The following is a 57,671-nucleotide window of genomic DNA, read 5'->3' as shown; positions in this document are numbered from 1 at the left end:
CTGGCGCAACATCCTTCGCGTGATCTCACTGCGCATCGTCGAGAGCTGCGCCTACTACGTCACCGCAACGTTCCTGCTTTCCTACATCACCCAAAACAACCCCGCAGACCGCGCCGTAGGCCTCACCGGCATCGTCGTCGCCAGCCTCATCGCGATCCCCGTGACCCTTCTCGCAGGCAACCTGACCGACCGCATCGGCCGCCGCAAGCTCTACCTCGGCGGCGCCATCGCCGTGATTGCCTTCGGCTTCCCAATGTTCATGCTCAGCAACACCGGCAACCCCGTCCTGATCGTGCTCGCCTTCGTCATCGGCATCGGCATCATCCACGCCACCTTCACTGGAACCCAAGGAGCCTGGTTCGCAGAACTCTTCCGGACCAACACACGGACCTCCGGCGCCTCCATCGGCTACCAGGTAGCAGCCTCAATCTCAGGCCTTGCACCCTTCCTCGCCGTACTCCTGGCAGCGAACTTCGGATGGGCCGGCGGCGCGTCCCTGTACGTCCTTGTAGGCATCATCGGACTGCTCGGCGTACTGAACACCCGCGAAACATGGGGCCCTAAAGAAAGAGCTGAAGTGGACTCGATCATCGCAGGCCACGCCAATAGCGAAGCAACAGCGACTTCCAACCCGAACGTCAAACACGTCCACACCAACCACATCTGATATGTAGGTTCTTGCCTGTCAAGAGCATGAGGAGAAGCAGTCCCAGGTTCTAGCCGCTGGGACTGCTTCTTTCGTTTGGCCGGGATTAGCGTTGGTGTTGGTTAGCTGTCTTTAGCGACGGCCTTCCCTGACCGTGTTCGGAGGCAGATGATGGAGATTCCGTCAAGCTGCGTCTGTGGCTGCGGCACAAGGACGGCGCCGATAACGGGAGCGGTTCACTTACGGGTGCCTCGAGCACGATGCTGTCAAGATGAGTTCTGGGCCGGCCCGGAAAAATGTAAAGGCATCCGGCGCCCCATCCGTCAGTCTTGGGTGTGCCTTAACTAGAGGAACAGGAACGGCGCACCGGGTCTGCGGACCTCCACGAGCCCGGCGAAGCAAGAGGCCGTGTTCGACCTCACCTGATTGGCAGGTCCGGAGTTGCTTCCTGCCCTGTACGGAAAGATTGGTGTATTTGCTGTGATGGTGGCAGCTCATTGACGAGAGTCCAGCGGGTGCGTGCACCGGCCAAGGAGGGCATGATTTCCCCCTCCTGCACGTACCGCATCAGTTGCGAGTCTTCGTCGGGTCGCCACCATCCGCTGCTTGGTGCGTGTTCACCGGTAGCTGCCATTCTGGTTGCCCGTCGGACGGGAGAAGCTGTCTGAATCACGAAATGGCCTTTCCTTTGTAATCAAGAGTCCCAGCCTGCTAAAGCTCAACCGTTGCTTACTGGATTGAGCCCGCAATGATGGATAAGAACATGCGAGTTGTCACCAGTTGTGGGTCGCGAGCATTGGGTCAACAGGTGTTCGCCGATACCAAGAGGAATTCGCAACTAGCGTGGGTCCGTCCGTGTGCTGCAGAACCCTGATACTTCGGGCTAACGTCGCGAGGAAATCAAAGTGATCCTCCGGCGGCATCCGGGGCACTGGAATCTCCCCCTCCGTATCCGCCGCCGCGGTGACCGCCGTCGCCCAAAAGTTCGCGGGCGAGGAGTTTTCGATGTCGAAGAGGTTGTCCGCGCGGTGGGCAACGTTCAGCAGTGTGGTCATCGAAGCGAGGACCAAGGAGGCGTAAGCGGGACACGTTCAGTTCACGATTTTTGGAATCATCCCGCACGTACGGGGGGTAGTGACAAGTATCTGTATGAACTTGGAATCAAATCCTAGGTGTTGGATCTGCGACGCCCGGGCACTGGGCTCAGGTTCCGGCCACTGGCTCGTGATGCCACCATCCCTCCCAGGGAGATGATGAGATGGTGCCGGCGGGGAACCTTTCATCGCGGCGATGAATCACGCGCTCTTGATCGCAGTCGTTGTAGCCGGCAGGGACGCCGAGCAAGGTATTCAGGATGCTAAAAGAAACTTTCATGACTACTGTCTCCCGGTGTGGGGTCGACGGTCTCCGATGATCGCCGATGGTTTCACCTTGTTGTCAGGGGCCGGGTCACTTCCCGGACCCAGTACAGCAAGGACTGTCTGTATGCATGCTGGTCAAAGGCTGAGCAAAGTAGAACTGACGAACAGAAGGAGTATGGGGCGGATCCTGGCATGACCAACATCTCCTTCCTTAGTTAGATTTCAAGGAATACCGCAAGTAAACTAACTATCTTGATTCTAAGTTACTTAGAACAAAGCTGCAATGGGTAAATGCGCACCCTTCGCCGCCGGCTATTCAAGGAGCTTCGCCTGCCGTCCTGTTCCTGCTGTTGAAACCTGCACGCATAGTGGCAGGATCACACGAAGCTGCGCCACCCAATTGGCAGCCCCATTTTCAGTTGCATTCAACAGATGAGGAGCCAGAACAGCTCGTTACGTGGCTCTAGGAATACGCCAAACCTTAGAGCCGACATTTCGCGAATGAAGTCGGCGGCCGACACCGGCCGCCAGATGCAGCCAAAGGACAGAACCGTCTTCAGTCCTTGCATGAACTTCGCCGGAAGATTCGAGCTGCCCCTCTCTGTGAACAAGAACCGTGTCTCCGGGAATCAAGCTCTGAAAATTCGTTCGGCATCGAAGGCGGTTCGCTTGGTAGTTCGCGCCTCAGCGGGAAGAGGTCGAAGTAGAAATGCCGTCTAGTTGGTGACGACCTTGTCGAACGCCGAGGGCGATATTGCCGGAACCATCAGGAGCATGAGCGCTGATGGCCCCGGCAAGTTGCTCCCCAGAGTCCGATTGGTTTACCTCGGGTAGGGGTCGTTGATGCCGAGGTATTGGGTGGTGGTGTATTCGGCGATGCCTTCGGAGCCGCCTTCGCGGCCGAGACCGGATTGCTTGACGCCGCCGAAGGGGGCTGCGGCGTTGGAGATGACGCCGGCGTTGAACCCGACCATGCCGAATTCGATCTGTTCGGCCACGCGCAGCAGGCGGTTGAAGTCCCGGCTGTAGACGTAGGACGCCAGGCCATACTCGCTGGCGTTGGCCAGCCGGACCGCGTCCTCCTCGGTGGCAAAGGTGGTCACGGGCGCCACGGGGCCGAAGATCTCCTGCCGGAGGATCTCGGCGTCGTTCGGGACGTTGCCCAGCACGGTCGGGTGGTAGAAGTAGCCGGCGCCTTCCACCGGTGAACCGCCGGTAACCGCGGTAGCGCCGGCGTCGACGGCGGCACTCACCAGCGCGTGCACGTCGTCTCGGGCGCCGGCGTCGATCAGGGGACCTACCTGGGTGGTGGGGTCGGTGCCGCGGCCGGTGGTCAGGGCGCCCATGGCGGCGGCGAACTTCTGCGTGAATTCTGCGGCGACAGACTCCTGGACGAGGAAGCGGTTGGCGGCGGTGCAGGCTTCGCCCATGTTCCGCATCTTGGCGGCCATGGCCCCGTCGACGGCGGCATCCAGGTCGGCGTCCTCGAAGACGATGAACGGGGCGTTCCCGCCGAGTTCCATGGAGGTGCGCAGGACGTTCTGGGCGGCGTCGGCGATGAGGCGTTTGCCGACGGGGGTGGAGCCGGTGAAGGAGACCTTCCGCAGCCGGGAGTCCTCCAGGAGCGGACCGGAGATGCCGGAGGCGCTGGAGGATGCGACGACGTTGAGCACGCCGGCGGGCAGGCCGGCGTCGAGCATGGTCTGGGCGAAGTACTGGGCCGTGAGGGGGGTGAGTTTGGCGGGTTTGAGGACCATGCTGCAGCCTGCGGCGACGGCGGGTGCGACCTTGCGGGTGGCCATGGCGAGCGGGAAATTCCAGGGCGTGATCAGGAGGCAGGGTCCGACGGGTTTGTGCTGGACGAGGATCTTGTTTTTGCCTTCGGGGGTGGTGAGGTAGCGGCCGTAGTCGCGGACGGCTTCTTCGGAGAACCAGCGCAGGAACTCGGCGCCGTAGGTGACTTCGCCGCGGGCTTCGGCCAGCGGTTTGCCCATTTCCAGGGTCATCAGCAGGGCGAAGTCCTCGGCGCGTGCGGTGACCAGGTCAGAGGCGCGGCGCAGGATCTCGGCCCGGACGCGGGGTGCGGTGCGGGCCCAGGACGCCTGGGCTGCGTCCGCGGCGTCCAAAGCGGCGAGGGCGTCCTCGCTGGTGGCGGAGGCGAGGGTGGCGAGTACCTCTCCGGTGGCGGGGTCGTGGACGTCGAACGTGCCGCCGTCGGACGCATCCCGCCACTGCCCTCCGATCAGCAGGCCGGTAGGGACGCTATTGAGCAGTTCAGGTTCGGTAAGTGTGGGGAGAGTCAATTTTTTCCGTTCGTTGAGCAGCACCGGCGAGGTGGCGAGGATTAATGCCTGCGGAAGGTCAGAGTCCGCAGGCGTCCTAGTAGGCCTTGACTCTTTGCTCGACCACTAGATGGATGAGCGCAAAGATGCGGTCTTCGTCGATAGCTTTCAGTGCCGCTTCAACTGCGGCTGGAATGTCAGCATCCCGGTCGACTTTGATGCCGAACCCACCCAAGGCTTGCGCCATGAGCGCGAATTCAGGGTTCTTCAACTGGGTTCCGGACACCCGTTCCGGGTAGTGCCGTTCCTGGTGGGTTCGGATGGTGCCGTATTCCTGGTTGTCCATGACGATGACCAAGGGGGTGGCGCCGTATTGGGCGGCTGTGGCCAGTTCCTGGCCGTTCATGAGGAATTCGCCATCCCCAGCGATGGTCACGATGCGCCGTCCAGGGTATTCCAGAGACGCTGCGATGGCCGAGGGAACGGAGTACCCCATGGAGCCGTTGCGGGCACTGATCATGGAGGCATAGCGCTGGGTTGGGAAGTAGCGGTGTGCCCAGTTGGTATGCTCACCGGCGCCGAGGGTGACCATCGCGTCATGGGGGAGGGTTGGCACTAGATTGGCCATCAAGGTGTCCATTCGTGCATGGCCGAGGGTAGGCGTCGCTTTGGGGAGCGCGGCGAAGGCTTCCTGCTCAGTGCGCATCCGTGCCGTCCAGGCTTTCCATTCGTCCTTGACCGGGAGTTCGATCTTGGCGAGGTCGCGGATGAACACGTCGGGTTTGGCGACGATTTGGTAGGAGACTGGCCCGGACCTGCCTCGGAGCGAGGGGTCGATCGTGACAAGGAAGTTCTTCTTGGTCCAGTCCTGCCGGCACAGGAACCCGTCCGTGATGACATCGCCCGGGACGGTACCGACAAAGATCAGCAGGTCCGTCTCTTCGAGCAGGTCATAAGTGGGACGAGGGCGACCGTAACCGATAGGACCGACGTAGGACGGGGAACCGAAAGGAACAGTCCCTTGGGTCCGCCATTCCGCCGCTGCTGGAATATGGTGCTTTTCCAGCCAGGCGGTGAGCTGGTCGGCACCCTCCTGGGTCCAGTCATTTCCACCGGTGACGAACAGTGGCTTGGTCGATGCTGCCAGGGCCGCGGCCAGGGCGTCGGAGTCCACTGTGGTCATGCCTCCGGTGGCCACAGGGATTGGCGGGTGGAGTTCGGCGGGGATCTGTTGCCTGATGACGTCCTCGGGCAGCCCGATAACGACGGGGCCGGGCCGGCCGTTCATGGCAGCGAACATGGCCTCGGCGACGATCTCGGAAGCGCGCTCTGCGTGATCCAGGACCATCACGCGCTTAGCGCCGGTGTCGAACCAGGCTTTGATGTCGAACTCCTGGAACGCTTCACGGTCCCGGTGTGCGAAAGGAATCAGGCCCACGAACAGCACCATCGGCGTTGAATCCTGCCACGCGGTGTGCAATCCGACATGGGCGTTGGCCGCACCCGGGCCTCGGGTAACCATGGCAATGCCAGGTATCTGATTCATTTTGCCGTCAGCTTCAGCCATGTACGTGGCCCCGCCCTCGTGGCGGCACACGATGGTCTCGAGGGACGAGTCGTGAAGCCCGTCAAGTACATCCAGGAAGCTCTCGCCGGGGACAACGTGTGCCCGCCTGATGCCGTGTGCGACAAGCGAATCAACAATGACGTGTCCTGCTGATTTGTGGGTTTGCCCGTCCTGGCTGACTGGGAGGGTTTCCACTGCCGCGGTCACTTACTCACCGCCTCGTTCTGGGGGACGGCGGTTGCCCTCCCTGGGTGGGGTGCTGGGTGGCATGGGGGAAGTGGATTGGCCAATGTTGTCGACTCCATCGTCATGCAGCTGATGCCGCTGCTCAATTTCACAAACGAAATAATGTCTTCTGCTGATACCGACAGCTGCACCAAGAAGCGCGGGTACCAGCTCCAGCTGGTACCCGCGCTCTCGGAGGAACATGTCTAGCGAGTAACTCCGTGCATTTCGGAGGTCGGCGGGTAGAAGGGAATCTCCGGCTTCTTGGCGCCAATAATTACGCAGATCAGCGCGTCCTCTTCGCTGACAGTACGAAGGCTGCGGGGAACGCCTGCAGGAACACGAATCAGGTCGCGGTAGCCCAAAACGCGACTGGCCTTCTTGGTGCCGTCCTCGACGTCGTGGACACTGAACTCCACCTGTCCCTCGAGGACGAAGAATACTTCTTCGACGTCGGGGTGCGTGTGCTCGGGTCCTACGCAGCCGGCGGGCAGAACCATGTTGGAGAACGTGAAGTGTTCGGCCTGGAGGATGTTGTTGTCGTCCGAGTGGTCCCCGGTCGCTCCGGAGCCGATGTAGCGGACCTGGCCACGCCGGAATTTGTCTCCCATTTTCGTCTGGAACTTCAGAGTGTCGAAGTCAACGACGCGGCTCTCACGGGACGCGATAGATGAATCGATGAGCTCTTCAAGATCTGTTGTTGTCGGTGCACTTACGGTTTCGCTCATTGTTAAACCTCTCGGACTGGGGGCGATGTAAACCAAGAACTGGCAGCAAAGCTAAGGAGCAACTCCCTCAACTCTAACTATCTCAACACTAAGGTAGATTCGACCAAGTAACAAGACCTTGAGCGGAATGGGACTGAGTTATTGATTGCTGGAAAGCTCAGTGTTAAGATGCACTATCTACATCTAAAGGACAGGGCCATGTCTGACGAAACAACTGAAGCTGATGCTATTGACCGCATTCTCGCAGATTGGCAGCGTGAACGGCCGGACTTGGACGCGAGCTCCATCGGCGTCCTCGGGCGGCTCATGCGGCTCGCCAATCAGGTCCGTGCTGTGGAAAGTTCCTACTTTGATGAGTATGGGCTGACACTTGCGTCCTTTGACGTCCTGGCTAACCTGCGCCGCTCCGGGCCGCCTCACCGGAAGACGGCCGGGGAGCTCGCGACCTCGTCTATGCTCACGACTGGCGGTATTACTTTCCGGTTGGACAGGATGGAGGAGCAAAACCTCATCGAGAGAGTTCGAACCCGCGAAGACCGCCGGGTTGTTTACGCCCAGCTCACCGCTCATGGCAAGGCTGTTATCGATGAGGCATTCGGCAAGCATTTGGACAAGCAACGTCAGATGTTGGGCGGCCTGACGCCCTCGGAACTCGATCAACTCGCAGCGTTGCTTAAGAAGGCAGAGGCATCGGTGGTCGCATTTGATGTCAATGCGCTGGAAGCGGTTGGCCCAAACTCCTGAAACTCCATCTTCTCCGTTGCGTCAGGGTTTGGCGGGCGCATCCTTGGCCTTCGCGGGCGGCCGCGTCTGTCTAGAGAAGGCCCAAACAAACGCGAAGGTCAATTTTTCATTTGGGCATGAGGTGCAGCGGAGGCTCATCTGCCGGCACTTCTGGAACGCTCACTGACCGGAAGGATCCCCGCCGCGGCTTACTGCACGACGCGGGGGCTGCAGTTCGAACCCGTTGCTGCGCTCATATCAGTCCGCCCCGGCCGCCGATAATGGATCCCAGGGAGCGTAGTACGGCGAACGGCACTACGCCGCTTGTCCTCGGGTTGTCCTCAGAGGGCTTGTTGCGGATCTCGAACCGGTATTCCCCGACATTTCCAGAAGCTTCAATGACGTGGCTGGTGAGTTCCGCTGCGGGGTCTGCCCTTACTTTGACCGTCACAGCGTCCCAGTTGTTAACGGCGATAGCAACGGCGGCGCCGGCGTTCAGGGATTTAGGGAATAACCTCGCGGCTTCAGCGGCCGATCCTTCATAAATGTCCAGTGGACCTCGAGTATTGCGTATCTCCTCAACCAAAGCCTCGTTCATCCAGGGCTGGAGAAGGGAGCCCGGTAACTTCGTCGTCGTAATCGTGACTTTGTCATAGCCTTCGGCACGGGCGCCTGAGGACAAGAGGTCAAGGCCGCCAACTGCGCCGGATGTTAGGAAGAGCCGGCCTGGGCCGGCGGCGTGAAGCTGTTTTGAGAATTCTCTATCTGCCAGGGCGCCAATAGAAGTCACGAGGAGGTCAACACCTGCCCGGAGGACATCCTCAGCGTGCTCAACGAGTGCTTCCTGACCTGCACATTCAACCAGCAGGTCACAGCGTTCCAGGGCCTCTGCCAAGTCCATTTGTTTTACGGGGATATTGCTGAGCGGGCTTCGGGAGATGATTCCTTCCAGGACGGCCCCTGCGACCCGTCCCTCAGTAATCCCGGCGACGACGGGCACTCCAATCGCGCCGTAACCGATAACTCCGACACGGCAGGTGCGTGCTGACTTCATAATGTCCTTCGAGTCTTGATTGGGTAGTTGGATCCGCTCGCGCGTGTGGTTGACGAAACGCAGTGAGGAGAATGTTCTCGTCACGCTCAAAGGCACTTGTGCTCGCTCGAATACCACACTGAACTACCGGGTGATTTCACGCGCTGTTCAGCGCTTGGGGGAGGGGGTTGGTTTCCGACCGAAAGCCGGATTGCTGACGACAATCCGGCTTGCGGAGGGGAGAATCCGGGAGGACGTATCCACCCAACCCCTGGCATCTGGCCCTAATCCTGGTGGGCAGCGCCGATAATGCCTTGTGCTTCGATTTCCACCGTTAGCCCATCTTCAACGAGACGGCTCACCTCCACCAGAGTGGAGCACGGAAAGTCACCCGAGAACACTTCGGATCTTGCCTTGCCGACCAGCGCCTTATCGGAGATGTCGGTGAGGTAGATGCGCAGTGAGATGATGTCATCTACTGTGCCCCCGCATGCCTCGGTGAGTTCTTTGATCCTGCGGAAGGTCTCCCGCGACTGAAGATAGGTGTCGTTTCCACCGACAATGCCGCCGCTGCCGCCGGCATGCATGCCGGACAGGAAAAAGTGCTGCCCCTGCAACCGTGCGTTACTGAACATTTTTTCGCGCGGAGGCTCTGGAACTGTCGCCGCTTTCACCCTGCTCAACAACTTACCCTTTCGTTGGACTCCCGGCGCAGGCGTTCGCGCACCGGCAGGAAGTCATACGTCGGATAGAACTCGGTGGAAAAGACACCCCAGGCCCGCCGTTCCAGCTCGACGTTCACGGTATTGAGCAGATGAGCCGGAAGCCGCAGAGTGACTATTTGACCTACACCCATGGCGACTACCCAAGAGACGATCTCACAACCTTCAGGCGGGAAGCCGTTCCACCAGTCCCGTTCATCCAGTCCGGCTTGAATCTGTTCCAGGTGCTGGGACTGATCATGCCGCAGAAAGACTGTCAGCAGCATGGAGTCATCCATTACAGCCCGTCACCTCGGAGGATAGCGGCCTGCTTTTCTGCGTCGGCTTCGTAGACGCGCCTGATCCGCGCGACGCCGAGGTCGTGCTGGTAGAGGTGTTCGTCTTTGTCAGCGTCGGCGGCGAGTGCTTCGAGGACTTCCCGGTCCTGTTCCAGGACTGCCCAGTGCTTTTCTTCAAGCGTCGTCTTGTACATGAACCGCCAGACGTCGCGCTCCCAGTCCGAGACGGTGCGGGTGCGCCAGTGGAAAATGGCCGAGTTGTTTGCATCAATGGGAGTGGCCATGCCGACGATGCCAAAAGTCCCGCCGGGTCCTGCAGACGCTGCGTACGGGATTTCCAGATCGACGTAATCCATAGCCTCGCGGCAGTATTCGACCCAGTCGAAGTTCACGCCGCGCTGGTCCGTCTTCTCAAAGAAGAAGCCTCGGTCGGTTTCGCGGATTCGGAAGCGGGCGCTGGTGTCTCCACCGAACATGGAGTGTGAGTCGCGGTGGAGGAACGCACCGTGCATCGGATCCAGGACGTTGTCCATGTAGAAGCGCCAGGGCCCCTTCCACTCCGCGAAGTTCGAGAACCAGGAAACCTCGGGATTGGCCAGGCGGTCCGGCAGCTTGAACTCCGTTACCTCGGAGTCAGCTGTCAGTGGCATGAACGCGAAGATGGTGTCGGCTGCTTCTGCGACTGCCAGCGACGTGGTGACCGTTCGGCCCTCAAGGGCACATCCGGGCATGCCGGGAACGGAGACGACCGTACCGTCTCCATCGACTTGCACACCGTGATATTTGCAGGCGACACGGTCTCCGAGGTGCTGACCAACTGAGAGAGGGGCACTGCGGTGGGGGCAGCGGTCCTCGAGCATCCGGATACGTCCGGTGGCGTCGCGGAACAGCAGCCAGTCCACGCCCAGGCGCTTAACCTTGACCATGTCCCCAACGCCAACGAAGCGGGAGGGGTAGATGGGGTACCAGCGGTCCCGCAGCCCCATGGCTGCCAGTTCTTTGGCATCGACTTCGTGGCGTACGCCGACCACGTTTTTCGTCTTGCTCTTCCCGGTCGTCGGACGAGCGGTTTGTGTTGTAGTTGTCATTTCTTATTCTCCCAGTCGTCGCATTTCGGCGCGGAAACGGGCTTCGTCCCACGGTTTACCATCCGGAGCATTAAGACCAAGGCCGTTCAGACCTGCAACCACCCCTGGCAGATCTTTTGTGCCGCCGGCAAAGACCTCGCTCAATGCCCCCGCAAGTTTCTTCTCGTAGGGAGTTGCGGGCCTGGTGAGGGCCTGATTCGGTTCTAGGTACTGTTCAGGCACGGAAGTCCTCCTCTGGTTCGGCGAAGGTGTGCAGGCCTTCGGCGATGTTCATGAATGATGTGGCCCACTCATTGAAAGAGTCGGCCCGTGTTCGGTGTGCGGGGACGGCGGCGTTTTCGATGATGACGAAGACGCCGTTATCGATTCCTCCGGCGATACTTTGCGGCTCGGCAATGTCGGTGTCCGCCTGCGGCACCGCGGCGATGACCAGCGATGGTGCCTGAACGAGCTGGAGCGAATGTGCATAACCCTCGATGGAGGTGTCCACCTCCGGGTCTGCGAGAATCAGGCTCTTGACCAGCTCGGGATAACGGCCGGCGAGCACGATGGTGGCGTAGGCGGCCCGTCCGGAGGCCACCAGGTGCACGGGGGTGACCCCGCCGTCCTGGACTGCTGCCGCAGCACCTGAGACCCACTCTTCAAGCTGGTCTTCGGTGACGGTGGCACCGAGAAAGGCGCCATCGAAGTTTTCCCAGGTTTGTGCATCGTAGGCAGCGACCTGCCGGCTGTACCATTCCACGGCTCCGGTGCCGTTGTGAAGGCAGACGACACGGTGCCGGATTTGCCCTGTGTCCGGTGGTGGACTGTCCAAAGTCAGTGGTTCTGTCAGTGCCATTTTTTCCTCGTCCCTCTAGTGGTTCCGGCTGGGGATATGCACCGGCGGCACGAACGGTCCCGGCGCCGGGTCCAGGGCTGTGACGTCGATTTCGATGACGGCCGGTCCCCGGACCGCCAACGCTTCTGCCAGTGCCTGATCGAATTGTCCGGAGCCGCGGACCCGCCAGAAAGGCAGGCGCAGTGATTGGGCCAACAGGTCAAAGTCCGGAGTGTAAAGATCAACGCCAGCTTGGGCGAAGCCGTTGGCTTTTTGCATGTTCCGGAGGACTCCGTAGCCACTGTCGTTGAAGACCAGCACTACGCACCAGGCGCCCGAGCCTCCGAGTGAGGCGAGCTCACCGAGGTGAACCGCCAGTCCGCCGTCACCAACGATCACGACGGTGGGGATCCCGGGCCGGGCGCAGGCGGCGCCAATGCCCATTGCAAGTCCCTGGCCGATGCCGCCGCCGAGCGGGAAGATGTTGGTTTCCCGCGAGTAGATTTCCAGCAGGCGGTTGCCCCATTGGCTGGAGGGGATGGTGACGTCGCGGGCGATTACGGATTCGCGGTCAAGCCGCCGACGAAGGCTTTCGCAGATCTCGGCGTACCCGCCGATATATCCGGTCAGGGCGGCCCGGACGTTGTGCCGGGTCGCGCGTACCCGCTCGGTCCAGCCGGCCTCGACGCCGGGGGCGGGGAGTTTGGCGATGATCTGCTCGAGCAGGACCCGGGAATCACCTTCCAGCCCGACATTGGCCGGGTAGACCCGGCCAATGGCTGCAGGATCGATGTCCAGCTGGATGTGCCTGCTGGGCAGGGCCATGGAGTAGTGCTTTGTTTCATTGGAACGGAAGTGTGTTCCAACGCTCAGCAGCACGTCCGCGTCCGCCAGGAGTGCCGCGGCCTCGGGGGTGGTAGCGAAGTTACCGATCACCTGGTCATCATCTTCGGGTACGACGCCTCTGCCGGAATTGCTGGTTAGCAGCCCGGCGCCGAGGCGGTGCAGCAGCTCAGCCAGGGCTGTACCCGCACCGGCGGCTCCACCGCCTGCCCAGATGAGGGGCCTTTTGGCCTGCGAGAGCAGTTCAACGGCTTTGGCCACAGATGTCTCGTCGATGGAGGTTCCAGGCTGGCTGGGGGCGTCCGCAGGGCGCTGTTCCTCGGGCAGGGCCAGGTACTGCAGGTCGATTGGCCATTCCAGGCTGGCCGGCGTATGCGGGGCGTTCAGCAGGTGCGCGATAGCTTCTTCCAAATCTGCTTCGGCATCCTTGGCGTTGAAGATGGTCCGTGCGTAGCCCGATACTGCGTGAAGCATCTGCAGCTGTCGTGGAACCTCATGGATCACTCCGCGGTTGCTTCCGAGGAATTCACTGTCAATTTGGCCGGTGATGTGCAGCACGCGGCTGCCTGCGGTCAGCGCCTCCACCATGGACCCGGCAGCGTTGCCGGCGCCTGTTCCGGTGCTGGTGAGGGCGACGCCGAACTTGCCCGAAGCGCGCGCGTAAGCGTCCGCCGCGTTTACTGCCGCGGCTTCGTGGCGGACGGCGACGAAGTTCAGTTCCCGGTCCACGGCCTCGATGAGGGGAAGGTTGTGGATACTGATCACCCCGAAGGCGGTGTCAATGCCGTGCCTGCGCATTACCCGGACGAGGATGTCACCGCCGGTTGGGTTTTGGGGCATTTTCGTTCCTTGTTCCATGGACATGTCTTATCTCTTTCGTAGATTTAGGCCGGGCATGCCGTTGAGCGTTTAGCCCGATGGCAGGTGCCTTACACATAGCGGCCAACACCGCCGCCGACGTCGATCGTGGCTCCTGTGGTGTAGCCGCTTAGCGGGGACAGCAGGGTAAGAATGTGGAAGGCGACTTCGTCGGCTGTGCCGAAGCGGCCCAGCTTTACCCCCCGGTCCTTGGTGATCTCGGCGCTCCACTCCGTGAAGTTCAGATCGCTGCCTGACTGCTCGAATCGCCGCCGCCACTGGCCGGTATCGACCAGTCCAAGCAGCACCGAGTTGACCCTGGTACCGTCCGCGGCGAGGTCTTCAGACAATGAGTGGCTCAGGTTCAACAACCCGGCGCGCGCGGCTGAAGTAGCGGCCAGGCGCAGCTCAGGTTGGCGGGACAGGATCGCATTGACGTTGACCACTGAGCCGTGCGGCGAGGCGGCCAGGGCAGCCCGCGCCGAGCGTACGATGTTCAACACCCCGAAAATCTTGAGGTCAAATTCTTCGCGGAACTGCTCGTCGGACGTCTCATCCAAGGTAGCCATGAGCGAGCGGCCGGCGTTGCACACAAGCCCGTCAACAGCCCCGAAGCTTTCCAAGGTCCCGGCAACGAACGCGTCGGTGGCTTTGCGGTCGGTCACGTCGCAGGTGGCCAGATAGATGGAGTTTCTATCAGCCCACGCAAACTGATCGAAAGCCGCCGCGAGGCGCCCTGCATCACGGGCGCAGGCAGCTACCTTCGCGCCTTCTGCGAGCAGGTAACGGGCGGTAGCCAGGCCAACGCCGGAACTCGCTCCCGTCACAACGACGGTGCGGTCCTTTAATTGCAGATCCATCTGGTGGTCTCCTTGATCATCAGCCGGAGCCCGGCGTCCTGGGGTATTTTTCGGGAATGGGGGATGTTGTGGGTGGTGGTAGCTGACTCAGTGCCCCATGACAAAGCCGCCGTCAACGATGATGTTCTGACCGGTGATGAACGCGGCCGCGTCCGAGAGCAGGAACTGGACGACGCCCGAGACATCCTCGGGCACCTGGTCCCTTTCCAATACCCTTGTCTCTTCGTAGAGCCGGTAGCGGGAGGCCGGCACGGACTCGGTCGCCTCGACTCTGGTAAGGCCGGGGGAAACGGCATTTACACGGACCCCGGCTGCTCCCGCATCCCGGGCCATGGTCCGGGTCATTGCCAGGACCGCGCCTTTGGAGCTGACATAGTGGACGAGACGCGGCGAACCGTACAGCGCGGCGTCGGAAGCGACATTTACGATGGCGCCTGTCTGCTTTTGTGCCAGCTGCGGATAGAGGTGCTTGCTCACCAGCCAGGTGCCGAAGGTGTTCACCGTCATGACCCGCTGGAAAAAGTCCTCTTCAAGGTCCCAGAAGGTGTCCCCGCCAACGCCGTCGGCAAGAGCTGCATTGTTGACCAGGCCGTCTGCCCCGCCTAGTTCCTGAACGGTATCGGCCAAAGCCGCAACGGAGTCCTTATCCGCGATATCGGTGACGATTGCCGTGGCATCAAAGCCGCGTCCGCGCAGCGTATCTGCTGCACATTCTGCGAGTTCTGCGTTTTTCTCAGCGATGACAATGCGGTCACCTCCGGCTGCCAGCCGTTCAGCGATACTGAATCCCAGACCACGTCCGGAGCCTGTTACTACGATCAGCCGTGTCATGAAAGCCTCTTCCAAAACTCTAGAATCGACGACGCCATCTCTGCCGGCTTCTCCTGCACTGCGGCATGGCCTGCACGGGGAATGATCTTGAAAGAAGCGTCTGTTATGGATTCGGCGAGAATCCGGGATTCAGCCACACCGGTGACAACATCGTCTTCGCCGACCAAAACCAGTGATGGCACCTGCAGGGACGACAGCACATTGGATGTGTCGGTAGCTGCCATCATGGCCGCTGCCGCTGTGTAACCGGGCAGCCGGACCGCGGCCATGTCGGACCTGACGGCCGCGGCTGTCGCAGCATCCGCTGACGGCGAGACCAGCCTGGACGCGCGCCGGTCGGCAAACGCTTCTGATCCCAGTTCAGCCAGTTCCGAGACGCGAGCCAGCATCCTGTCCACCGACTCACCGGTAACGGCCGAACCCCTAGTGCTGTCCGCCAGCACCAGGGAGCGGACAGCACCAGGTTCCTGCGCTGCCACTTTGGTGGCGATAACTCCTCCCCACGAGGTCCCAATCAGGTGTGCGGGACCAAGGGCGAGGGAAGCCAAAATCTGCCGGACGAGCCCGGGATGGTCGACCGGATCCAGCGGATCCGCGGACTCCCCGTACCCTGGAGCATCCCAGCAGAACGTGCGGTAGCCGGCCTCACTGAGCAGCTGTGCCAGCGCGCCGCAGGATGAGGCGTTACCCCCGATGCCGTGCATCAGGAAAACAGGCGCTCCTTCACCACGGACGACCAGGGATACGCCATGGAGGGAAATGCGGCTGCCCAAGCTTCCGGTGGCGGGAGCTGCCTCAGTGGGCAGCTGCATGACTTACCGAATCTGCCGACGGAACAGTGAAGTAGTCCGCGCTGCCCGGGACGACGAGGGAGCGGTAGCCGTCATCGGGGATTCCGGCCATGGCGGTGCGAACGTTGACCGTGGGCGGCCCGGCGGTTCCCCACTGGTCCGACAGTTCCGGGGTCCGCTTCCAGGTGCGGCACAGCCAGCTGTCCTCATCAACCTGCGCGACTTCCGAGGTGTACTCACAAACCAGGCCTGCAGGGTCGGTGAAGTAGGAGAAGGTGTTATCCCCGGGACCGTGGCGTCCCGGTCCCCACTGGGGGGCGATACCGTGGGTTTTGAGGGACCCGATACCACGCATGAAGTGATCGATGCTCTGCATTTCGTAGGCCACGTGGTTGACTGCTGTCCACGGGGCCTGGTTGAAGGCGATGACATGGTGCTCGGAATTGCACCGCAGGAAGGACATCTGGTGCTCGGACCAGTCCGAGACCCGCATGCCCAGGACCTGGGTGTAGAAGGCGGTAGCCCGGTCAATGTTAATGGTGTTCAGAACGACGTGGGCGATTTTGCGCGGGATTGCCCGGCGTCCGGATGGCTCCTGGCTGACGACGGCATGAACGTCCGCCGACAGCTCTACAAGCCTGCCCTCGGGGTCAACCAGCTGCAGGCCGTAACCGCCGGCAGCATCGTCCAGCGGGCCGGGTTCACGGAAGAGGGGAATACCCAAAGCGGTGAGCTTAATGGCGGCCTGGTCCACCTCCTGGGGCGTAGCGAGGGCGAAGGCCACGCCGCCAAGGGCGTTCTGTTGGCCCTTTTCCAGCTTCAGAATGTGGTGCTCGGAGCCGGTTCCGCGGAGCCAGAAGCGGTCGCTGTCCTCCTCGACGGTGGAAAGGCCCCAGACTTCGTGGTAGAAATCCTTGGCGCGTGCCGTTTCCGGTACCTTCAAGGACACCGAGCGAAGGGCTCGCAACTTACAGACAGGCTCTGCTGCGAAGAAATTCATGGGGCTACCTTCTTACTTTTCGAGGGTTTAGAGATCAAGAATCAGTTCGGCTGAACGGCAACGCGAGACGCATACGAACATGGATTTGTTTGCGGCCTGCTCGGCCTGGGTGAGGAGAAAGTCACGGTGCTCCACGTCGCCGCTGATGACGCGTGTTTCGCAGGTACCGCAGATGCCTTCAGCGCAGGAGCTGGGAACGTCGATGCCGGCGTTGTTGAGGGCATCAAGCACAGATATGTCAGGCCCGACGGGGATGCGTTGGCCGGTGCTGTTGCACACCACGTCAAATGCTGATTCGCTCTCCACCGGGACAGCAATTTTTTCTGGTGCCTTGAACCGCTCGATCCGAAGCTGCGCTTCGTCCTGCATGGCCCCGGCAACGGCTTTCAGCAGTGGTTCCGGTCCGCAGGCGTAAACCAGCGCATCGGGGCTCAGTGTTCCGACAGCGGCCGCCAGGTCAGGGTAGCTGCCGTTGGCCTCGTCGTCGGCATGGATGGTAATCCGGTCCTGGGGGAGGGCCTCGATCTCAGGCAGAAAGGCCATAGTGGCGCGGGCCCGGCCGGTGTACAGCAGAGACCAGTCCGCCCCCGCCGCCTGGAGTTCCCGCGCCATGGAGACAATCGGGGTGATGCCGATCCCGCCAGCGATCAATACGTAGCGTCCCGCATCTTCCAGTGCGAAGTTATTGCGTGGCCCATCAACCTCAAGGAGCGATCCCACCGGCAAACCCTCATGAACCAGTTGGCTGCCGCCGCGTGAATCAGGCGTCCGCAGGACAGCCACTGTCCAGCTGGTCGAATCCAGCGGATCCGAGCACAATGAGTACTCGCGTATGAGCCCGTTGGGCAGATGAAGACTCAGATGCGAACCTGGCTGCCATTGGGGCAATTTCGCCCCGGACGGGTCAGCGAACGTGACACTTGTAACCCCGTCCGCTTCCCAGGTCTTCTGCTGTACCCTCAGGGACCGTGCGGTGGGCTCCCCTGTTACAGCCCGGTCACCGCCGGCAACCGGCCGGGGTGATCCTTCCGATCCCCGTGTGTTCAAAGTGGCGGTAGTCATGGTTCACTCCTGGCCCCGGTGCGCAATGGCTTCAATTTCCACCGTGGCACCGTACGGCAGAGCAGAAACTTCAACGAACGTCCTGGCCGGCCGGGGATCGCTGAAGAGCTGTTCGTAATGGCAGTTTGCTTCCTCGCGCAGGGTCAGGTCCGTGACGAAGTAGGTGGTTTTGACGATGTCCTGCATGGACATGCCGATGGTCCCCAGCCGTTCTGAGAGCCTGGTCGCAGCAGCCTCAATGGCTTCAAGACGGCCGCTGACGGGCGTGTAGTTTTCATCAACGGACAACGCCCCGGACACGAAGCCGAAACCTCCCGCCTGGTATGCCGGACTGTAGGGGTGAGCACTCACTGACTTGCCTTTCGTTAGGGATGGATTGGAATATGCTGCGGATTTCATGCGCCGGCCCAAGGCAATGGGGCGCCGGAAAGATCGACGTATATGCTCTTTTGGCGCATGTAGGAGCGGATACCGTCCCTGCCTTTTTCGGTGCCGAGCCCGCTTTCTTTGATTCCGCTGAAGGGGGTAGCAATGCTGAACTGCTTGTATGTGTTGATCCAGACGGTGCCCGCCGCAACGGCCCGCGCAATGCGCCAGGCCCGCCGGTAGTCCGCTGTCCAGATGCCGCAGGCCAGACCAAACACACTGTCGTTGGCCTGGGCCAGCAGGTCGGTTTCATCATCAAAGGGAAGAACCACAGCTACGGGACCGAAGATCTCCTCCTGGCAGATCAGGTCGGAGTTGGCCACGCCGGCAATGATGGTGGGCAGGTAGTATGCGCCCTGCTGCAGTTCCGGCTCCGCTGGCCGTTCGCCGCCGCACAGGATCTGTGCTCCGGCTGCCCGTGCATCCTCAACCATCTTTTCAACGGAATCCCTGTGGGCGTGGGCAACAAGAGGTGCCACCTGTGTGCCCGGGTCGGTTCCTGGACCCACCCGCAGGGCTTTGGCTCCTTCGACTAAGCGTGCCAGCACTGTGTCATAGATGGACCGCTGGATGAATACCCGGGAACCGGCGATGCAGCTCTGGCCGCTGGAGGAAAAAATTCCGTAAAGCACCCCGGCGACGGCTTGATCCAGGTCCGCGTCAGAAAAAATGATGGTTGGCGATTTTCCGCCCAGTTCCAGCGTGATCGGCATGATTTTATCGGCCGCGATGCGACCCAACTGCCTGCCGGTCAAGGTGCCGCCGGTGAAGGAAACCTTGCCGACATCCCTATGCCGCGCCAAAGCATCCCCGACGGTCCGCCCCGGGCCGGGAAGGACCGAAAGCAGACCCGAAGGGAGTCCAGCCTCGTCACAGATTCTTGCCAGCAGCAGCGACACCCACGGGGCCCAGACCGGCGGTTTGATCACGACAGCGTTGCCGGCAGCAAGTGCCGGAGCAACCTTTTGCGCGTCACTGGCGATCGGGGAGTTCCACGGCGTGATGGCAGCTACCACGCCGATGTGTTCATAGGTGGAGATGCTCAAGTAGTCACCCCGCGGCGGAGTTACCGCATCCTCCATGGTTTCAAGGGCTGACGCGGTGAAACGGAATGTGGCCGCGGCGCTCATGGCCAGCGCCCGTGTCTCCTTGAGGGTTTTACCGGTGTCCTGGGTCTGCAGAAACGCGATCCGGTCAGCGTTGGTTTCAATAGCCGAACCGATCCTGTGCAAAACAGCAGCGCGTTCGTGCGGTAGCTTACGGGCCCAGCCCGACTCTTCAACGGCCGCCAGACCGGCCGCGACCGCGACATCAACATCGTCAAGGGTGGCACCATGGAGCGTCGCGAAGACCTCAGAAGTTGCGGGATTGACGGACTCAATCAGTGCCCCCGCGCCCCGGGCCCAGACGCCGCCGACTTTAATTTCGTCCAGCGTGTCCACGCCCGGTTCGAAGCCGCGGAAGGGGATAAATCCTTCGGAGTCCGTCCCGGCCGGACGTTCCACGATGCCCGCGCTGCTCTGCGTTGTCATCCTCGGGGTCCACCAATCTTTATAGTCACTCAGGCTCCATCGACGTTGTTCGAGGCTTATTCCGTAGTCGCCGAAGCGACCGGAATGTGAACTAGGTCATGCCAAAGATATAACAGCACTAAGATACTTTGTGTCAAGGCAGTAGGGTCTTGACCTTTAAGCGCTAAGGAGATAGAACTAACGCAGTGCCATGATCTTCACCACACTTGAGCACCTCGCCAGCCGCGTATGTATGCGGGCTGACGGCGAGAGAGCGCGTGTCGTGCGTGAACGGAGAACCGCCATGACGTAGCCTGCGGCGCCTGTTCCTCGTCCATGGCCTTGACTCGCGAGCCGCCGACGGCGGTGGCATGCCCCCCGCTTCGAGACTGTATTCGAAGCCCTCACAACCTTAAGGATGTCCGATGGACACGATGAGCGAACCTAAAAAGCAGGAAGAGACCAAACCGAATTGGTGGGTACTTTGTCTCGCATGTGCGGCCATAGTGCTCGATGGATACGACACGGTCGCGCTGGGCGTGTCCATACCTGCGATTGCCAAGGATTGGGGTGTTGCACCCTCGCACTTCACTCCTGCGCTTGCGCTGACCAGCGCTGGAGTGGCTCTGGGGTATCTGGCGGTAGGGCGCCTCGTGGCCAAAATGGGCACCAGAAACGTCATTTTTTCGGCGGTCGTGGTGTTCACCCTGGGTTCGTTGCTGACAGCGTGGTCGGATTCGATTCTGCAGCTGACGATTCTTCGTTTCGTGACCGGCCTGGGACTGGGTGCCGTGCTGCCAGCCGCTGTCGCCCATGCGACCGCAGTCAATCCCGCCCGTTTGCGTCAATCGATTGCGGTGGTCGTGATGACGGGCATCTCGGTCGGGGCGCTCATCGCGGGGTTGGCCGGGAGCGGTATCGTGGGCGCATTGGGGTGGGAATGGGTGTTCATAATCGGAGCTATCGCTTCTGCTGTGCTTCTGCCGTTCCTGTGGTTTGGACTCTCCGCCAGCCACGTATCAAGCACGCCCATTGATGCGGCCGAGGCCAAGCACCATGCGTCGGTGGCTCGCCTGTTCGATGCTTCCGTACGAAGCAGAACGCTTCTCCTGTGGGCTTTTTCGTTCCTCATCTTTGCCGTGTTCTACGTGTTCTCGTCGTGGTTGCCGACTCTGCTCACCAGCTACGGCTTCAGTACCGGTCTGGCACCGCTGGGGTCGGCGGCCCTGGGCATAGGAAGCATCATTGGTGCCAGCGTACTAATCCTCGCATCGCGTCGATTCAGGATGACGTCCGTCCTGGCTGGAACCTCGGCGGTAGCGATCGTGTTCCTTGTCATCTCTGCATTCCTCGGCCCGGACAAAGCGCTGCTGCTGCTGGTCTTCGGTGGGGTCGGCCTCGGACTTCAGGCCGGCATGATCGGCCAGGCCGCGGTGGCAGTGTCGCTGTACCCCCAGGCAACGGTGACCGCCGGTGTCGGCTGGGCGGCTTCAATGGGCCGACTCGGATCGGTTGTCGGCCCGATCTTCGGCGGCGTCCTCATCGGACTCGGCGTGGATACCAGCATCATCGTTCTTTCAGTATGCGTGCCCGTGATCATCGCTCTGATATTGATGCTGATTCTAGGACGGATCACAGCAGCCAAAGCGTCGGTTCCGACGTCCTTACAGCCGGCGAAATCGCCCCTCACCGCGCCTCGGACCTAGCGTAGACCCCCGTCCGCACTGCCCCTTCGACATAAAGTTGCAGGGGGCAGTGCCGGGGCTTGAATCCTAGTACTCCTCCCGTCAGTGGAATGCCCCAGACGCATCAAGGCAAAGAAGAAGAAAGTCATGGCGCCTCTGCCCATAAAATCACAGCCCTGGTCAACGACGTCGCGCGGGAGATCGAGAAGTAACCCCTCCCCGCGCCCGACGATTCGATTGGAGGCACCCTGCCAGTCCGCACATCGAGGATCCGGGGTAAATGGAGCTGACGTGGCATTGGATAAGCCAGCAACGGGTGGTCCTGCCCTCACCGGGATGCTTGCATGCTTCTGCCGGCAGCAGAGATCGACAAGCACCGCTGCAACAACGGCATGACCTGCTTGCACTCCCACTCCCAGTGAGCCGATCGCCACGACAGGATTGCAATTCGGGAGAAACTCGGTCCAGAACGTCCTTCGCGTGCCACAGGAGTGCCCGGAACGGTCCTTTTGGTCTGGACCGATCCGTTGCTGAGCTAGAAGAGGCATGGGCAAAAGCCATCACAGCTGATGTCTTTATCGATGTTCCCCATCAACGAGCATCACAGGATGTCCTTTCAGAGCCCGGAAGCAGCCAGCAGCGATATGGGCAGCGCGAAGAGGGCTTGAAATGCGAGAGTGCACACCCCAGTCCTTCGCAATCGCGGCCGCTCTCTGCGTCCAGGGCGCTGGCACCCCCTCTGCGAGTGCCCCTCCTCAGGATTGGCGCCCTAGAGGTGAGTGTTCTCTTGTGTCCGCTCTGAGAAGCCCGCATAGTTCTAAGTAAGTGCTGCTCGGCGGTGTGGCCAGCGAAAGCGAGGAGGGCCGAGAGATTCCGGGATGGAATATCAATAACGCAGCAGGATCGGCTGGGCCAGGGGCGGTTACTCTTCTTGAGGGATCCTCATTCTGCATTTCTGCGGCGAACGGTGACATGACCGCGGGTCGGCCGCAGGGAGCCTTCTTCAACGACACCCGCTTCATCGCGGAATGGAACCTGACCATCAATGGCGGCTCCATTGAAGCGCTGTCCGCTGCGACACCAGAGCCTTACCGCGCCAAGTTTGTCGGGAGGGCCGCCAGCAACGGAGGGATGGACAGTCCGTTGCTGATCGAACGCGAACGAACCCTCGGAACCGGTCTGACTGAGACTATAACCGTCCGCAACTACTCCCGTGAGCCTATTAACTGCCGCATGGAGCTAGTCGTAGACACTGATTTTGCCGACCTGTTTGAAGTGAAGGAAGGCAGGCCTTCACGGCGATGGCAACAGTCACGGCGCTCTGACGGGGAGAAGCTGATCCTGGCTTCCGAATGGAAAGGCCACAGCCACGGGATCGTCCTGACCTTCCCCGGCGCTCAGGTTCAGGGGCGCAGTTTCGTATCCGCTTTTACAGTCCCTGCACAAGGCGAGCGAACCCACACAGTTACTGCTGCGCCACTCATCGGCAGACGGGACACAGGGCCCTCACGACATGAAAAGGTCCCCGGCGACGAGCAGTCTCTGAAACGCATCACCGAGTGGCGAACAGCAATGCCCGTCGCAGACCTAGGAGATGACGCGCTCGAGAAAGTAATCAGGCGCAGCCAGGAGGACCTGGGCTCCCTCCGGATCTTCAACCCCGATCACGCTGACCGCGTCGTAGTCGCCGCGGGAGCCCCGTGGTTTATGGCCTTGTTTGGGAGGGACAGCCTGCTCGCCTCCTTCATGTCTTTTCTCCTCGACCCATCCCTCGCGTTGGGCACCCTGAGAACACTGGCCGATTATCAAGGAAAGGAAATAAATCCGTTAACGGAGGAAGAACCGGGACGAATACTCCATGAGGTGCGTCTGGGTGTCAGCACTGGGCAAGCGCTCGGCGGTCGCAGCATCTACTACGGCACGGCTGACGCCACATCGCTCTTTGTCGCCGTGCTGGGGGAATTAAGCCGATGGGGACTCGAATCCACGGCCATACACGACCTGCTCCCGGCCGCGGATAGAGCCCTGGACTGGGTCGAGAACTACGGAGACCGCGACGGAGACGGCTTCGTTGAATACCAGCGCCACACGGACCAAGGGCTACGCAACCAGGGCTGGAAGGACTCATGGGACGGAATAAACTTCGCAGATGGCACACTGGCCGAACCGCCAATAGCGCTGTGCGAAGTCCAGGCCTACACCTACTCGGCCTATATGGGACGGGCACTGATCGCCCTCACCCACGGCGATACAGAGACCGCGGATTCCTGCGCTGCCAAAGCCGCGAGACTGAAGGAGGCCTTCAACGAGCGTTTTTGGCTTCAAGACCGAGGATATTTCGCCATCGCCCTGGATCGCGATAAAAAACCCGTTGACGCCCTCGCCTCCAACATGGGCCATTGTCTTTGGGCCGGAATCGTGGACCAGGACAAGGCAGCGCTGGTAGCTGAACGGCTCATGTCCCCCGAGATGTTTACCGGCTGGGGAATACGGACTCTCGCCAGCACGATGGGTGCATACAACCCCGCGAGCTACCATAATGGCTCAGTTTGGCCCCATGACAGCACCCTCGTCATGGGCGGACTAATGAGGTACGGATTTACGGAGCAGGCGCAGGCAATTGCGTATGGGCTTTTGGAAGCTGCAGATTACTTTGGCGGGCGGCTTCCTGAGCTGTTCTGCGGCTTGGACAAGGCCAGCCATCCGGTACCGGTTCCGTACCCAGCCTCGTGTTCCCCTCAGGCATGGGCGGCAGCTGCCCCGGTGCATTTGATCCGCGTACTGATGCGTTTTGACCCCGCCCTTCTTTGGAACGAGTTGTGGCTCGCTCCTGCACTTCCGCCGGGCACGCGCTTCCATTTGGAGAATCTGCCGTTCGCCGGCAATGCCAGGCTCTCGCTGGACATCGATATGAACAGCGATTCGGTCCAAGTCCAGGGGCTCCCGGATTATGTGAAACTTCGACGGGGGCTTCGTCCTCCGCTGATGGAACTGTACAACCTGACACGATCGCCGCGGCCGGACTGAACAACCCGGTTCGTCATTCCGCTATCAGTGTTCCGGCTTCTGCTTCATCACGGAGTAGCTGCTGGGATACTTCGGCCGGGGAAGCGCGGCATCCTTGTCGCCGCGGAAACGGTGCTCTAGTGTCTGGACCCAGGCCAGCCTGTACAACCGGGGGAGCGGCGTAATGTCAGAATCAATGTGGTGCTGGCCAGAATCTCCGGATCGATGACCGCTTTATACCCGGAAATCACTCCGTAGTCTCCAGGCGCTGGACCCGTCGCAGGCAGGGCGCCGGCGTCAGGCCCACCTTTCGGAGTGAGCAAGGTTTGGGCAGGATCCAGTGGCTCAACCTGTCGGATCAGTGGCGAAGGAGCCCGGAGAACTCATGATTTTGGAAGACAAGCGGGTCAGCGGCGCTTCCGGTGCTGAGATCGAGGACCCGGGCCAGAACAAAGTCATGGTCACCGACGGAGGTGACGTTTTCGATCTGGCATTCCGTGGCCGTGACTGTACCGGCGACTAGTGGTGCACCGTATGAGCCCTTGTTCCAGAAATGCTCGGCAAAGCGGTCCTCTTCCTTTTTTCCGAGCTTGCGGCAGAACTGAGTCTGGCTTGCCGACAGAGTACTGATGCCGAGCACTGTGGCCTCCTTGAGCTTTGGCCAAGTTGAGGAGCCTTGGCCAACGAAGAAACCAACCAAACAGGGTTCGACGGAAATGAAAACGAATGATCCAACGATCATGGCGGCGCGTTCACCGGTAAGTTCGGGCTCGCCCGCAATGACTGTCACGCCGGTGGGCACTTTGGACATGACCTCCCGGACCTGCTGGGATCGATGGTGCGGGGGTCGTTCGGTGACGATAGTCATGTGTCTCCCTTCGTGCCCAAGACCCGGAAAGGCGATGCTATGCACTAAACAACCGGTCCCTTAGATTTAGTTATCTTAAGTCTAAGATATATGGAAGAAGGTGGCAAGGGTCGGATGGGCAAGAAAACGAAACCGGGACTGCCTGGCCTGGTGCTTGCCCTTGCGATGGGCGTTGCTGCACCGAGTCCGAGGAGCGACTAGCAGCATCCTCGGACTGCTCAGAGGATGAGAGAGTCGATGATCCAAGTAGCGTGATCTCCCAAGGTTCTTGCCGCTAGGCTTCTGGACGGGGTTTCTGCGTCAATCATGTCCGGTGAGATCACCCTGACCTGTTGGGCTGAATGGGCCCTCTCAGTCGGGTTTCGAAGCGCCGATAAGCGTGATTCCGTCAAGCTGGCGAAGAGCCGCTCCTTGTGTCATCGCAGGGTCGTGTCCGGTCTTTACAGCAGGGAGTGACTCTTTGGGCGTAGGCGGCAGGGTGTCCGGTCGTTAGGGTATTCGGCCAGCGTGTGCTGGTGTGTCGAGTCACGGATGTAAGAATTCACCATGGCATTCACACCTTTGCATCGCGCCCTCGGGCTTGAACCATCTGCTCTGACATATTCGATGCTGCGAAGTGCAATCGATCAGCAGTTGACAGAGAAGGGTGACCTTGACTGGAAGGAAAAGTTACCTGACAGCCGGAATCCCAAAGCGTCCGAGGAGTTTGCGAAGGACGTCTCAGCCATGGTCAATGCGGGAGGCGGCATGATCGTATTCGGGATCCGAGAAAATCGCGCCACCAGCGCTGCGGAGAGCATCGTGCCCGTGGCGGGCTGGACAGACGCCATTGAACGAAAGCTGAGGGGGTGGGCATACTCTCTTATCCAGCCTCCTGTTCACGGTCTGGAATTTACGTCAGTCAACGATGAAAGCGACGACCCCGGTGTGGTTGTCCTGAGCATCCCCTCCAGTCTAGAAACGCCGCACTTTGCAATAAAGGATGATGCGCTCAGGGCACCTCGTCGTTATGGGGCGCAGACGGTCTTTATGAGTGAACGCGACATAGAGCAGGCCTATCGGAAACGTTTCGAGGACCGTAGGAGCGATGCTAGGGATCTCGCAGATCTCTTGGATCAGACAATGACCGGCATAGACCGGGACGGCCGCGTCTGGCTGGCGGCTGCCGCGCGTCCGATCAGCCCCCGTCCGGCGCACACAGGCCGGATTGACCGAGTAGAGGCCCAAGAAATCCTTGCGTCCCTTATGAGTCGGAACCCCTTCCTATTGCAACGACGAGGGTTGGAGAATGCTGGCCTGAATCCGCGCCCAGGGTATCGAAAATGGCGCTCTACCGACAGCAATGGCGGTCAAACCTTGGGAGTTGTCGAAATTCACGATAACGGCAGTGCGAGCCTCGCTGTGGCAGCTAACCCCGCGTGGGACGATGACGTCGATTCGCGTACCGACGTCCACGTCATGGATGCACAGTCGGTCCCTGCCCATATTGTTCATTTGGCACGCAGTGTGGCGGAGAGGATGGAAATGGTGGGAGATTTTGAGGTGAGCATCGTCATCAGCTCGCCCGGAACGGAACCAGTTTTCATCCGTACATTTGAGGTAGGCGGTTTCATGCGCTCCCGCTGTGACATTACGCCAATCCATAAATTTCAGCCCGTCACGGGAGTCTTCTCAGGAAACGGCCCCGTAGGTGACGCCCTTGAGACCGTCCGCGGTCTGGCTTTGGACATCATGAACCAGAGCGGAGCCGTATCGTTGGGCAGCATGTATTTGCGAGCAGGCGTCTGATCTTGTCGAAAGAATTGCTGGGGCTGCGTTACCAGGGCCGTTTATCGCACTGGGAAACCGCGTTGCTACGCAAAGCGGCGTGGCCGCCCACGTGCATGGGCTGCAGCACCGGCCCGTTCTCGTAGGCTCCGCAACGAGCGAAGAGTCCCTACACTGGCCTTTGGCAAAAGCGCTTAGGGCCAGCCTTAGCTACTGCCTTACCGATCCACAGAGTCAATGAGTTCTTGTATTTCTCGTCGAACCAGGACCGGGAGGTCAAGACCTTCGATATTCTGCGCTCGGAGCCAGTCCAGACACTCATGTGACGTCCATTCGTCAGCAGCGATATAAGTTGATATCGCTATCGTGGTAGTTCGTGAGAGCCCCAACGACATAAGTACCACCTCACTCGCTCTGGAAACTCCTAGTTCTAGAAGCATCGTGACGTCTTGAGCGGGGCCGAGATCGTGGACGCCCCGCTCTGCCGCGAATGCGCTGAGAATGTCGTTGTAGCAGGAGAGATACTTTGGAGCTTGGAAGCGCGCGACTCCCTCAATGTCCGCCATCACATCACGTATTGAGCTAGGTAAAGATTTGGCTTTGCCCGCGTTCGAAACTCGTTGCTCGATAAGGCGTGCGAGTGGAGTTCCTTTCATCCAGTTGACAATCAAATTCGCTAGCTGGTGCTTACGTCTGTCGGGTTCTCCCACTTTCGCATTCTGCCGGGGTTGACCGAAGGCGGCGGTGGCTGTATTGCCCAAAGCCACCAAGGCCTCGTAATAGCGTTGGCGGCTGTCTCTTTCCTCCGGGAGGGGAAGTACAAGATCGTGCGGCGTCTTGCCCGAATCGCGAAAGTGCTGAAGTAGTCTCTGCATAGCCGTGGGCGAGATACCAGCATGCCTAGCAATCAGATGCAGAGGAAATTCCGCTTGCTCGATAGCGCGTTGGACGGCGCTTTCGATCTCGTGGCGATCCGAATCGGATGGGACAAGATCGAGCAATCCGCGCACGTCCACTCCTGCTGCATGGCGGGAACAGAGGTAGCTAAAGAGATTCTCGGATGCGGCAACATTGCTCCTAATTACGTCATCAGACCGAATATAACCCAGCAGATCCGATGCATCTGTCATGCCGGCTCGGACTGAAAGCTTCAGGTTTGTCCGTCGACGAACGGTCGGAAGGTTCTGCCATAGAGATTCATCATCCGTGTCAATGCAGACAATGTTTCCTTGAAATTCGCGTCCCCATCGGCCGGCCCGCCCGGCCAGATTCCAGAAATCCGCTTCTGAAAGGTGCTTTCCACGTCCCTTCTGCGGGTTTCGCATGAAGATATTTCGGCAAGGTAAGTTCACACCTTCAAGTAGGGTCGAGGTACAGACAAGGTACTCAATCTTCCCGATCTCAAAGAGCCGCTCAATCTCGGACCGGATAGCAAGGGGCATGTTTCCGTAGTGAAAGGCAACACGCCGACCGAGAACGTCGGCCAAGGCATATCGTGGATGCACCGCCGTCCGTACAAGATCCTGAAGGTTCTCGATTTCTTCGTCGCCGGAGACGTTGTCCGCCCCAATCGATTCGAAAATATTCTTCGCTACAACTTCAGCTTCGCTCGGGCCGTTGACATATACGATATTGCCGCCGTTCGCGCCTCCGAGAGCATGGGCGACGTACGCGAGGCGTTTGTTGGCAGTTGGGGCGCGGTTTTTGAGTATCACCGAGCCGATGTCTCGTGGGACTCCTTCATGTAGAAGTTGGATGGATCGCTCTAATGGACGTCCGAATACGCCCTCCACGCGGATAAGGTTTTGATTCACGGTCACGGTCTCTGAGACGAAGGCAGAGGACGACAATCCGCTGGGCGCCGATTCTACAAACACTTCAGGATTACGGCTGAAGGGACTAGCGAAAACGACTTGGGCCAGCGGATTGTCGGTCGCCGTGCGGTCCAACACCTGCTTCAGCAGCACTCCTCGGTCGGCATAACCCAGGTTTTGTGCCTCGTCGACAAAAACTAAGTCGACTCTGAAGGGGTGCTCTGCTTGCTGAATGAGATGCAGTCTTTCCTGCGTCAGCACGAGAACGCGCTTCTTGGAGATGTGCAAGTCGGGATCCCAGGGCATGACGAATACGTCGGTCCCAGGGGAAACCTCTCTTCTGAATGAGCCAGATACTTCTTCAACGAGTGCCCTTGTGGGAACGATGTATACGGCCGTGAATTCTGGGTTCGCTCGTAGGCGTTCCAAGAACCACTCGCGAACGATGTGAGACTTGCCCGCCGATGTCGGGGCCGACACACTGAGCCATTCTTGATTTTCTGCTTCGCCCCAAAGGCGACGCTGAAAATCGTTAACCTCAAGGTCCTGGCCGGTCGAAAGTGGAACTGTCAGCTCGAGTTTCCTGCGGATGACTTCCAGCCTGATTCGTGGAGGCATCTGCAGCCACGCGTCAGGGGACACAAGCCCGCGAGTCTCGGCAAGCTGGACAGCCCGAGGATTTCCGCTTCGTTCCAAAAGCGCCGCTGCAGCTCGCTTTTGATCATCAATTGCTTCTGAGGCATTCAGACAGCCGACGACGACGTGCAGCACTGCTGCTTGGGCACGCTCAGAATCAATCGAAGTCAGCGCACTTGCGCAAAGCAGCGCATAATTCCAATCGATCGGGGTCAGTTCAGACCGGAGACTCATCATCGGAAATTCAGAGCGCAAGAGGTGAACGCGGATGGACTCAACTATTCGTCGGAACTTTCCGGATGAAAATACTGCCTCGCCGAGACTTGCCGGTCTCATTTCGTACTTCCGATGGCTTTGCTAATGGCCTTGCGAAGGGCTTCAACCGAAGGGAATGGTATGCAAAAGACGTCGAGATTGACCTCAAGTAGACTGTTCCTCGTTAACCTGTCAGTGACTGCAGTGTGCCAGCTCGCGGCGGATTCTTGCACTGCCTGCCGTTGTTGTTCATCAATGGTGTTCAGGTCGGGATAGGAATCGTAGTCGAAGCCGACCAAGCAAACTCCATTCCATCGGACCCGCAGAGAATGAGGATGTTCATCATCGAAATAGGCGATGATGTGCGCTGCTAGGTCAGCTTCCTGGATGTTGATGTGGTCGTGAACCAGAAGTAGGTCCCTCTTTCTGGCGTCACCGGAGTCGGAGACCAGAAATGGTGCGATGCTTGTGAAGCAATCGGTGAAGGCAGCGCTGCTTGACTTGTACAACTTGGACTCGCCCCAGAATAGATCCAGAACACCGTCTGGAGCCATCTTGGCGTGGACGCCGTCAGAGCCATGGACATGCATGTTGGCATTTGTCTTGAGCGACATCTTGGACAGAATTTGAGGGAGACCAAGTACCTGCTCCATGAGCATGAAAAGTAGAAGCTCTCCGCCTTCCCCAGATTTTTCTGCCTTAACAAATAGCTCTTCGGCCTGTTTTGTCAGACGCACCAGACCTGCAGTTGAGCCGCTACTAATGAGTTCTTGCTTAGCCTTCTCGACTCGAGCGCGGGGGACGCAAAAGTCGACCATTGCGAGAGCCATTGCGAGAGCCAGCTTTTCGATGACGGGGACGCCTGATGCGTCAAAGGCGACAAAGTGCGTCCGAACGGTTGTCCTAGTGTCATCCAGTTCGACAGGAGTTTCGTGCTCAAGGAGGAGGTGACGGAAGGTGGACGCATCACCCCTAGCCAAGTCGGATAGAGCACTGCCTACCCACGAGTCATCATCCCGTGTCACCATACATTCCCCCAGATTTTGGCGAGTGCCTCTCGCGCAGTATTCACACTAGGTTCTGTTCGTCCGCTTCCGATGCTTGACACGAGCTGAATGTTGTTCTGAGGAATTTCCGCCTCGATTGAGACTGGTCAGACGCCGGCAGAACTGAACCACTTTGAGCACAGAGGCTCAGCCCAGGATCGACCGCCTTCGAGCGAACAATCGGAGGGCATGTGTCCAAGCCTCGCTCTTGTCGTTCCAGACACGCACTCGGTGGGGGACTTCCAGGAAAATTGCCTCAAACAGGTCGGGGGCCACCCGTAAAAGGTGGCCCCCGACTTTAATACGAAGTGGGGAGCGGCTCGAACGAATTCGGGCGGGTCCCTCACTTTAGAATGTGGGCTTCTCAGCGATTTAAGTATCGCTGTTGAGTGAGCGAAGATCAAACTGTGACGACTACTGCAACCGTGGGCCGCCCGGACACTCTTGCCCTTGCTCTAGCACGCCTCGACGACTTCTTCGATGTTAACTCGCCTTGGCAACGCCGGCTATGGGATTGCGGCCTAGTGCTGGGGCTGCGTGAGCTGTCGGACGCCGTTGAGTGGGTGGAACACAAGACCCTGTCTTCAGGAACGCTCAATTGGTTGTCAAGGGATCTAGAGCGGCTGCAGGGGCCTGATCAAGGCGCCGGCGATAAAGTGCTCCGGCAACAACTGCAGCGGGCCCTTCGTTCGTCTCTCAAGCAAGGTAACGCTCATCACAGAATGCTGAACGAGATTATTGCCCGGGTCGATGAGGGCTACTTGCAGCGTTGGGAGAAGGCCGCCAACGATACGACGAAGCAGCCCTCGCCCGAGCGATTTGCTCGAGCTGTTGGAGCCCACCTTCTCGACGCTGGATTCAGCCAGCGGTACCTGCACTCATGGGTTAGGAGGCTTTCCGTCAGGACGTTGCCGGAGTTGGCGGCAGCAGCGCAGGACCTACTTGCTACCAATCTGTCGCGGGCGTTTGAAGTAATGGTTCCGTTCGAAGCTGTGTCGAACGACGAGCACAACCGCGACTCGGACGCCGCCTGGAAGTCAAAGAAGTTTGTCAATGACTGGCTGCGGGAAAACAAAACCTCAGTAGACGGGCGAATAGCCGGAGGTTTTCTGTACACAGTCATGGCGCGTGACTGGCACACAGCGGCGGAAGAAGTAAGGGAAATCGTCGATCGACTGCAGGCCCGAGCCACCTACAGCCGCAAGCAGACTAACCTTAAGGACTTTGGATTACTCATAGTCCGCGGACGTAGCGATCCGTTCCCCCTGCAACGGCCGGGACGTGGAACATTCGTACTCTCGTTGGTCCGCGAGCAGAGGCTGTACGCGGTTCAGGAGAGAACGCGGTTGGACAACGCTCTGGAACTAGCTGCGCCCATGAACCACGGCTCGATTGCGACAGCCATTTCGGGGGGTTGGTCTGCCATCGAAACCTTGCTGCTCCGGGGCGACGATGAGAGCGATGAAGGGCGGGGGGTCCTTGCTGCTGACCGAATGGCTGCGCTAACAGCTTGTTCCTGGCCTCGTGCAGAACTCACAAAGCTGTCGCATGCGCACAACCCGATAAGTCCTGACCGCCTCTCGCATCAGATGGCCATAGTTGATGATGGATCTGCAAACCGGGAACGTGCGCGATTGATAGCCGAATGGATAGGTTCGGGAAATTCTCTGTCGCTAACCAGGGTGAATGACCTGGCTTCAGAAGAACGAATGAGAAAGCTGCTGGCGGCCCCTCACGGGAATTTGTCAGAGGTGAAGCGTCACATGGTGTCGGCAATGCGTCGGCTTTATAGGCACCGAAATTTGGTTATGCATGGTGGCGCAACCCACCTTGAAACACTGAACATGACACTTAGGACCGTGGCTCCATTGGTGGGTGCCGGACTGGACCGGATAGCTCACGCGGCCATCGTTCAACAATCAACGCCAGTCGAACTGGCTACTAAGGCAGAATTGCATCTGGATTTGCTCCGATCAAAAGATGAGCCCCCGACGTTGGTCGATCTGCTTGAGTAAAGAGGTGCAGTCGGAAGAACCCACTGGCTTGATCCGCTGCGTCGAATGAATGAACCGGGAGTAAACAAGAGTGCGCCTGAGCACCCCCTTTTCCTTTGAACCTCCAAAGATGACACGGCAACGTCCGGCTCGGAGCTCTTCGTCGTGGAACACATCTTGTCGATCATCGATGGGACGGTGCTGCCGAGTAGATCCTCATGTCAGGTCTCAGGGGAGCTTAGTTGAACCTTCAACCCAATTAACTTGACATAACGCTCATTATCGGTTATCGGCAGGCCATCGTCATCTACGCAACGGACTCTGGGTATGACGCAGTTAGGACCCGGCATCAGTGTCGCTAGAGAGAACCGCCACCTCAACCGCATCCCCTGCGTCCCGGAACTTGCTCACTTGGGCCGGGTCGGCGCCGTCGTCCGTCACGAGGGTCCAAGGCAAGGCAAGCCGCGCCCAGGCGTGGAGCGGCCGCAGGCCGAGCTTGGAGGAGTGGGCCAGAACGTAGACGTTGTTGCCGCGCCGGGCCATGAGTTCCTTGAGCCGGGTCTGGGCGTGGTCTGCCTCGCAGATGCCGTCCTCGGCGGTGACGGCGTCGGCGTCCAGGAACACGCGGTCAAAGCTCATCCGCTCCAGGGCCGCCTCGGCCAGGGAGCCCACGAAGCTTTGGCTCAGGCTTCGCAGCCGGCCGCCTAGGCAGTCCTCAAACGGCCAAGTGTGAATACTAGCCCTGCCCGCCCAGCGAGGACGGCGGGAGCCTCAAGGGCGACCAATAGGTTCACCAGAGCTCGGCGGTTTTTAACCATAAAAAAAGCTGGACTAGATGATTTAGTCGGCGTACTGTTGCTCGTAGAACAAGGAAGACGTGACTCGAATCACACATGCCGGGCTTGATTAAGAGTCTGTAGTAGAGGATATCGAGTTGCGGATCACCTGCTAAGACAGCGACAAGTAGCCAATTGGACACCTAGCCAGAAAGACAGATCGACATGACACGCGAAGAAGCCTACGCACGCTGCCCCTCGGATTCGTACGTGGAGTTCTACGGCGGCCAGTGGCTCGTAGTCCCATTCATGCCCGTGGAACAGCCTGCCTTTTTCACGTGTCTACCCCGGCAACGAGCCACCTAGAAGGAAAGCAATACCAACGAGCCCAAGGAGCATCGATGACCGCCACGATAAACGACCTGATCGACGACTCGTTTGCGGACCTTCCAAGGCCTCAGATCTGCCTTGCCGGGGACTTAGCTGCCCCAGTTCTGACCGTCACCGTCAACGACCAGACGGTGCTTGCCATCGCCCGCCGGCTGCACGACGGGGCGTGCCTGCACGGGCACGCCTGCGAGTTGCGCGACTTCCACGCGATGGACATCTACGAGACCGATGTCAGGATCATGCTGTCCACCATGGTGCGGGCCAGTGTTGAAGCCGACGGCCCGGAAATCAGCCCCTGCCGCAGCGCACCTGAACGCCGATGGTTCCAGGGCAAGTGGTGGTGCACGGCGTGCGGCGGTGGCATCCGCTTCGGCGGCGGCACCGGCTGGGCCCACACCCACTGACCAAGTACGCTGTGGCCGCGTTGCCGGGGCTGAAGCCCTCTGTGAGAAGGTGGTGACCGCATTGCGGGCCGACACCCTGACCGGCGATCTTCCACCCGGCGAGCTGCTCGTGGAGGCCTGATCGCGCCTTCCGGCAGGAACTACCGGGTGATAGGTCTGGACGAGAAGGACCTCCGTGGCCTCATCGCCCTGCGCCAGCTGCTCGAAGTGGCAACCGCGCAGCGATGCGCCATCTTGGACCCCGAAGGTTTCCGGCCAGGCAGCTAAAGCCGCCCTGGAAGAAATGGTGGCGGTATGGGAGGAGCATGCCCCAACCTTCGCGGAATTGTTTCGCCTAACTACAGCCTTGGACGAGCCCTTGTCGCGGTCAGTGGAATGGCACCAACAGATGCTCGACATCGTCTAGGCCGGAGATCCAGGTTCCGTCGAAGCCGAAGTCCACAAGCTCGTCGTGGGGGATGCGAGGAATAGATCGTCGCCGCCCCAGCGGCAACTGCTCGAAACAACGGAACGCCTCTCAGGCGGTAGGTTGTAAAAAAGGAGAGTTCAATGAACGAGAAATTGCGTTGGGGCGTCCTGGGCAGCGCCCGTATCGTTCGCAAGACCATTCCGGCGTTGCAGGAGACGAAAAACGGTGAGGTCGTAGGTATTGCTTCCCGCACCGAGGAAAAGGCCAGGGAGTACGCCGGCAAACACGGCATCCCGCAGGCATTTGGCTCTTATGAGGCGCTGCTCGCTTCCCCCGACATCGACGCTGTCTACATTCCGCTGCCGAACGCACTGCACCTCGAGTGGATTCTAAAATCCTTGGACGCAGGCAAGCACGTCCTCTGCGAAAAGCCTCTGGCGATGAGCGCCGCCGAATGCGAGGAGATAACGCGCAAGGCGAACGAGAGCGGGCTCAAAGTCTTAGAAGGCTTCATGTACCGTTTTCACCCGCGTTTCGAGAAGCTGCAAGAGCTGCTCGCGGCCCGTGCGGTGGGCGAACTGACATTTGTCCACGTCGCTCACACGTTCGATGCAGGCGGGGACGACAACATCCGCTGGTATTCCGCGCTCGGCGGCGGCGCACTTTTCGATACGGGAGGCTACTGCGTCAACGTGAGCCGGATGGTCACGGGGCAGGAGCCGGCTGGAGTCGCGGCCTATGGCAACTACCGCGACGCCAACGACGGAGGCCGAATCGACACCAGCATCGCGGGCATGCTGCGCTTTCCCGGTGGCGCAACAGTGCTTTTTGATACCGGTGTGAACCTCGAGCGCCGCAACTTTCTGGAAATCACGGGCACCGACGGCCGGCTCTACCTCGACAGTCCTTTCAGCCTCTTGGACGAGAATTCGGTCCTGGAGGAGCATCACTTCGGGCGGGACGCGATCTATCACCAGGTCAAGGGCGCAAACCACTTCGTTCGGATGGGCGAACACTTCGCCGACAGCGTCCTAAACGGCACGCCGCTCCGCTACGATCTCACGGACGCGGCAAACAATGCGGGGGTGCTGGAAGCCCTCGACAGGGCTGCGCGCAAACAAGAGGGGGCGTCTGAACAGTGACCTATTCTGGCGCTGGCCCAGGCACTAGCATTTCGCAGGTCGAGCCCGAGATGCCCGACGGCAAAGCTGGTTCTCGGCCTTCCCGAAGGGAACAACGACTGCCTTGATCCCGTTGCCAAGTAGGCAAAAAACGCTGTCTGAGCGACGTGCTCAGACAGCGCCGCCACGAGGTTTTCAGACCGCCCTGCATTCGGGGCCGTAACCATGACTGACGAAGACCGCACCGCACGCAGAGCTGCCCTCCAATGCGAGCGTGATTCTGGCACCATGATTTCGACAGCCCCTTGGGAAACATCAACAGGCGTGGTCGAAGCCAGTGTTAAGACGCAGCCGACGTCGATCGCGGCTGAATGCGGCGGTGGCTGCCATCAAGGCCGCAGCAATCCGGCAGCGGACTGGCCTTCTGATACCGCGGACCGGGCCCCGGCCGTTACAGCGTCCGGGCACACCCGGCGGTGCCCTTGGGACTCATCCGTCAACAACACGCATAGCTCCGGGTGCTGAAGACTCAAATGGAATCGGTCCGCAAGGCATCTTGACGGCGGTCCGCCCGGGAAGACGGACCGCCTTGGAGGGCGCGCTAGACCTTTGCCACCTTTCGGTTACGCATGAGGGCAGTTACCCCGGTGGCGAGTCCCAGCAGCCCTGCGCCGAGACCGCCCCAGGCGGCTCTCGCAGCGGTGGTATCGCTTGTGGAAGCGGGGGACTGTGCAGAAGTTGCCACGGTTTCGGCGGTGGCGGCTTCGCCGTGTTCCCCGGCGGGAGCGGTGGTAACGAAGGAAGGCGCGGGGTGCTTCGGTTCTGGTTGGCCGGCCACTTCTGGTTCATCCCAGTTCACAACAGTCCCGTCGGTGTAGACCTGGGCTGCAGCCAGCGTGACGATAGTCCCTGCTTTCGGCAGCCGGCCAACAGAAATGGAGAAGGTCTGGTATTCGTGCTGGGAGATCTGGTGAGTGGCATCTGCCGTCCAGGTCACGGTTGCCGCGGCCTTGGTGACTGTTGCTCCGTTGACCGTTACGGGTTTCGGGAGGGCGGCTTCCTTGATTTCGGCCTTCCAACCGTCCATTTGCTTAACTGAAACGGACGTGAAGGGCGTCTCAATAGGCAGGGTGACTCTGATTTTGGACGTTTTAGCCGTCTCAGATTCATTTGGGACCCGGAAGGTCAGCTGGGAAAAGCCTCCTTCAGAGGTTGAGGCAGGATCTACGCCGACGTGAGCGGACGCGGCTCCAGCGCCGAGAACCACCAGGCCAGCTGACGCAGCGAGGATCGCGAAGGTTTTTTGCATATGGGGAAACAGGGTCTTCATGGTGTTGCCTTCCGCAAGCGCGCGGCCGGTACTCTGCCCGGCAAGCGCAGTTGATGAGTAAGGGAAGTATTTTCCGGGCACCCGTCTGCGAACCCCCGGCATGGGGTGATCAGGCGGCGTACCGGAGTACAGCTGCAGGTGGGCCTCGAAGACTTTGCAGGCGCAGATTGCGCCACGGGGAATGGATCAGCACCATGTCGTGGGCGAAGGTCTGGGGTCCGGCAGCAGGGATCGTAACTGAACGCACGAAGGCGACCAGGGGGCGTAGCCAAGCCAGGAGTTGCCACAGGGCGATTTCGCCCTGGCGCAGGAACCAGGCCGCGGCGAACACTGCCAGCGTGTGCCCGGCGAGCATGGCCAGCGCGTCAATCCCCAAGCCGGCGTGAGTGTCCATCCCCGCCGGAGTTGGCGGGCAGTGGAGACTGGAAAGCCGCTCGTGGTGATGGGATGCCCTGTTTCCCATTAGCGGCTGGCATTGGCCGCTTGCGGAGAGGGTATTGAAGGCCTCATGCAGTATCAGCTGACCTGTGCCGAGCAAGCCGAGCAGGGTCCAGAACGACAACTGACCCCTGGCCAACCACGCGACCGGGAGAAGCAGGAGTGCAACGAGGGACGCGGTGAAAATAGGTGCAGGAAGGTTGCCGCCGCCCAACAGATGGCCGCCGGCGGCCAGCCCGACGATCACCCCAGTGAAAATCAGGGAGCGGATCAGACGCAGCGGACCATAGCGTCGCATTAGCCCTCCCGTTCCTGAATAAATGACTGACGCTCCAGCCTGTTCCTAAGTCAGAAACTGGAGCGGGGGAAACGCGCCACTGGCGCATTACCTGGCGGTCGCTGCTCGTGGGTTAGGAATCAATGGCGGGCGACCCTGCTGGTGCGAGGCAGACACATGAAAAAGGCGGGCTGCTCAACGGGCGCAAATGGGACTACGAGCCATTGGCCGCCATAAAATTCCACATACGAATCCGAGGGACATCCTGCGTGGGCTTCTTCGCGTGTCATGTCGATCTGTCTTTCTTGCTGGTCGTGAAGCGCTCACCTGGTGCTGAATCAGGTAGGCACCGCACTTGCTGTGGGATCCCATCATGTCGAAGCCAGCGAGCAGACGTAATACTATTTACTGACGGTTTATTCCTACACTTTTGGATGGGCAAGCTTTCCTCAGAACCTCGCGGGCGGCACGCGCCATCGGTTGCTGATTGGTTCCACCAGCAGGCGTGCCCTTGCAAATGCCAGAGCCAACCAGGTCGAGCAGGGGGAATCATCGCTGGTGGTTGACTCCGGCCGGGTTCACATGCGGCGCTCCTAACCTAAATGTGAAAAAGTGTGGAGCATGGCTGCATTCATTGAGGATTATGCGTTGCTTTCGGATCTTCAAACCGGGCCTCTCATATCCCGGGATGGCAGCGTGGACTGGCTCTGTTTCCCGCGCTTTGACTCACCGTCCGTGTTTAGCCGACTTGTGGGCACCGATGAGCATGGCCGCTGGCTGTTGGCTCCCAGCGAATCAGGCGCTGCGGTGGTCGATCGGCACTACATTGACTCGACCTTTGTGCTTCAAACCATCTGGAAGACTGCCAGCGGAAGGGTCTTGGTTACCGATTTCATGCCGCTCGGGGATGGCGGTTCGTCCCTTGTCCGCCGTGTCACTGGCTTGGCCGGCAGCGTTGAAATGCACCAGGAACTTCGGATCCGGCCAGGATATTCAACGGTCTTGCCTTGGGTGAGTCGTGTCCGCGACAGCGGGCCAACGGCGGCGCCTGTTCTGTTGGCCATGGCCGGTCCGGATGCTCTCGCTCTGAGAGGACCTCATCTTCCACAAGCCCATGCACATGGACACGAGGGAAAATTCTCTATTTTCGAGGGCGAGACGGTGGATTTCGAACTAACGTGGTTCCCCTCGCACCGCCCCTTGCCAGCAGCAACTGACGTTGATGTCGCCCTTGAAGAAGCCACTGAGTATTGGAGCCGTTGGGGAAGCCACTGCCGGCAGGACGGTGCGTATGGGGAGGCGGTAAAGCGTTCGTTGTTAGTACTGCGGGCCCTGACGCATCTTGAAACAGGCGGCATTGTGGCAGCCCCCACGACGTCCCTCCCGGAGGATTTCGGTGGACCGAGGAACTGGGACTACCGATACTGCTGGTTGCGCGATGCGGCCCTGACACTGGAGTCGATGCTGACCCACGGCTATGAAACGGAGGCGCTTCAGTGGCGCAACTGGCTCCTTCGGGCACTGGCCGGCGATCCCGAGCAAATGCAGATCATGTACGGGGTCGGGGGAGAGCGGGAACTCCCTGAACGCGAGCTCAACCACCTCCCTGGTTACGCGAACTCTAAGCCTGTCCGCATTGGAAATGCGGCCGTATCGCAGTTCCAGGCCGATGTTGTCGGTGAAGTGATGGTGGCATTGGAAAGACTGCGTATGGCCGGAGGTAAAGAAGACCATTTCTCCTGGGCCCTTCAGCAGGCGCTCTTGGGATTCGTCGAGAAACACTTCGATGACAAGGACTTCGGCCTGTGGGAGATGCGCGGCGAGGCACAGTACTTCACCCACTCCCGAGTGATGATGTGGGCCGCCTTCAACAGCGGGGTACGGGCGGTGCGGATCCACGGATTACCTGGAGATGTTAAGAAGTGGGAGCATCTCCGTGACCGGTTGCGCGAAGAGATCATGCGTGAGGGATTCGACCGGAGGATTCGCTCCTTCACGCAGACTTACGGCGGAGGCCAAACAGACGCTGCGCTACTGGTCATGCCGCAGGTCGGTTTTCTCCCTTACAACGACGAGCACATGCTCGGGACAGTCGCACGGCTGGAAGAAGAACTCCTTACCGACGATGGCCTTTTGCTGCGCTACCTGACGGAGAGTGGCGTTGACGGACTGGAACCGGGTGAACATCCTTTCCTCGCGTGCTCTTTCTGGCTCGTGGAGCAGTATGCGCGTACAGGCCGACAGGTCGAGGCAAAGTTGCTTATGGACAAGCTCGTGGGACTTTCCAACGAGCTCGGCCTGCTTAGCGAAGAGTATGCACCGGACGAAAGGCGGATGGCCGGCAACTTTCCCCAAGCGTTCTCACACTTGACCCTGGTCAGGGCGGCCGATGCTATGCATGGGGTCGACCGCCTCAGTCTGGCTGTCGACTCGCTGCAGTTCAGTGGTACGGCGTCGGAGGAGCCAGGATCGGAGTAGGAACAGCTCAGGTCCCGCCGGCATTCTTGGGGTCGAAAAGGTCCTCAGAACATCCCGGTATCTGTGGCCGATCATCGGATCCGACTCAGCCCGTTTTCGAGCCTCCGTTCCGCCGGAGAGGATGTGCCGGGACGGCGTCCCGGGAGCAGGCATGACTACCGTTGGTCCCGGCGCAGGGGGTGGTCCTGGGGAACCTCAACGAGCACTATGCGTACTCCGTCGGGGTCCGCAATCCACATCTCCACCAGTCCCCATGGTTCCTGCTGCGGCTCGCGGATCACCGGTATCCCGGCCGCCAGCATCCGCTCGTGCTCGAGTTGCACATCGCGGACCTGAATCCAGATTGCCAAGGCATTCCCGGGCCGGTCGGCCGACTGTCCGCTGACCTCGAGAAAACCGTTGCCCAGGAAGAAGACCAGGCCCGGTGCATCACGGTCCCCGAACTCCCGGTAGACCGCCAGGCCCAGCGTGTCCCGGTAAAACCGCTGGCTACGCTCAAGTTCGGACGGGTGAAGCAGGATACGGCTACCGAGGACTTCCATGTTCTCCATCCTGCACGCAAGCCATGCACTTCGCCCGCCGCGCCCCGCTAAGTTCCTGGTGTCCGGTTCTAGGATTCGCCGCACTGGCGTTAGCAGACGGAACTGCGGAAACCGCCCTCACGCTGTGATTCAACCACCAACAAAAGTTAACAGTGGCGCGGTTTGGCTTGCGGGGCGCCTACATTAGTCAATGTCCCGGTAGTATTTGAGCGCCTTAGAGGAACTCGGCCCGGCCTTCCATCGCAGAGGATGCCAGCGCATGCTCGCGGCGCGGGATCCGCCCGGCCGCTTTCGCCAGCCTGCCGGCGATAACGGCGTGTTTGAAGGCTTCGCCCATGAGCGCGGGGTTCTGTGCCCGGGTTACGGCGGTCGCCAGCAGCACGGCGTCACAGCCCAGTTCCATAGCCAGGGCGGCGTCCGAGGCGGTGCCGATGCCCGCGTCCAGCACCACAGGCACAGAGGCGCGCGACACGATCAGCTCAATGTTGTGCGGGTTGAGGATTCCCAGGCCGGTCCCGATCGGAGCGCCGAGCGGCATGACGGCGGTGGCGCCGAGGTTCTCCAGACGCAACGCCAGGACGGGGTCGTCGTTGGTGTAAGCGAAGACTTTGAAGCCCCGGTTGACGAGCTGCTCGGTGGCATCCACGAGTTCCACCGCGTCGGGCAGGAGCGTGTGCTCGTCGGCAATGACTTCGAGTTTGACCCAGTCCGTCTCCAGGGCCTCGCGGGCCAGTTCCGCTGTCATGACCGCATCCCTTGCGGTGAAGCAGCCGGCGGTGTTCGGCAGGACCCGGATGTTGTTTTCCAGGAGCAGCTGGAACAGCGAACCCGTTTCGGCGGGCGAGTACCGGCGCATGGCGACCGTGGTCAGTTCCGTGCCGGAGGCCAGGAGCGCCGCACCGAGTCCGTCCAGGCTGGGCGCTCCGCCCGTGCCCATGATGAGCCGGGAGCTCAATTCCACGCCGTCGATGACCAGCCGGTCGGTGTCTGTTCCGGGTACGGCTGGAAGCGCAGTTGTTTCAGTCATGATCCTCATCCTCCCTGAACTGCCGTAACGAGTTCGACGTCATCACCCTCGGTGAGCGCCGTGCTGTGCCACTGGCTGCGGGGCACCAGCTCGGAGTTGCGCGCTACTGCCACGCCCACGCGCTGGCCATCAGCGGCCTGCCCGTTGGAGGCGAGTTCCCGGCCTATGATCTGGCTGACGAGCGTTGTCACGGAGGCTTCTGCCCCTATGGCATGGGGTTTGCCGTTCAGAGTGATGTACATGGTCATTCCTTGTTCTGGTTAAATTGAGAGGGTGTGCAGCGGCTGGGCGTGGCTCAGACGCCCGTCGGGTTGGATCAGCGGAAGGGCTCATAGGACTAATGCATTGTCCGTGGCGCCTACGGTCGGCCGTTCCAGTCCGAGGTGTCCGCGCAGCGTGTCCGTGGTGTAGCTGCTGCGGAAGAGGCCACGCCGCTGTAAAATCGGAATCACGCTGTCCACGAACTCGTCGAGCGATTCGGGCAGCAACGGTGGCATGAGGTTGAACCCGTCCGCGGCACCAGAGCGAAACCAGAGCTCAATCTCGTCGGCGATCTGCTCTGGAGTTCCGAGCATGGTGCAGTGGCCCCCGCCTGCGGCCAGCCTTCCCAGCAGTTGCCGGACTGTTGGCTTCTCCGCCTCGATGATCCGCAGGATCGTTCTGTAGCGGCCCTGCGGTCCGCTGAACCTGTCAGCCGGCGGCAGGGCGGGGGCCGGGGCATCCAGTTCCCAGGAGGTGCAATCCTGGCCGATAAACGTGCCAAGCTGGGCCAGCGACTGCGCGGTCGGGAGCAGTGCGTCCACCTCGGCCTGCCGGCGGCGGGCCTCTGCCTTGGTGGCCCCCACATAGGTGACCAGGCCGGGCATGATGGCCACTTTGTCCGGGTTTCGCCCCACGGCTGCGATACGCCTTTTCATATCGGCGTAATAGTCCTGCGCCGAGGGCAGGTCATAGGCAACGGCGTAGATCCCCTCGGCGTACCGTGAAGCCAAGACGCGGCCCTGCTCCGAGGCGCCTGCTTGGAACAGCACAGGCCGGCCTTGGGGCGGCCGGGGCACTGTCAGCGGTCCCTCCACCTGGAAATGGTTACCTACATGGTGCAACGGCTGTAGCTTATCCGGATCGCCGTAGGTGCCGGCCCGGTCCATCACCAGCGCATCATCAGCCCATGAATCCCAGAGCTGCAGCGCCACCTCAATAAATTCCGCTGCCCTGGCATACCGTTCCCCATGGGCAGGCATCGCCTCCAGCCCATGGTTGCGGGCTTCGGCGTCGAACATGGAGGTAACGACGTTCCAGCCGATGCGTCCGGCGCTGATGTGATCAAGGGACGCCAGCATCCGCGCAGCGTGGAAGGGTGTGTAAAAGGTGGTCGAGACGGTGCTGACCAGCCCAATCCTGCTGGTGGCACGGGCCATCGCCCCCAGCGCGGTCAGTGGTTCAAGGAACCACCGCGGTCCCTCGCCTGGATCGCCGGCGGAGTGACCGTCGGCGAAAAACACCGCATCGAAAAGACCCCGTTCGGCGCCTTGGGCCAACCGTTCGTAAAAGGCAATGTTCCCCAGCTGGTCCACCGGAGATTCCGGCCTACGCCAGGCGGCCCCGTGGTGGCCGCAGCCGAAGAGGAAAGCATTGAAGTGGAGCTGCCGCTGGGATGCGGCCGGTTCCGGCATGGCGGTCCGCACCTAGTTCATGACCAGGCCGCCGTCGACCACCAGATTTTGTCCAGTGACGGAGCGGGCCCAGGGGGAGGCGAAGAAAAGGATGGCGTCGGCAAATCCCGACGGAGTTGTGACCCGGCGCAGGGGTGTGGCCGCGGCGATGTAGTCGAAAACCTCCTCCGGCGTGGTGGCGCTGGCATCGGTGGTGCGCAGCAGCCCGCCGGAGACCATGTTCACCGAAACATTGTGCTGGCCCAGGTCGGCGGCCATCGTCCGCGTCAATGCCAGCAGGGCCGCCTTCGCCGCGGTGTAATCGTGGTAGGGGACAACCGGGTTCTGGAACAGGTTGGTGCCGATGTTGATGATCCGTCCGAAGCCGTGTTCCAGCATGCCAGGCAGCGCCTGCTGAATGGTGTTCAGCGCGCCGCGGACGCTGCCGGAAAACTGGGCCTCGAATTCCGGCCAGGTGATGCCGGCAGCGCCGGACCGGGCGTCGCCGTTGAAGGAGAAGTCCGCCAGGGCGTTATTGACCACGGTGGTCACCGCAGCGCCGAAATGGGCCTCGGCCCGGGTCAGCATGGCCGAGACCTGGCCAGCGTCGGTCACGTCGGCCTGCAGGGCAATAGCCTGAGCGGGGCCGTACTTTGCGGCCAGGGCCTCGCTCTCCTCGGCGCTGTTGCGGTAATTGATGACTACGCGGGCGCCCTGGTCGGCAAACGCCTGGACGATGCTGTGGCCGAGGCCACGCCCGCCGCCGGTGACCAGGACAAGCTGATTTGTGAAGTGCATAGGTCTTTACTTTCTTTCATGGGGCGAAGCAATTTGTGGCACGGTACAGGCCCTGCAGCAGCGACAGTGCGTCTTATCCGGGCCTGCCTGCGGGGACGTCCGCCTTGCTGGGAATGTGAGCTATTGCCGGTGCGGGACCGAGGGCAAGCCGCACCTTGTTGGTGAAGTTTGCCGTGGAACGGTGCTGGTCAGGCTCTGGATAAGAGGCCGGTCTCCCAGAGCCGTTCCGGCATGGCCCAGGCATGGTCAGGCGTCAGGCGAATAGTCATCCGCAACATCCCTTCGCTAGTACGAACTAGATCAGGTTCAACGGGTGTTATCTCAGCCCCGAGCAGGGCACCCCGTGTCACTGGAACAAACCCTACTCCTAACCGTGGGGCCAGAATCAAGGAATCCGCAATGCGTCATTAAATCCTCAACCGACATCGGCAAAGGGCCCCACCGTGGAACTGGGACGAACGCTAGGGGCTTTGCATTCAGCCAGCGTCGGGGCCGTGCGTGCCACGACCTATCACAAAGGGTTGTTTAAACCATCCCGAATTAGCGTTTCACCTATCCGCGAATGACAGGACGATGGAGGTCAGGCCCCACCTCTGAAGGAGGAGAAGTGAATTTGACTGGCATGACCGAACCCGCCTCGGACGTAACCGGGGAAGCCATCGTCAGCAACGTCTCCCTTGTCCTGAGAAGGATTGCCGATACCCCCGCCGGCATCGGCGAAGAGCATCTGGCAGCCCTGTCCAGGCTGCTGGTGCGGGCAATCGGATGTTCGACACTGGTGCCGGCAGCAGTGCCCGGGGTCTCATCGGGCCAAAACAGCAAGGCGGCACAGCCTGAGCAGGGACCCGTCGAATTCCTGAAGTCTTTCAGGAGCTGAAAATTCAAACAGACCTGACCCTTTTGGAAGGCAGCCCGATGCTACACACCTCAGATTCTTACCTTGATACATGGATGGGCCGGGAGGCCCTCGCCGAGGCCATGATTCCGGTGATCGGCCGGCTGTACCGCGAAAGCAACTTGGTGACCACCATTCATGGCCGGAGCCTGATCAACAACTCCACGATGGATATCCTCAAGGCGCACCGCTTTGCGCGCCGGATCAGTAAGGATGAACTGCTCTTGGAGGAGACTGCCCCGTTGCTGAACATCTTGGCGCAGCTGCAGCTCGGCTCGGCCTCGATCGACATCGCGCGCCTGAACCAGAAATTTAAGGAAGAGGGCAACGGCGCCACCTTGGAGGACTTCCTCCGCGCGGAACTCGTCGAGATCGTGGGCAAGCGCGGCGGCGATAACCGCTCCAACACGGACGTGGTGCTCTACGGCTTCGGCCGGATCGGCCGGCTCCTGGCACGCCTCCTGATCGAAAAGGCCGGCGGCGGGCATGGCCTGCGGCTGCGCGCCATCGTGGTCCGCCGCGGATCCGAGAACGACCTTACAAAGCGTGCCAGCCTCCTGCGCCGCGACTCCGTTCACGGTCCCTTCAAGGGCACCATCCGGATCAACGAGGAAGCCAACACCATCACTGCCAACGGCGTCCAGATCCAGGTCATCTACTCGGACAACCCCGCCACGATCGACTACACCCTGTACGGCATCAATAATGCACTGGTGGTGGACAACACCGGCCACTGGCGTGACGCTGCTGGCCTGTCCCAGCACCTGCAGAGCAAGGGCGTTGCACGGGTACTGTTGACCGCCCCGGGCAAGGGTGAGCTGAAAAACGTCGTCCACGGTATCAACCATGGCACCATCGAGGACACGGACCGGATCGTGTCCGCAGCGTCCTGCACCACGAACGCCATCACTCCGGTCCTGAAGGCCATCAATGACAGGTTCGGCGTGGTTCACGGCCACGTGGAAACCGTCCATTCGTTCACCAACGACCAGAACCTGATTGACAACTTCCACCCGGGCGACCGCCGCGGCCGTGCTGCCGCGCTGAACATGGTCATCACCGAAACCGGTGCCGCCAAGGCCGTAGCCAAGGCACTGCCCGAGCTGTTGGGCAAGCTCACCGGCAGCTCTATCCGCGTTCCCACGCCGGACGTTTCCCTGGCCATCCTGAACCTGAGCCTGGAAAACGGCACTACCAAGGACGAAGTCAACAACTTCCTTCGCGAGATGTCGCTGCACTCGGACCTGCGCAGGCAGATCGATTACATGGACTCGCCCGAGGTGGTCTCCACCGACTTCGTCGGTTCCCGCCGTGCGGGCATCGTTGACGGCCTCGCCACCATCTCCAACGACAGGAACCTGGTCCTCTACGTCTGGTACGACAACGAGTTCGGTTACAGCTGCCAGGTGGTCCGCGTCATGGAAGAGATGGCTGGCGTGAAGCGGCCGTCCTTCCCCGCCACGGATGTCGTAGAGGAGGCCATGTCCGTGCTGGCCGCCCTGGGATAAATTCAACCGCTGCTCAACCAAGCGGTATCACTACAGCCCGCCGGAGACGATACCGGCGAGTACAGCAGAAAGGTAAAACCAATGAGCAAAACCTTCCAGCCCACCGAGCTCTTCGAGGGAAAACTCGACGAAGCCCCGCTGGGCCCTCCCTTGGCCGAGGTGCTGGGCGATGAGATTCCAACGAGAATTTCCATTCCCTTCACCAGCGACGACTCCCGCATCCTCTCAGGGGTCTGGGAGGCCGAACCCGGCCTCTCGCGCTGGGAGTTTTTGGAGCGTGGTGAGGTGATTCACGTCCTTGAAGGGCGCATGGTGGTCACTGAGGATGGCGGTGAACCCGTCACTCTGGAGGCCGGAACGGCCGGCTTCTTTCCCATCGGATGGCGGGGGACCTGGGAGATCCAGGAGCGGATCCGAAAGTTCTTTGTGATATTCACGTCCTGATTACCAGAGGTCTCTGCCGTGTCAGACCCGGGGGTGCACGCCGGGTCTGACACGGCTGATCAGGAATGGACGTTCCTGGTGCGGGCCGTGAAGCAGTCGGTTCAAACTCCGAGGGCGAAGGTTATGTAAAGCTGGCTTGTCTTGAGGAGTCAGCTTTACATAACCTCCGTTATCGGCATACGAGAATCGGCGGGGGAGCGGCCGCGCTAAGGGGCTGTGCAGAGAACAGAATTAGGAGAGCAATGAGCGCTAAATCGACGACCCAGTCAGGTGCCCCGGTCACGTCCGATGCCCACTCGAAGTCTGTGGGTGCTGACGGCGCGATCATCCTCACGGACCACTACCTGGTGGAGAAGCTTGCGCAGTTCAACCGTGAGCGGGTTCCGGAGCGTGTGGTGCACGCCAAGGGCGGCGGCGCGTTCGGTACGTTCAAGACCACCGAGGACGTCTCGGCGTACACCAAGGCCGCGTTCCTGCAGCCCGGTGTGGAGACCGAGATGCTGATCCGTTTCTCCTCCGTTGCCGGTGAGAACGGCTCCCCGGACACCTGGCGGGACCCGCGCGGGTTCGCGGTGAAGTTCTACACCTCCGAGGGCAACTACGACCTCGTGGGCAACAACACCCCGGTGTTCTTCATCCGTGACGGGATCAAGTTCCCGGACTTCATCCACTCCCAGAAGCGCCTGCCGGGCACGCACCTGCGTGACGCGGACATGCAGTGGGACTTCTGGACTCTGTCTCCGGAGTCCGCGCACCAGGTGACCTGGCTGATGGGTGACCGCGGCCTGCCGGCGTCCTGGCGGGAAATGCAGGGCTACGGCTCGCACACCTTCCAGTGGATTAACGCCGAGGGCGAGCGGTTCTGGGTGAAGTACCACTTCAAGTCCAACCAGGGCGTGAAAAGCATGACATCCGAGGAAGCCGAGGCCCTGGCCGGTTCGGATGCGGACTTCTACATCCGGGACCTGCACGAGAACATCGAAGCCGGCAACCTGCCCTCCTGGGACCTGCACGTGCAGGTCATGCCGTACGAGGACGCCAAGACCTACCGGTTCAACCCCTTTGACCTGACCAAGGTCTGGCCGCACGCGGACTACCCGCTGATCAAGGTCGGCACCATGGAACTGAACCGGAACCCGGAGAACTACTTCGCGCAGATCGAACAGGTTACCTTCGCGCCGTCGAACTTCGTGCCCGGCATCGCCGCGTCCCCGGACAAGATGCTCCAGGCCCGGATCTTCTCCTACGCCGACGCGCACCGCTACCGCGTGGGCACCAACCACGCCCAGATCCCGGTCAACCAGCCCAAGAGCCAGGTCAACAACTACAGCCAGGACGGCGCCGGACGCTACCTGTTCAACGCCCCGTCCGTTCCGGTCTACGCCCCGAACACCCTCGGCGGCCCGGCCGCCGTCGAGCCGCAGAACCCGGCCGGCGGGTGGGAGAACGACGGCGAGCTGACCCATGCGGCGCACTCCCTGCACGCCGAGGACGGCGACTTCGTCCAGGCCGGCACCCTCTACCGCGAGGTCTACGACGACGCCGCGAAGGCCCGCCTGCTGGACACCATCACCGGCGCCGTGGGCGGCGTGAAGAGCCCCGGCATCAAGGAACGCGCCATCCAGTACTGGACCAACGTCGACGCCGACCTCGGAGCCAAGCTCCGCGCCAACCTCGGCGCAGCCACCCTCTCCGAGGCAGAAGCAGCCAACAAAATCGGCTAAGCGTCAAAATCCAACCCATATTCCTTCAGGTGAGCTCAGCGCGGCGCTCTGCCTGTAAACCTTCTCCCAGGATTTGAGCGAAACATGAAAATTGGAATCCTCACCAGCGGTGGCGATTGCCCCGGATTGAACGCCGTCATTCGCGGCGCCGTACTTAAAGGCATTGCCGTCCACGGCCATGAGTTCGTCGGATTCCGCGACGGCTGGCGCGGTGTGGTGGAGGGTGACGTCATCGATATTCCCCGCATCATGGTCCGGGGTATCGCCAAGCAGGGCGGCACGATCTTGGGAACTTCCCGCACCAACCCCTTTGAAAACGGCGGCGGCCCCGAGGTCATCAAGGCGCACATGGACCGGTTGGGTATCGACGCGGTCATCGCGATCGGCGGTGAGGGAACCTTGGCCGCGGCCAAGCGCCTGACCGACGCCGGGTTGAAGATCGTGGGTGTCCCGAAGACGGTGGACAACGACCTTGACGCTACGGATTACACGTTCGGGTTCGACACCGCGGTGCAGATCGCAACGGAAGCGATCGACCGGCTGCGCACCACCGGCGAATCGCACCACCGCTGCGTTATCGCCGAGGTGATGGGCCGGCACGTGGGTTGGATCGCGCTGCACGCCGGCATGGCTGCCGGTGCTCACGCCATCCTCATACCAGAGCAAAAGGTCAGCATTGAGCAGATCACCCAGTGGGTGAAGGAAGCCCACACGCGCGGGCGTGCACCGCTGGTCGTGGTGGCTGAAGGCTTTGTTCCGGAGCACATGGACTCCCCGCACTCCGAGCGGGGGCTGGATGCCTTTGGCCGGCCCCGACTCGGCGGGATCGCGGACCAGCTGGCCCCGGAGCTGGAAGCCCGGACCGGCATCGAGACGCGTGCCACGATCCTGGGGCACATCCAGCGCGGCGGCGTTCCGTCAGCCTTCGACCGTGTCTTGGCCACCCGGCTGGGCATGGCAGCCATCGACTCGGTGGTGGAAGGCTTCTGGGGCACCATGGTGGCGCTCAAAGGCACGGACATCGAACGCGTGGGCTTTCAGGAGGCACTGGGCAAGCTGAAGGTTGTTCCGCAGAAGCGCTACGACGAGGCCGCGGTCCTGTTCGGCTAAGCTCCCTGCCTGCTCCAGGCCTCAGTACCTGGAGCAGCGAGGGTATTTGAGGCTTAGTTGCCTGCTGCCCCGTTTACGGTGGTATCGCCGCCGGGATGTAGGTGTTGAGAGGCGGAAGGCCAATCCCGAGCTGCCGCCAACTTGGCGACGAGAAGAAGCTGACCCCGCGACTGAGACAGTGTTGGGCGAATGCTCACGCTCGGCAAGGACGGCCTAGAGCAGCGAGGACGTCCGGCGCTTTTCCACAGGGTCCAATGAGGTCTAGGTCAAGCCCCGGTGGTAGCGGTTGGGCGTGACGGGAGCATCCACGGCCTGATTGTGCCTCGTGCCAACGTTTCGGAGCCCTCCGGCCTCCTAGTCCATGGCTTCAACTGTTGTACGACCTGGCCATCTTCCTCCGGTAGTTCCTTCCTGGGATGACCTGTGGATCTATTCAGCCGTCGCGAACACGATCTCCGGTGCAGCGTCCGGTGTCGTGTCCGGGTGAGCTGCCCACCAGGCGGCACACGCAGCGCGCCAGCTGTCAAGGTCGTCTTCACGGCCGCTGATGCTCACCGTCGATCCCGACACCCGGGCCACCGCGGCGCCACAGGAGTAGGCTCCGTCGTGGGCCGTGATCGCCGGGTACTCCTCGTAGAGTTCGCCCAGGGAACGGATCAAGTAGCTTGGACGCTCGTCCAATCGCGCAGCCAAGGCCGTTCGGACCGAGTCCACCCCCGTGAGGACGAGGACCGTGGCCATGCCTGCGCGATTCCCGCCCAAGATGTCGGTGTCCAGCCGGTCGCCGACAACGAGGGCGCGCTTGACGCCGGAGTGGCGCGCCGCCGTCTCGAAGAGGGCTGCTTCTGGTTTCCCTGCCACCAGGGGCGATTTGCCGGTGGCCGCTGCAACCGCGGCCACCAGTGATCCGTTGCCGGGAGCGAACCCCCGCTCCTGCGGAAGGGTCATGTCCATGTTCGTGGCCACCCAGGTAGCGCCCGCTGTGATCGCGTAGGCTGCCTCTGCCAGGTCCTTCCAGCCGAGGGCGGGGGAAAACCCCTGAATGACAGCGTCTGGCCGATCATCCGCAGTGGGCACGACGACGAGTCCTTGCGCCCTGACGGAGTCTGCGAGGATCTCACTGCCGACAACCAGTACCGACGCCCCGGCGGCCACCTCGCGAGCCAGGAGTTCTGCCCCGGCCAACGCGGATCCAAAGACCTGCTCAGCGGTGGCAGGTGCTCTCAATTCCCGCAGATGGCTGGCGACCTCCTCGGGTGAGCGCGACGCGTTGTTCGTCACGTATGCCAGGCTCTTGCCCTCTCCTGCGAGCTTATCGAGTGCTTCGGTGGCACCGTCGATCGCCCGCGGTCCGGTATAGACGACGCCGTCCAGGTCCGCGAGCACTCCGTCAAAGCCGTCAATCAGCCGCTTGGGAGTATCCGGCTCCAACGCGTCGGGGAGGAGGGTGGGCTGGGGGTCCAGCACGTTCTTCCGGAGATGGCCGGACATGGGTTAGAGCTTCTTTCCTGCTGAGCCGAGCGATACAGCAGCTTCGACGATGCGGGCGGCGAGGCCGGCTTCGGCGGAGGCGCCCCAGACGCGGGGGTCGTACGTCTTCTTGTTGCCGACTTCGCCGTCAACCTTGAGCACACCGTCGTAGTTGCGGAACATGTGATCCACAACCGGGCGGGTGAAGGCGTACTGGGTGTCGGTGTCGATGTTCATCTTGATCACGCCGTAGGACACAGCGTCCGCGATCTCCTGGTCCGAGGAACCGGAGCCGCCGTGGAACACCAGGTCAAACGGGTTGTCCTTGCCGATCTTGGCGCCGACCTGGGCCTGGATGTCCTTCAGGATCTCCGGACGCAGCTTCACGCCGCCCGGCTTGTACACACCGTGCACGTTGCCGAACGTCAGCGCGGTGATGTAACGGCCGTTCTCGCCGGCGCCGAGGGCCTCGATCGTGGCCAGGGCGTCCTCGACCGTGGTGTACAGCTTCTCGTTGATCTCGTGCTCGACACCGTCTTCCTCGCCACCGACCGTGCCGATTTCAACCTCGAGGATGATCTTGGCGGCAGCCGCCCGTGCCAGCAGGTCGCGGCCGATACGCAGGTTCTCGTCCAGGGTCTCAGCGGAGCCATCCCACATGTGGGAGTTGAAGATCGGGTCCTTGCCGGCCTTGACGGCTTCCTCGGACGCGGCCAGCAGCGGCAGCACGAAGCCGTCCAGCTTGTCCTTGGGGCAGTGGTCCGTGTGCAGGGCGATATTGACGTTGTAATTCTTGGCGACCTCGCGGGCAAACGCCGCGAAGCCCAGGGAACCGGCAACCATGTCCTTGGTCGAGGCGCCGGACCAGTAGGCCGCGCCGCCGGTGGAGACCTGCACGATGCCGTCGGACTCGGCCTCGGCGAAGCCGCGCAGAGCAGCGTTCAGGGTCTGGGAGGAGGTGACGTTGACCGCCGGGAACGCGAAGCCGCCCTGTTTTGCGCGGTCGATCATGTCGGCGTAGACGTCTGGGGTTGCAACGGGCATGCTGACTTCCTTTGTTTGGGGTTGGGCTTCGGTCACCCGCTCGCACTTCCGGGGGCAGCCCGCGTTCAGGGATTGTGTGCGTGCCGGCGGTCACGCGGGCACGCACGCAAGTGGGCGGGTCTCGACCCGGAGGCCCGCATTCGCTCCGGAAAACGGCAGTGCAATGGCTGCGGGATTACTCGATAATCTCGCCTGTGGTTTCGTAGGTGGTGATTTTGCCGATGCGGCGTTCGTGGCGTTGGGCGTTGGTGAATGGCTCGGTGAGGAACGCTTTGATGAGTTCGGTGGCTTCCTCGACGGTGTGCTGACGTCCTCCGACGGCGATGACGTTGGCGTTGTTGTGTTGGCGGGCCAGTTTTGCGGTGTCGAGGTTCCAGGCGAGGGCTGCACGGATGCCTTTGACTTTGTTCGCGGCGATTTGTTCGCCGTTGCCTGATCCGCCGAGCACTATTCCGAGGGCATCCACGCCGGCGGCCTGGTCGGTAACGACGGCGGTCGCGGCGTTAATGCAAAAGGCGGGGTAGTCGTCTTCTGCGTCATAGGCGGCCGGGCCGTGATCTACCATTTCGTAGCCGCTGGCCGAGAGTGCAGTGATGAGGTGGGAGCTGAGCTCCATGCCGGCGTGGTCAGTTGCGATGTGAACGCGCATGGGTGGTCCTTCAGGCTTGGTGGGACGCGGTGCTGGTGGGGCGGGGTGTTGCTGAGGCGAACGCGAGTTGGCCGTTGGTCCGCAGGGATTCGATGGCATCGGCCGGGGAGGGTTTGCCGTAGACGGCCGATCCGGCAACGAAGACGTTCGCGCCAGCCTCCGCGGCGCGAGTGATGGTTTCTTCGGTGATGCCGCCGTCGACCTGGATGGCTACGTTCACGCCGGAACCCTCGACAGCCGCACGAGCGCGGCGGATCTTGGGCAGCATGACGTCCAGGAACGCCTGGCCGCCGAAGCCCGGCTCGACCGTCATGATCAACAGCATGTCCAGTTCGGAGAGCATGTCCAGGTAGGGTTCCACCGGCGTGGCCGGGCGCAGCGCCATGCCTGCCTTGGATCCGCGGGCGCGCAGTTCGCGGGCGAGTTTTATGGGGGCGTCGGACGCCTCGACGTGGAAGGTGACCGAGGCCAGGCCGGCGTCGGCGAACTGCGGCGCCCAGCGGTCGGCGTTGGCGATCATCAGGTGCGCATCCAGCGGCACGGGGCTTACCTTTTGCAGCCGTTCCACGACCGGCAAGCCGATGGTCAGGTTCGGCACGAAGTGGTTGTCCATGACATCCACATGCACGGCATCGGCGTTGCTGATCCGGGCCAATTCGGCTTCGAGGTTGACGAAGTCTGCCGAGAGGATGCTGGGGTTGATACAACAGTTCAGAGGTGCGGACATGGTGTCTGCCTTTCGGTAGCGGTCCGAGCCGGCGGCTCGGGACTCACGGCTCGGGTCTCTCGGCCAGGGCCGGCGGCCTCACGGCGCCCGCGGCCAGTTGGTGCAGGCAACGTTTGGTCCCGGTAACGGGGCGTGGAGACCCCAAAGGAGGGTCTCCACGCGGCCGGGACGGGCCGCGGCTGGCCCGGCGGGGTGAGGAGGTGGGGTCAGGATGCCTTGCGTGCGGCGGAGAGGGCGCCTTCGACGTCGGCCAGCAGTTCCTTCCAGCTGGCGACAAACTTGTCCAGGCCTTCAGATTCCAGCAGGGCGACGACCTCGTCGTAGGAGACCCCGAGGTTTTCCAGCGCGTTGAGGGTGGCCTTGGACTCGGCGTAGGTGCCGGTGATGGTGTCGCCGGTGACTACGCCGTGGTCGAAGGTGGCGTCCAGGGTCTTTTCCGGCATCGTGTTCACCACATCGGCGGCGACGAGCTCGGTGACATACAGAGTGTCCGGGTAGGCCGGGTCCTTCACACCCGTGGAAGCCCACAGGGGGCGCTGCGGCCGGGCGCCGGCTTCGGCGAGGACCGCCCAGCGTTTGGTGGAAAAGAGCTCCTCGTAGACCTGATAGGCCAGGCGGGCGTTGGCGACTCCGGCCTTGCCCTTGAGCGCCACGGCTTCGGCCGTGCCGATCGCGTCCAGGCGCTTGTCGATCTCGCTGTCCACGCGGGAGACGAAGAACGAGGCCACCGAGTGGATTTTGGACAGGTCATGGCCGTTTTCCGCGGCCTGCTTGAGGCCGGTCTGGAAGGCGTTGATGACCGCACGGTAGCGCTCCAGGGAGAAGATCAAGGTCACGTTGACGCTGATGCCCTCGGCCAGGACGGCGGTGATTGCCTCGAGGCCTTCAAGCGTCGCGGGGATCTTGATCAGGACGTTGTCCTTGTCGACCTTCTTGAACAGGTGCTTTGCCTCGGCGATCGTGCCGGCAGTGTCCCAGGCCAGGCGCGGGTCGACCTCGATGGAAACGCGGCCGTCAACACCGTTGGTCGCGGCGGCGATGGGTGCGAACAGGTCGCAGGCGTCGGCTACGTCGGTGGTGGTGATCTCGAAGATCGTCTCCTCCAGGCTGGCGCCCTGTGCGGCGAGTTCGGCGACCTTTGCGTCATAGTCCGTGCCGGAGGTGATCGCGGCCTGGAAGATCGACGGATTGGTGGTCACGCCAACGACGTTCTTTTGGTCGATAAGCTTCTGCAGGCTGCCGCTGGAGAGCCGTTCGCGGGAGAGGTCGTCCAGCCAGATGGACACACCGGCGTCGGAAAGCTGTGCGGTGGGTGTTGCAGTGGTCATGGCTTGTGCTTCTTCCTTAGAAAATTTGATGACAGGTGCTGCGGCGCCGCGGGACGCCCGTGGGCCGTCCCGCGGCGCCGGCCACAGTGCAGTTGAGGGTTAGTTGCCTGCGGCGGCGAGGGAGTCCTTGGCCGCCGCGGTAACTGCTTCCGCGGTGATGCCAAACTCCTGGAACAGGCGCTTGTAGTCTGCCGATGCGCCGAAGTGCTCAAGGCTGACAGAGCGGCCAGCGTCGCCGACGAATTCCTTCCAGCCCAGGGCAAGGCCTGCTTCGACGGAGACGCGGGCCTTCACTGATGCCGGCAGGACAGCCTCCCGGTAGGCGGGGTCCTGCTTGTTGAACCACTCAACGCACGGCATGGACACCACGCGGGCGGCGATGCCCTCGGCCTGGAGTGTCTCGCGGGCCTGGACGGCGAGCTGGACCTCGGAGCCGGTAGCGATCAACAGCACTTGGGCTTGGACGGTGGCACCGTTCCTGGCCGACTCGGCCAGCACGTAGCCGCCCTTGGCCACACCGGCCGGAGACGCGAAGGTGTCACCCTCGGCCGTACCCTCGCCGCGGGCGAAGGTCGGAACGTTCTGGCGGGTCAGGACGATGCCGGCCGGGTTCTCGTGATTCTCCAGGATGGTCTTCCACGCGATGCCAACCTCGTTGGCATCGGCAGGGCGGACGATGTCCAGGCCCGGGATCGCCCGCAGGGTGGAGAGCTGTTCCACCGGCTGGTGCGTGGGACCGTCCTCGCCCAGGCCAATGGAGTCGTGCGACCACACGTAGATGGACGGGACGCCCATGAGGGCGCCGAGGCGGATGGCCGGCTTCTGGTAGTCACTGAAGATCAGGAACGTGCCGGAGAACGCGCGGGTCCGGCCGTGCAGCGAGATACCGTTGACGATCGAGGCGGCGGCGTGCTCGCGGATGCCGAAGTGCAGGACCCGGCCATACGGGTTACCCTTCCACGCTTCAGTGGAGCGGGAGGCCGGGATGAACGACGGCGATCCTTCGATCGTGGTGTTGTTGGACTCGGCAAGGTCAGCAGAGCCGCCCCAGAGTTCGGGCATGATCGGGCCGATCGCGTTCAGGACCTTGCCGGAAGCGGCGCGGGTGGAGACGTCCTTGCCGGCTTCGAAGACCGGCAGGGCGGCGTCGAGCCCGGCGGGCAGCTCGCGGGCTTCGACGCGCTCCAGCAGGGCCGCAGCCTCGGGGTTGGCTGCCTGCCAGGCGCTGAAGGATTCTTCCCATTCCTTGCGTGCGGACGCGCCGCGATCCACGACTTGGCGGGCGTGCGCCAGGACGTCCTGGTCTACCTCGAAGGACTTGGCCGGATCGAAACCCAGCACTTCCTTCACGGCTGCGACTTCGTCGCCGCCCAGGGCTGAACCGTGGATCTTGCCGGTGTTCTGCTTCTTCGGTGCGGGGTAGCCGATGATGGTGCGCAGCGAAATGATGGACGGCTTGGACGTTTCGGCCTTCGCTGCCAACAGCGCAGAATAAAGCTCCTGGACGTCTTCGACGTATGCGCCCGTCTCGGTCCAGTCCACACGCTGGGTGTGCCAGCCGTAGGACTCGTAACGCTTCAGGACATCCTCAGTAAACGCGATGTCCGTGTCGTCCTCGATGGAGATGTGGTTCTCGTCGTAAATCACCACGAGGTTGCCCAGCTCCTGGTGCCCGGCCAGGGAGGAAGCCTCGGACGTCACGCCCTCCTGGATGTCGCCGTCGGAAGCAATGACCCAGATTGTGTGGTCGAACGGGCTGGTGCCGGGGGCAGCGTCGGCGTCGAACAGGCCGCGCATCCGGCGCTGCGAGTAGGCGAAGCCCACCGAGGAGGCAAGGCCCTGGCCCAGCGGGCCGGTGGTGATTTCCACGCCCGCGGTGTGCTTGTATTCGGGGTGGCCCGGGGTCAGTGAACCCCACGTGCGCAGAGCCTGCAGGTCGTCCAGTTCCAGGCCGTAGCCGGAGAGGAACAGCTGGATGTACAGCGTCAGCGAAGAGTGGCCCGGTGACAGGATGAACCGGTCACGTCCGATCCAGTCGGCGTCGCGCGGGTCGTGGCGCATCAGCTTCTGGAAGAGAAGGTACGCGGCAGGGGCCAGGCTCATCGCCGTGCCGGGGTGACCGTTGCCGACCTTCTCCACGGCGTCGGCTGCCAAGACCCGGGCTGTCTCCACTGCGCGCTGGTCCTCAGACGTCCAAATAAGAGTTTCTGCTTCAGGTTTTGTACGCGTTGCATTTGCTGTCGGATTCACGGAAATCCCCTTCGATTGCGGTCAGTGGCCTGGAATGGCTTGCCGATGCTTGCCGGTTCAGATCCATCCTCCCGAAATAAACGGCTGGGAGTAATCCTGTTTTCTGACAGTTTTTACTATACTTAAGGATTGTGCGGAGGTTTTTCCGCCAACAAGG

49 protein-coding genes, 1 pseudogene and 1 riboswitch (1 of these 51 running past the window's edge) are annotated in these 57,671 nt (G+C 61.3%); of the genes and pseudogenes, 15 read left to right on the top strand and 35 right to left on the bottom strand.

Annotation, left to right across the window (positions count from 1 at the left end; all coding sequences use genetic code 11):
• On the top strand, positions 1-667 hold the 3' portion of the coding sequence (locus tag AC6CH3_RS09245) for an MFS transporter (RefSeq protein ID WP_498132151.1). Its footprint begins 719 nt before the window's first position; the window shows 667 of its 1,386 coding nt (coding positions 720-1,386); its start codon lies beyond the left edge, outside the window; its stop codon occupies positions 665-667.
• A 1,182-nt stretch (positions 668-1,849) separates the two neighbouring features.
• On the opposite strand, the gene AC6CH3_RS09240 is transcribed toward AC6CH3_RS09245, so the two are convergent.
• The 3 genes from AC6CH3_RS09240 to AC6CH3_RS09230 form a co-directional block, all read right to left on the bottom strand.
• Positions 1,850-2,020, bottom strand: coding sequence for a hypothetical protein (locus tag AC6CH3_RS09240; RefSeq protein WP_498132150.1), 171 nt, complete (start codon positions 2,018-2,020; stop codon positions 1,850-1,852).
• Positions 2,021-2,828: 808 nt separating this feature from the next.
• On the bottom strand, positions 2,829-4,310 hold the full coding sequence (locus AC6CH3_RS09235; protein ID WP_498132149.1) for an NAD-dependent succinate-semialdehyde dehydrogenase: 1,482 nt from the start codon (positions 4,308-4,310) through the stop codon (positions 2,829-2,831).
• Positions 4,311-4,386: 76 nt separating this feature from the next.
• Positions 4,387-6,063, bottom strand: coding sequence for a thiamine pyrophosphate-dependent enzyme (locus AC6CH3_RS09230; RefSeq protein ID WP_498132148.1), 1,677 nt, complete (start codon positions 6,061-6,063; stop codon positions 4,387-4,389).
• Between the two features lie 75 nt (positions 6,064-6,138).
• Here AC6CH3_RS09230 and AC6CH3_RS09225 point away from each other — a divergent pair, with 75 nt between their 5' ends.
• Positions 6,139-6,291 (top strand): hypothetical protein, encoded by a 153-nt coding sequence (locus tag AC6CH3_RS09225; protein WP_498132147.1) that lies wholly within the window; start codon positions 6,139-6,141, stop codon positions 6,289-6,291.
• On the opposite strand, the gene AC6CH3_RS09220 is transcribed toward AC6CH3_RS09225, so the two are convergent.
• The gene (locus AC6CH3_RS09220) at positions 6,288-6,809 is read right to left on the bottom strand and encodes a cupin domain-containing protein (RefSeq protein ID WP_307051391.1); all 522 of its coding nucleotides are present in this window, start codon (positions 6,807-6,809) and stop codon (positions 6,288-6,290) included. The genes AC6CH3_RS09225 and AC6CH3_RS09220 overlap by 4 nt on opposite strands.
• Positions 6,810-7,007: 198 nt before the next feature.
• On the opposite strand from AC6CH3_RS09220, the gene AC6CH3_RS09215 reads away from it, so the two are divergent.
• Positions 7,008-7,553, top strand: a complete 546-nt coding sequence (locus tag AC6CH3_RS09215) for a MarR family winged helix-turn-helix transcriptional regulator (protein ID WP_498132146.1) — start codon at positions 7,008-7,010, stop codon at positions 7,551-7,553.
• Between the two features lie 232 nt (positions 7,554-7,785).
• Here the strand turns inward: AC6CH3_RS09215 and AC6CH3_RS09210 are convergent, their stop codons facing one another.
• From AC6CH3_RS09210 to AC6CH3_RS09145, 14 genes are all read right to left on the bottom strand, one after another.
• The gene (locus AC6CH3_RS09210) at positions 7,786-8,586 is read right to left on the bottom strand and encodes an aspartate dehydrogenase domain-containing protein (protein ID WP_498132145.1); all 801 of its coding nucleotides are present in this window, start codon (positions 8,584-8,586) and stop codon (positions 7,786-7,788) included.
• 263 nt (positions 8,587-8,849) lie between these two features.
• On the bottom strand, positions 8,850-9,239 hold the full coding sequence (locus AC6CH3_RS09205) for a RidA family protein (RefSeq protein ID WP_498132277.1): 390 nt from the start codon (positions 9,237-9,239) through the stop codon (positions 8,850-8,852).
• A gap of 5 nt (positions 9,240-9,244) precedes the next feature.
• On the bottom strand, positions 9,245-9,565 hold the full coding sequence (locus AC6CH3_RS09200; RefSeq protein WP_498132144.1) for a hypothetical protein: 321 nt from the start codon (positions 9,563-9,565) through the stop codon (positions 9,245-9,247).
• Positions 9,565-10,653 (bottom strand): Rieske 2Fe-2S domain-containing protein, encoded by a 1,089-nt coding sequence (locus tag AC6CH3_RS09195; RefSeq protein ID WP_498132143.1) that lies wholly within the window; start codon positions 10,651-10,653, stop codon positions 9,565-9,567. The genes AC6CH3_RS09200 and AC6CH3_RS09195 overlap by 1 nt, the downstream gene beginning before the upstream one ends.
• Positions 10,654-10,656: 3 nt before the next feature.
• Positions 10,657-10,875: a recombinase-like helix-turn-helix domain-containing protein gene (locus AC6CH3_RS09190; protein ID WP_498132142.1), complete on the bottom strand. Its 219-nt coding sequence runs from the start codon at positions 10,873-10,875 to the stop codon at positions 10,657-10,659.
• Entirely contained in the window at positions 10,868-11,491 is a 624-nt protein-coding gene (locus AC6CH3_RS09185; protein ID WP_498132141.1) for an alpha/beta fold hydrolase, read from the bottom strand. Before AC6CH3_RS09185 ends, AC6CH3_RS09190 begins: the two co-directional genes overlap by 8 nt.
• Before the next feature lie 15 nt (positions 11,492-11,506).
• A complete protein-coding gene (locus AC6CH3_RS09180) occupies positions 11,507-13,153 on the bottom strand; it encodes a thiamine pyrophosphate-binding protein (protein ID WP_498132140.1) in 1,647 nt (548 codons plus the stop codon).
• Between the two features lie 89 nt (positions 13,154-13,242).
• Positions 13,243-14,031 (bottom strand): SDR family oxidoreductase, encoded by a 789-nt coding sequence (locus AC6CH3_RS09175; protein ID WP_498132139.1) that lies wholly within the window; start codon positions 14,029-14,031, stop codon positions 13,243-13,245.
• Between the two features lie 87 nt (positions 14,032-14,118).
• Positions 14,119-14,862, bottom strand: a complete 744-nt coding sequence (locus tag AC6CH3_RS09170; RefSeq protein WP_498132138.1) for an SDR family oxidoreductase — start codon at positions 14,860-14,862, stop codon at positions 14,119-14,121.
• A complete protein-coding gene (locus AC6CH3_RS09165) occupies positions 14,859-15,674 on the bottom strand; it encodes an alpha/beta fold hydrolase (RefSeq protein ID WP_498132137.1) in 816 nt (271 codons plus the stop codon). The genes AC6CH3_RS09170 and AC6CH3_RS09165 overlap by 4 nt, the downstream gene beginning before the upstream one ends.
• The gene (locus tag AC6CH3_RS09160; protein ID WP_498132136.1) at positions 15,658-16,653 is read right to left on the bottom strand and encodes a VOC family protein; all 996 of its coding nucleotides are present in this window, start codon (positions 16,651-16,653) and stop codon (positions 15,658-15,660) included. Before AC6CH3_RS09160 ends, AC6CH3_RS09165 begins: the two co-directional genes overlap by 17 nt.
• A gap of 27 nt (positions 16,654-16,680) precedes the next feature.
• Positions 16,681-17,715, bottom strand: a complete 1,035-nt coding sequence (locus AC6CH3_RS09155; protein WP_498132135.1) for a PDR/VanB family oxidoreductase — start codon at positions 17,713-17,715, stop codon at positions 16,681-16,683.
• 3 nt (positions 17,716-17,718) lie between these two features.
• Positions 17,719-18,066, bottom strand: a complete 348-nt coding sequence (locus tag AC6CH3_RS09150; protein ID WP_498132134.1) for a RidA family protein — start codon at positions 18,064-18,066, stop codon at positions 17,719-17,721.
• Between the two features lie 44 nt (positions 18,067-18,110).
• A complete protein-coding gene (locus AC6CH3_RS09145) occupies positions 18,111-19,673 on the bottom strand; it encodes an aldehyde dehydrogenase (protein ID WP_498132133.1) in 1,563 nt (520 codons plus the stop codon).
• A gap of 404 nt (positions 19,674-20,077) precedes the next feature.
• On the opposite strand from AC6CH3_RS09145, the gene AC6CH3_RS09140 reads away from it, so the two are divergent.
• Positions 20,078-21,358, top strand: a complete 1,281-nt coding sequence (locus AC6CH3_RS09140; protein WP_498132132.1) for an MFS transporter — start codon at positions 20,078-20,080, stop codon at positions 21,356-21,358.
• 804 nt (positions 21,359-22,162) lie between these two features.
• A complete protein-coding gene (locus AC6CH3_RS09135) occupies positions 22,163-24,364 on the top strand; it encodes an amylo-alpha-1,6-glucosidase (protein WP_498132131.1) in 2,202 nt (733 codons plus the stop codon).
• Positions 24,365-24,701: 337 nt separating this feature from the next.
• On the opposite strand, the gene AC6CH3_RS09130 is transcribed toward AC6CH3_RS09135, so the two are convergent.
• Positions 24,702-25,211 carry a flavin reductase family protein gene (locus AC6CH3_RS09130; protein ID WP_498132130.1) on the bottom strand — a complete coding sequence of 170 codons (510 nt, stop codon included), beginning with the start codon at positions 25,209-25,211 and terminating at the stop codon, positions 24,702-24,704.
• Positions 25,212-25,757: 546 nt separating this feature from the next.
• Between AC6CH3_RS09130 and AC6CH3_RS09125 the strand changes: the two genes are divergently transcribed.
• Positions 25,758-26,999: an AlbA family DNA-binding domain-containing protein gene (locus tag AC6CH3_RS09125; protein WP_498132129.1), complete on the top strand. Its 1,242-nt coding sequence runs from the start codon at positions 25,758-25,760 to the stop codon at positions 26,997-26,999.
• A 197-nt stretch (positions 27,000-27,196) separates the two neighbouring features.
• Here the strand turns inward: AC6CH3_RS09125 and AC6CH3_RS09120 are convergent, their stop codons facing one another.
• Together AC6CH3_RS09120 and AC6CH3_RS09115 are read right to left on the bottom strand one after the other, a co-directional pair.
• Positions 27,197-29,683, bottom strand: a complete 2,487-nt coding sequence (locus AC6CH3_RS09120; protein WP_498132128.1) for a DEAD/DEAH box helicase — start codon at positions 29,681-29,683, stop codon at positions 27,197-27,199.
• 77 nt (positions 29,684-29,760) lie between these two features.
• Positions 29,761-30,708 (bottom strand): HamA C-terminal domain-containing protein, encoded by a 948-nt coding sequence (locus tag AC6CH3_RS09115; protein ID WP_498132127.1) that lies wholly within the window; start codon positions 30,706-30,708, stop codon positions 29,761-29,763.
• A 410-nt stretch (positions 30,709-31,118) separates the two neighbouring features.
• Between AC6CH3_RS09115 and AC6CH3_RS09110 the strand changes: the two genes are divergently transcribed.
• Positions 31,119-32,744: a hypothetical protein gene (locus AC6CH3_RS09110; protein ID WP_498132126.1), complete on the top strand. Its 1,626-nt coding sequence runs from the start codon at positions 31,119-31,121 to the stop codon at positions 32,742-32,744.
• Positions 32,745-33,059: 315 nt separating this feature from the next.
• Here AC6CH3_RS09110 and AC6CH3_RS09105 read toward each other — a convergent pair.
• Positions 33,060-33,437 (bottom strand): annotated as a pseudogene (locus AC6CH3_RS09105) (DeoR/GlpR family DNA-binding transcription regulator); the annotation flags it as partial.
• A 463-nt stretch (positions 33,438-33,900) separates the two neighbouring features.
• Between AC6CH3_RS09105 and AC6CH3_RS09100 the strand changes: the two are divergent.
• Positions 33,901-34,293: a hypothetical protein gene (locus AC6CH3_RS09100; protein ID WP_498132125.1), complete on the top strand. Its 393-nt coding sequence runs from the start codon at positions 33,901-33,903 to the stop codon at positions 34,291-34,293.
• Between the two features lie 549 nt (positions 34,294-34,842).
• On the top strand, positions 34,843-35,844 hold the full coding sequence (locus AC6CH3_RS09095; protein WP_498132124.1) for a Gfo/Idh/MocA family protein: 1,002 nt from the start codon (positions 34,843-34,845) through the stop codon (positions 35,842-35,844).
• A 580-nt stretch (positions 35,845-36,424) separates the two neighbouring features.
• On the opposite strand, the gene AC6CH3_RS09090 is transcribed toward AC6CH3_RS09095, so the two are convergent.
• Positions 36,425-37,132: a YcnI family copper-binding membrane protein gene (locus AC6CH3_RS09090; RefSeq protein ID WP_498132276.1), complete on the bottom strand. Its 708-nt coding sequence runs from the start codon at positions 37,130-37,132 to the stop codon at positions 36,425-36,427.
• A 130-nt stretch (positions 37,133-37,262) separates the two neighbouring features.
• On the bottom strand, positions 37,263-37,889 hold the full coding sequence (locus AC6CH3_RS09085; RefSeq protein ID WP_498132123.1) for a hypothetical protein: 627 nt from the start codon (positions 37,887-37,889) through the stop codon (positions 37,263-37,265).
• A 600-nt stretch (positions 37,890-38,489) separates the two neighbouring features.
• Between AC6CH3_RS09085 and AC6CH3_RS09080 the strand changes: the two genes are divergently transcribed.
• Positions 38,490-40,346, top strand: coding sequence for a glycoside hydrolase family 15 protein (locus AC6CH3_RS09080; RefSeq protein WP_498132122.1), 1,857 nt, complete (start codon positions 38,490-38,492; stop codon positions 40,344-40,346).
• A 155-nt stretch (positions 40,347-40,501) separates the two neighbouring features.
• On the opposite strand, the gene AC6CH3_RS09075 is transcribed toward AC6CH3_RS09080, so the two are convergent.
• The 5 genes from AC6CH3_RS09075 to AC6CH3_RS09055 all read right to left on the bottom strand — a co-directional run bounded on the left by AC6CH3_RS09075 (position 40,502) and on the right by AC6CH3_RS09055 (position 44,365).
• On the bottom strand, positions 40,502-40,888 hold the full coding sequence (locus AC6CH3_RS09075) for a VOC family protein (protein WP_498132121.1): 387 nt from the start codon (positions 40,886-40,888) through the stop codon (positions 40,502-40,504).
• Between the two features lie 214 nt (positions 40,889-41,102).
• Positions 41,103-41,915 (bottom strand): thiazole synthase, encoded by an 813-nt coding sequence (locus tag AC6CH3_RS09070; RefSeq protein WP_498132120.1) that lies wholly within the window; start codon positions 41,913-41,915, stop codon positions 41,103-41,105.
• A gap of 5 nt (positions 41,916-41,920) precedes the next feature.
• Entirely contained in the window at positions 41,921-42,157 is a 237-nt protein-coding gene (thiS, locus tag AC6CH3_RS09065) for a sulfur carrier protein ThiS (protein WP_498132119.1), read from the bottom strand.
• An 87-nt stretch (positions 42,158-42,244) separates the two neighbouring features.
• Complete coding sequence (locus AC6CH3_RS09060) at positions 42,245-43,588, bottom strand: LLM class flavin-dependent oxidoreductase (RefSeq protein WP_498132118.1); 1,344 nt, start codon at positions 43,586-43,588, stop codon at positions 42,245-42,247.
• Positions 43,589-43,600: 12 nt separating this feature from the next.
• A complete protein-coding gene (locus tag AC6CH3_RS09055; RefSeq protein ID WP_498132117.1) occupies positions 43,601-44,365 on the bottom strand; it encodes a 3-oxoacyl-ACP reductase in 765 nt (254 codons plus the stop codon).
• Positions 44,366-44,625: 260 nt separating this feature from the next.
• Positions 44,626-44,719: riboswitch (TPP riboswitch) on the bottom strand.
• Between the two features lie 253 nt (positions 44,720-44,972).
• Here AC6CH3_RS09055 and AC6CH3_RS09050 point away from each other — a divergent pair.
• The 5 genes from AC6CH3_RS09050 to AC6CH3_RS09030 all read left to right on the top strand — a co-directional run bounded on the left by AC6CH3_RS09050 (position 44,973) and on the right by AC6CH3_RS09030 (position 50,046).
• Positions 44,973-45,242 (top strand): hypothetical protein, encoded by a 270-nt coding sequence (locus tag AC6CH3_RS09050; protein ID WP_498132116.1) that lies wholly within the window; start codon positions 44,973-44,975, stop codon positions 45,240-45,242.
• 38 nt (positions 45,243-45,280) lie between these two features.
• On the top strand, positions 45,281-46,768 hold the full coding sequence (locus tag AC6CH3_RS09045) for a glyceraldehyde-3-phosphate dehydrogenase (RefSeq protein ID WP_498132115.1): 1,488 nt from the start codon (positions 45,281-45,283) through the stop codon (positions 46,766-46,768).
• An 81-nt stretch (positions 46,769-46,849) separates the two neighbouring features.
• Positions 46,850-47,212: a cupin domain-containing protein gene (locus AC6CH3_RS09040; RefSeq protein WP_498132114.1), complete on the top strand. Its 363-nt coding sequence runs from the start codon at positions 46,850-46,852 to the stop codon at positions 47,210-47,212.
• 242 nt (positions 47,213-47,454) lie between these two features.
• Positions 47,455-48,936 carry a catalase gene (locus AC6CH3_RS09035; protein WP_498132113.1) on the top strand — a complete coding sequence of 494 codons (1,482 nt, stop codon included), beginning with the start codon at positions 47,455-47,457 and terminating at the stop codon, positions 48,934-48,936.
• Positions 48,937-49,020: 84 nt separating this feature from the next.
• Positions 49,021-50,046 carry an ATP-dependent 6-phosphofructokinase gene (locus AC6CH3_RS09030; RefSeq protein WP_498132112.1) on the top strand — a complete coding sequence of 342 codons (1,026 nt, stop codon included), beginning with the start codon at positions 49,021-49,023 and terminating at the stop codon, positions 50,044-50,046.
• Positions 50,047-50,475: 429 nt separating this feature from the next.
• Here AC6CH3_RS09030 and AC6CH3_RS09025 read toward each other — a convergent pair whose 3' ends face one another.
• The 6 genes from AC6CH3_RS09025 to tkt all read right to left on the bottom strand — a co-directional run bounded on the left by AC6CH3_RS09025 (position 50,476) and on the right by tkt (position 57,514).
• Positions 50,476-51,537: an HAD-IIA family hydrolase gene (locus AC6CH3_RS09025; RefSeq protein WP_498132111.1), complete on the bottom strand. Its 1,062-nt coding sequence runs from the start codon at positions 51,535-51,537 to the stop codon at positions 50,476-50,478.
• 3 nt (positions 51,538-51,540) lie between these two features.
• Positions 51,541-52,560, bottom strand: a complete 1,020-nt coding sequence (gene fbaA / locus AC6CH3_RS09020) for a class II fructose-bisphosphate aldolase (protein ID WP_498132110.1) — start codon at positions 52,558-52,560, stop codon at positions 51,541-51,543.
• A gap of 175 nt (positions 52,561-52,735) precedes the next feature.
• Positions 52,736-53,209: a ribose-5-phosphate isomerase gene (locus AC6CH3_RS09015; protein ID WP_498132109.1), complete on the bottom strand. Its 474-nt coding sequence runs from the start codon at positions 53,207-53,209 to the stop codon at positions 52,736-52,738.
• Positions 53,210-53,219: 10 nt separating this feature from the next.
• On the bottom strand, positions 53,220-53,936 hold the full coding sequence (rpe, locus tag AC6CH3_RS09010) for a ribulose-phosphate 3-epimerase (protein WP_498132108.1): 717 nt from the start codon (positions 53,934-53,936) through the stop codon (positions 53,220-53,222).
• 206 nt (positions 53,937-54,142) lie between these two features.
• Positions 54,143-55,264, bottom strand: a complete 1,122-nt coding sequence (tal, locus tag AC6CH3_RS09005; RefSeq protein WP_498132107.1) for a transaldolase — start codon at positions 55,262-55,264, stop codon at positions 54,143-54,145.
• 99 nt (positions 55,265-55,363) lie between these two features.
• A complete protein-coding gene (gene tkt, locus AC6CH3_RS09000) occupies positions 55,364-57,514 on the bottom strand; it encodes a transketolase (protein ID WP_498132106.1) in 2,151 nt (716 codons plus the stop codon).
• Positions 57,515-57,671: the final 157 nt, after the last annotated feature.

The organism is Arthrobacter sp. GQ119, assembly GCF_059759125.1.
This window is presented reverse-complemented; position numbering and strand designations above follow the sequence as displayed.

Excerpts from the sequence above, each read along its gene's own strand:
- AC6CH3_RS09220 (WP_307051391.1), bottom strand. The coding sequence starts at position 6,809 with ATGAGCGAAACCGTAAGTGCACCGACAACAACAGATCTTGAAGAGCTC.
- tal (WP_498132107.1), bottom strand. The coding sequence starts at position 55,264 with ATGACCACTGCAACACCCACCGCACAGCTTTCCGACGCCGGTGTGTCC.
- AC6CH3_RS09240 (WP_498132150.1), bottom strand. The coding sequence starts at position 2,020 with ATGAAAGTTTCTTTTAGCATCCTGAATACCTTGCTCGGCGTCCCTGCC.
- AC6CH3_RS09095 (WP_498132124.1), top strand. The coding sequence starts at position 34,843 with ATGAACGAGAAATTGCGTTGGGGCGTCCTGGGCAGCGCCCGTATCGTT.
- AC6CH3_RS09130 (WP_498132130.1), bottom strand. The coding sequence starts at position 25,211 with ATGACTATCGTCACCGAACGACCCCCGCACCATCGATCCCAGCAGGTC.
- AC6CH3_RS09015 (WP_498132109.1), bottom strand. The coding sequence starts at position 53,209 with ATGCGCGTTCACATCGCAACTGACCACGCCGGCATGGAGCTCAGCTCC.
- AC6CH3_RS09055 (WP_498132117.1), bottom strand. The coding sequence starts at position 44,365 with ATGCACTTCACAAATCAGCTTGTCCTGGTCACCGGCGGCGGGCGTGGC.
- rpe (WP_498132108.1), bottom strand. The coding sequence starts at position 53,936 with ATGTCCGCACCTCTGAACTGTTGTATCAACCCCAGCATCCTCTCGGCA.
- AC6CH3_RS09100 (WP_498132125.1), top strand. The coding sequence starts at position 33,901 with ATGACCGCCACGATAAACGACCTGATCGACGACTCGTTTGCGGACCTT.
- AC6CH3_RS09025 (WP_498132111.1), bottom strand. The coding sequence starts at position 51,537 with ATGTCCGGCCATCTCCGGAAGAACGTGCTGGACCCCCAGCCCACCCTC.
- fbaA (WP_498132110.1), bottom strand. The coding sequence starts at position 52,560 with ATGCCCGTTGCAACCCCAGACGTCTACGCCGACATGATCGACCGCGCA.
- AC6CH3_RS09040 (WP_498132114.1), top strand. The coding sequence starts at position 46,850 with ATGAGCAAAACCTTCCAGCCCACCGAGCTCTTCGAGGGAAAACTCGAC.
- AC6CH3_RS09145 (WP_498132133.1), bottom strand. The coding sequence starts at position 19,673 with ATGACAACGCAGAGCAGCGCGGGCATCGTGGAACGTCCGGCCGGGACG.
- AC6CH3_RS09200 (WP_498132144.1), bottom strand. The coding sequence starts at position 9,565 with ATGGATGACTCCATGCTGCTGACAGTCTTTCTGCGGCATGATCAGTCC.
- AC6CH3_RS09175 (WP_498132139.1), bottom strand. The coding sequence starts at position 14,031 with ATGGATCTGCAATTAAAGGACCGCACCGTCGTTGTGACGGGAGCGAGT.
- AC6CH3_RS09085 (WP_498132123.1), bottom strand. The coding sequence starts at position 37,889 with ATGCGACGCTATGGTCCGCTGCGTCTGATCCGCTCCCTGATTTTCACT.
- AC6CH3_RS09210 (WP_498132145.1), bottom strand. The coding sequence starts at position 8,586 with ATGAAGTCAGCACGCACCTGCCGTGTCGGAGTTATCGGTTACGGCGCG.
- AC6CH3_RS09185 (WP_498132141.1), bottom strand. The coding sequence starts at position 11,491 with ATGGCACTGACAGAACCACTGACTTTGGACAGTCCACCACCGGACACA.
- thiS (WP_498132119.1), bottom strand. The coding sequence starts at position 42,157 with ATGTACATCACTCTGAACGGCAAACCCCATGCCATAGGGGCAGAAGCC.
- AC6CH3_RS09090 (WP_498132276.1), bottom strand. The coding sequence starts at position 37,132 with ATGCAAAAAACCTTCGCGATCCTCGCTGCGTCAGCTGGCCTGGTGGTT.
- AC6CH3_RS09060 (WP_498132118.1), bottom strand. The coding sequence starts at position 43,588 with ATGCCGGAACCGGCCGCATCCCAGCGGCAGCTCCACTTCAATGCTTTC.
- AC6CH3_RS09180 (WP_498132140.1), bottom strand. The coding sequence starts at position 13,153 with ATGCCCCAAAACCCAACCGGCGGTGACATCCTCGTCCGGGTAATGCGC.
- AC6CH3_RS09080 (WP_498132122.1), top strand. The coding sequence starts at position 38,490 with ATGGCTGCATTCATTGAGGATTATGCGTTGCTTTCGGATCTTCAAACC.
- AC6CH3_RS09165 (WP_498132137.1), bottom strand. The coding sequence starts at position 15,674 with ATGCAGCTGCCCACTGAGGCAGCTCCCGCCACCGGAAGCTTGGGCAGC.
- AC6CH3_RS09215 (WP_498132146.1), top strand. The coding sequence starts at position 7,008 with ATGTCTGACGAAACAACTGAAGCTGATGCTATTGACCGCATTCTCGCA.
- AC6CH3_RS09045 (WP_498132115.1), top strand. The coding sequence starts at position 45,281 with ATGCTACACACCTCAGATTCTTACCTTGATACATGGATGGGCCGGGAG.
- AC6CH3_RS09070 (WP_498132120.1), bottom strand. The coding sequence starts at position 41,915 with ATGACTGAAACAACTGCGCTTCCAGCCGTACCCGGAACAGACACCGAC.
- AC6CH3_RS09035 (WP_498132113.1), top strand. The coding sequence starts at position 47,455 with ATGAGCGCTAAATCGACGACCCAGTCAGGTGCCCCGGTCACGTCCGAT.
- AC6CH3_RS09195 (WP_498132143.1), bottom strand. The coding sequence starts at position 10,653 with ATGACAACTACAACACAAACCGCTCGTCCGACGACCGGGAAGAGCAAG.
- AC6CH3_RS09075 (WP_498132121.1), bottom strand. The coding sequence starts at position 40,888 with ATGGAAGTCCTCGGTAGCCGTATCCTGCTTCACCCGTCCGAACTTGAG.
- AC6CH3_RS09030 (WP_498132112.1), top strand. The coding sequence starts at position 49,021 with ATGAAAATTGGAATCCTCACCAGCGGTGGCGATTGCCCCGGATTGAAC.
- AC6CH3_RS09160 (WP_498132136.1), bottom strand. The coding sequence starts at position 16,653 with ATGAATTTCTTCGCAGCAGAGCCTGTCTGTAAGTTGCGAGCCCTTCGC.
- AC6CH3_RS09125 (WP_498132129.1), top strand. The coding sequence starts at position 25,758 with ATGGCATTCACACCTTTGCATCGCGCCCTCGGGCTTGAACCATCTGCT.
- AC6CH3_RS09140 (WP_498132132.1), top strand. The coding sequence starts at position 20,078 with ATGGACACGATGAGCGAACCTAAAAAGCAGGAAGAGACCAAACCGAAT.
- AC6CH3_RS09155 (WP_498132135.1), bottom strand. The coding sequence starts at position 17,715 with ATGACTACCGCCACTTTGAACACACGGGGATCGGAAGGATCACCCCGG.
- AC6CH3_RS09170 (WP_498132138.1), bottom strand. The coding sequence starts at position 14,862 with ATGACACGGCTGATCGTAGTAACAGGCTCCGGACGTGGTCTGGGATTC.